At 38.6% G+C, this 57,671-nt stretch carries 53 protein-coding genes, 2 pseudogenes and 1 other annotated feature (2 of these 56 running past the window's edge); of the genes and pseudogenes, 38 read left to right on the forward strand and 17 right to left on the reverse strand.

What is annotated here, in order from left to right:
• Nucleotides 1-802, reverse strand: partial view of an undecaprenyl-diphosphate phosphatase gene (locus CD001_RS06535; protein ID WP_179298639.1) — the 5' portion only. Its footprint begins 8 nt before the window's first position; only the first 802 of its 810 coding nucleotides appear in the window; its start codon is at nt 800-802; its stop codon lies off the left edge, out of view.
• A gap of 143 nt (nt 803-945) precedes the next feature.
• Between CD001_RS06535 and CD001_RS06540 the strand changes: the two genes are divergently transcribed.
• The 18 genes and pseudogenes from CD001_RS06540 (at nt 946) to crcB (ending at nt 16,148) form a co-directional block, all read left to right on the forward strand.
• Entirely contained in the window at nt 946-1,839 is an 894-nt protein-coding gene (locus CD001_RS06540; RefSeq protein ID WP_096186747.1) for an ROK family protein, read from the forward strand.
• 114 nt (nt 1,840-1,953) lie between these two features.
• Nucleotides 1,954-2,673 (forward strand): GntR family transcriptional regulator, encoded by a 720-nt coding sequence (locus CD001_RS06545; RefSeq protein WP_096186748.1) that lies wholly within the window; start codon nt 1,954-1,956, stop codon nt 2,671-2,673.
• 27 nt (nt 2,674-2,700) lie between these two features.
• Nucleotides 2,701-3,138 (forward strand): PTS sugar transporter subunit IIA, encoded by a 438-nt coding sequence (locus tag CD001_RS06550; RefSeq protein ID WP_096186749.1) that lies wholly within the window; start codon nt 2,701-2,703, stop codon nt 3,136-3,138.
• A gap of 2 nt (nt 3,139-3,140) precedes the next feature.
• Nucleotides 3,141-3,410: a PTS sugar transporter subunit IIB gene (locus tag CD001_RS06555; protein WP_096186750.1), complete on the forward strand. Its 270-nt coding sequence runs from the start codon at nt 3,141-3,143 to the stop codon at nt 3,408-3,410.
• Nucleotides 3,411-3,442: 32 nt separating this feature from the next.
• Nucleotides 3,443-4,738: a PTS ascorbate transporter subunit IIC gene (locus CD001_RS06560; protein WP_096186751.1), complete on the forward strand. Its 1,296-nt coding sequence runs from the start codon at nt 3,443-3,445 to the stop codon at nt 4,736-4,738.
• A 130-nt stretch (nt 4,739-4,868) separates the two neighbouring features.
• Nucleotides 4,869-5,861, forward strand: a complete 993-nt coding sequence (locus tag CD001_RS06565; protein ID WP_096186752.1) for a phosphotriesterase family protein — start codon at nt 4,869-4,871, stop codon at nt 5,859-5,861.
• Between the two features lie 28 nt (nt 5,862-5,889).
• The gene (locus CD001_RS06570) at nt 5,890-6,624 is read left to right on the forward strand and encodes a creatininase family protein (protein ID WP_096186753.1); all 735 of its coding nucleotides are present in this window, start codon (nt 5,890-5,892) and stop codon (nt 6,622-6,624) included.
• A 217-nt stretch (nt 6,625-6,841) separates the two neighbouring features.
• Complete coding sequence (locus tag CD001_RS06575) at nt 6,842-7,576, forward strand: SIS domain-containing protein (RefSeq protein WP_096186754.1); 735 nt, start codon at nt 6,842-6,844, stop codon at nt 7,574-7,576.
• A gap of 17 nt (nt 7,577-7,593) precedes the next feature.
• Nucleotides 7,594-8,760, forward strand: a complete 1,167-nt coding sequence (gene nagA, locus CD001_RS06580; protein ID WP_096186755.1) for an N-acetylglucosamine-6-phosphate deacetylase — start codon at nt 7,594-7,596, stop codon at nt 8,758-8,760.
• Between the two features lie 15 nt (nt 8,761-8,775).
• Complete coding sequence (nagB, locus tag CD001_RS06585; RefSeq protein ID WP_096186756.1) at nt 8,776-9,546, forward strand: glucosamine-6-phosphate deaminase; 771 nt, start codon at nt 8,776-8,778, stop codon at nt 9,544-9,546.
• 342 nt (nt 9,547-9,888) lie between these two features.
• Nucleotides 9,889-11,238, forward strand: a pseudogene (locus tag CD001_RS06590) (IS1182 family transposase).
• Nucleotides 11,239-11,675: 437 nt separating this feature from the next.
• The gene (locus CD001_RS06595) at nt 11,676-12,116 is read left to right on the forward strand and encodes a hypothetical protein (protein WP_096186757.1); all 441 of its coding nucleotides are present in this window, start codon (nt 11,676-11,678) and stop codon (nt 12,114-12,116) included.
• A gap of 28 nt (nt 12,117-12,144) precedes the next feature.
• Complete coding sequence (locus tag CD001_RS06600) at nt 12,145-13,056, forward strand: TIGR01777 family oxidoreductase (RefSeq protein WP_096186758.1); 912 nt, start codon at nt 12,145-12,147, stop codon at nt 13,054-13,056.
• A 16-nt stretch (nt 13,057-13,072) separates the two neighbouring features.
• Nucleotides 13,073-13,483 carry a hypothetical protein gene (locus tag CD001_RS06605; RefSeq protein WP_096186759.1) on the forward strand — a complete coding sequence of 137 codons (411 nt, stop codon included), beginning with the start codon at nt 13,073-13,075 and terminating at the stop codon, nt 13,481-13,483.
• A 211-nt stretch (nt 13,484-13,694) separates the two neighbouring features.
• Nucleotides 13,695-13,892 (forward strand): cold-shock protein CspD, encoded by a 198-nt coding sequence (gene cspD, locus CD001_RS06610; protein ID WP_096186760.1) that lies wholly within the window; start codon nt 13,695-13,697, stop codon nt 13,890-13,892.
• 128 nt (nt 13,893-14,020) lie between these two features.
• Nucleotides 14,021-14,893: an aminoglycoside phosphotransferase family protein gene (locus CD001_RS06615; protein ID WP_096186761.1), complete on the forward strand. Its 873-nt coding sequence runs from the start codon at nt 14,021-14,023 to the stop codon at nt 14,891-14,893.
• A 461-nt stretch (nt 14,894-15,354) separates the two neighbouring features.
• Nucleotides 15,355-15,765 carry a fluoride efflux transporter FluC gene (locus CD001_RS06620; protein WP_096186762.1) on the forward strand — a complete coding sequence of 137 codons (411 nt, stop codon included), beginning with the start codon at nt 15,355-15,357 and terminating at the stop codon, nt 15,763-15,765.
• Nucleotides 15,762-16,148, forward strand: a complete 387-nt coding sequence (gene crcB / locus CD001_RS06625) for a fluoride efflux transporter CrcB (RefSeq protein WP_096186763.1) — start codon at nt 15,762-15,764, stop codon at nt 16,146-16,148. Before CD001_RS06620 ends, crcB begins: the two co-directional genes overlap by 4 nt.
• 172 nt (nt 16,149-16,320) lie before the next feature.
• On the opposite strand, the gene CD001_RS06630 is transcribed toward crcB, so the two are convergent.
• Nucleotides 16,321-18,234: a BCCT family transporter gene (locus tag CD001_RS06630; protein ID WP_096186764.1), complete on the reverse strand. Its 1,914-nt coding sequence runs from the start codon at nt 18,232-18,234 to the stop codon at nt 16,321-16,323.
• 428 nt (nt 18,235-18,662) lie between these two features.
• Nucleotides 18,663-19,244 carry an NADPH-dependent FMN reductase gene (locus tag CD001_RS06635; RefSeq protein ID WP_096186765.1) on the reverse strand — a complete coding sequence of 194 codons (582 nt, stop codon included), beginning with the start codon at nt 19,242-19,244 and terminating at the stop codon, nt 18,663-18,665.
• A 172-nt stretch (nt 19,245-19,416) separates the two neighbouring features.
• On the opposite strand from CD001_RS06635, the gene csaA reads away from it, so the two are divergent.
• Entirely contained in the window at nt 19,417-19,749 is a 333-nt protein-coding gene (gene csaA, locus CD001_RS06640; protein WP_096186766.1) for a chaperone CsaA, read from the forward strand.
• Nucleotides 19,750-19,768: 19 nt separating this feature from the next.
• Here the strand turns inward: csaA and CD001_RS06645 are convergent, their stop codons facing one another.
• Nucleotides 19,769-20,659 (reverse strand): DUF2628 domain-containing protein, encoded by an 891-nt coding sequence (locus CD001_RS06645; protein ID WP_096186767.1) that lies wholly within the window; start codon nt 20,657-20,659, stop codon nt 19,769-19,771.
• A 143-nt stretch (nt 20,660-20,802) separates the two neighbouring features.
• Nucleotides 20,803-21,024: a binding site (T-box leader), on the forward strand.
• A gap of 385 nt (nt 21,025-21,409) precedes the next feature.
• Between CD001_RS06645 and argS the strand changes: the two genes are divergently transcribed.
• From argS to CD001_RS06685, 8 genes are all read left to right on the forward strand, one after another.
• Nucleotides 21,410-23,092, forward strand: coding sequence for an arginine--tRNA ligase (gene argS, locus CD001_RS06650; RefSeq protein ID WP_096186768.1), 1,683 nt, complete (start codon nt 21,410-21,412; stop codon nt 23,090-23,092).
• A gap of 88 nt (nt 23,093-23,180) precedes the next feature.
• Nucleotides 23,181-24,203, forward strand: coding sequence for a F510_1955 family glycosylhydrolase (locus CD001_RS06655; RefSeq protein WP_096186769.1), 1,023 nt, complete (start codon nt 23,181-23,183; stop codon nt 24,201-24,203).
• A gap of 244 nt (nt 24,204-24,447) precedes the next feature.
• On the forward strand, nt 24,448-25,179 hold the full coding sequence (locus CD001_RS06660; RefSeq protein WP_096186770.1) for a hypothetical protein: 732 nt from the start codon (nt 24,448-24,450) through the stop codon (nt 25,177-25,179).
• A 16-nt stretch (nt 25,180-25,195) separates the two neighbouring features.
• A complete protein-coding gene (locus CD001_RS06665; protein ID WP_096186771.1) occupies nt 25,196-25,381 on the forward strand; it encodes a hypothetical protein in 186 nt (61 codons plus the stop codon).
• On the forward strand, nt 25,381-25,785 hold the full coding sequence (locus CD001_RS06670) for a GntR family transcriptional regulator (RefSeq protein WP_096186772.1): 405 nt from the start codon (nt 25,381-25,383) through the stop codon (nt 25,783-25,785). Before CD001_RS06665 ends, CD001_RS06670 begins: the two co-directional genes overlap by 1 nt.
• Entirely contained in the window at nt 25,772-26,647 is an 876-nt protein-coding gene (locus tag CD001_RS06675; RefSeq protein ID WP_096186773.1) for an ATP-binding cassette domain-containing protein, read from the forward strand. The genes CD001_RS06670 and CD001_RS06675 overlap by 14 nt, the downstream gene beginning before the upstream one ends.
• Nucleotides 26,648-26,649: 2 nt before the next feature.
• Nucleotides 26,650-27,552, forward strand: a complete 903-nt coding sequence (locus tag CD001_RS06680) for an ABC transporter ATP-binding protein (RefSeq protein WP_096186774.1) — start codon at nt 26,650-26,652, stop codon at nt 27,550-27,552.
• Nucleotides 27,545-28,798 (forward strand): ABC transporter permease, encoded by a 1,254-nt coding sequence (locus tag CD001_RS06685; RefSeq protein ID WP_096186775.1) that lies wholly within the window; start codon nt 27,545-27,547, stop codon nt 28,796-28,798. The genes CD001_RS06680 and CD001_RS06685 overlap by 8 nt, the downstream gene beginning before the upstream one ends.
• Before the next feature lie 73 nt (nt 28,799-28,871).
• On the opposite strand, the gene CD001_RS06690 is transcribed toward CD001_RS06685, so the two are convergent.
• Nucleotides 28,872-29,444: a hypothetical protein gene (locus CD001_RS06690; RefSeq protein ID WP_096186776.1), complete on the reverse strand. Its 573-nt coding sequence runs from the start codon at nt 29,442-29,444 to the stop codon at nt 28,872-28,874.
• A 154-nt stretch (nt 29,445-29,598) separates the two neighbouring features.
• On the opposite strand from CD001_RS06690, the gene CD001_RS06695 reads away from it, so the two are divergent.
• Both CD001_RS06695 and CD001_RS06700 read left to right on the forward strand, forming a co-directional pair.
• A complete protein-coding gene (locus tag CD001_RS06695; RefSeq protein ID WP_096186777.1) occupies nt 29,599-29,955 on the forward strand; it encodes an ArsR/SmtB family transcription factor in 357 nt (118 codons plus the stop codon).
• Between the two features lies 1 nt (nt 29,956).
• Nucleotides 29,957-32,089 carry a heavy metal translocating P-type ATPase gene (locus CD001_RS06700; protein WP_096186778.1) on the forward strand — a complete coding sequence of 711 codons (2,133 nt, stop codon included), beginning with the start codon at nt 29,957-29,959 and terminating at the stop codon, nt 32,087-32,089.
• Between the two features lie 353 nt (nt 32,090-32,442).
• Here CD001_RS06700 and CD001_RS06705 read toward each other — a convergent pair whose 3' ends face one another.
• Complete coding sequence (locus CD001_RS06705) at nt 32,443-33,108, reverse strand: GerMN domain-containing protein (RefSeq protein ID WP_096186779.1); 666 nt, start codon at nt 33,106-33,108, stop codon at nt 32,443-32,445.
• An 857-nt stretch (nt 33,109-33,965) separates the two neighbouring features.
• On the opposite strand from CD001_RS06705, the gene CD001_RS06710 reads away from it, so the two are divergent.
• Nucleotides 33,966-35,096 (forward strand): DUF4097 family beta strand repeat-containing protein, encoded by a 1,131-nt coding sequence (locus CD001_RS06710; protein ID WP_096186780.1) that lies wholly within the window; start codon nt 33,966-33,968, stop codon nt 35,094-35,096.
• A gap of 46 nt (nt 35,097-35,142) precedes the next feature.
• Here the strand turns inward: CD001_RS06710 and CD001_RS06715 are convergent.
• The 4 genes and pseudogenes from CD001_RS06715 to proV all read right to left on the reverse strand — a co-directional run.
• Nucleotides 35,143-35,310: pseudogene (locus CD001_RS06715) on the reverse strand (IS5/IS1182 family transposase); the annotation flags it as partial.
• 387 nt (nt 35,311-35,697) lie between these two features.
• Entirely contained in the window at nt 35,698-36,651 is a 954-nt protein-coding gene (locus CD001_RS06720) for a glycine betaine ABC transporter substrate-binding protein (protein WP_096186782.1), read from the reverse strand.
• A 161-nt stretch (nt 36,652-36,812) separates the two neighbouring features.
• The gene (locus CD001_RS06725; protein WP_096186783.1) at nt 36,813-37,703 is read right to left on the reverse strand and encodes an ABC transporter permease; all 891 of its coding nucleotides are present in this window, start codon (nt 37,701-37,703) and stop codon (nt 36,813-36,815) included.
• Nucleotides 37,696-38,892, reverse strand: coding sequence for a glycine betaine/L-proline ABC transporter ATP-binding protein ProV (gene proV, locus CD001_RS06730; protein WP_096186784.1), 1,197 nt, complete (start codon nt 38,890-38,892; stop codon nt 37,696-37,698). Before proV ends, CD001_RS06725 begins: the two co-directional genes overlap by 8 nt.
• A gap of 410 nt (nt 38,893-39,302) precedes the next feature.
• On the opposite strand from proV, the gene CD001_RS06735 reads away from it, so the two are divergent.
• The 3 genes from CD001_RS06735 to CD001_RS06745 all read left to right on the forward strand — a co-directional run bounded on the left by CD001_RS06735 (nt 39,303) and on the right by CD001_RS06745 (nt 42,492).
• A complete protein-coding gene (locus tag CD001_RS06735; RefSeq protein ID WP_096186785.1) occupies nt 39,303-39,860 on the forward strand; it encodes a GbsR/MarR family transcriptional regulator in 558 nt (185 codons plus the stop codon).
• Between the two features lie 806 nt (nt 39,861-40,666).
• Nucleotides 40,667-41,212, forward strand: coding sequence for an RNA polymerase sigma factor SigX (gene sigX / locus CD001_RS06740; protein WP_096186786.1), 546 nt, complete (start codon nt 40,667-40,669; stop codon nt 41,210-41,212).
• On the forward strand, nt 41,209-42,492 hold the full coding sequence (locus CD001_RS06745) for a hypothetical protein (RefSeq protein ID WP_096186787.1): 1,284 nt from the start codon (nt 41,209-41,211) through the stop codon (nt 42,490-42,492). Before sigX ends, CD001_RS06745 begins: the two co-directional genes overlap by 4 nt.
• A 652-nt stretch (nt 42,493-43,144) precedes the next feature.
• Here the strand turns inward: CD001_RS06745 and CD001_RS06750 are convergent.
• A complete protein-coding gene (locus CD001_RS06750; protein WP_257009968.1) occupies nt 43,145-44,551 on the reverse strand; it encodes a sigma-54 interaction domain-containing protein in 1,407 nt (468 codons plus the stop codon).
• 304 nt (nt 44,552-44,855) lie between these two features.
• Here CD001_RS06750 and pruA point away from each other — a divergent pair, with 304 nt between their 5' ends.
• The 4 genes from pruA (at nt 44,856) to rocF (ending at nt 49,918) form a co-directional block, all read left to right on the forward strand.
• Nucleotides 44,856-46,406: an L-glutamate gamma-semialdehyde dehydrogenase gene (gene pruA / locus CD001_RS06755; protein ID WP_096186789.1), complete on the forward strand. Its 1,551-nt coding sequence runs from the start codon at nt 44,856-44,858 to the stop codon at nt 46,404-46,406.
• Nucleotides 46,407-46,480: 74 nt separating this feature from the next.
• Nucleotides 46,481-47,674 (forward strand): ornithine--oxo-acid transaminase, encoded by a 1,194-nt coding sequence (locus CD001_RS06760; RefSeq protein WP_096186790.1) that lies wholly within the window; start codon nt 46,481-46,483, stop codon nt 47,672-47,674.
• 296 nt (nt 47,675-47,970) lie between these two features.
• The gene (locus CD001_RS06765; RefSeq protein WP_096186791.1) at nt 47,971-48,882 is read left to right on the forward strand and encodes a proline dehydrogenase family protein; all 912 of its coding nucleotides are present in this window, start codon (nt 47,971-47,973) and stop codon (nt 48,880-48,882) included.
• Between the two features lie 133 nt (nt 48,883-49,015).
• The gene (gene rocF / locus CD001_RS06770; protein ID WP_096190513.1) at nt 49,016-49,918 is read left to right on the forward strand and encodes an arginase; all 903 of its coding nucleotides are present in this window, start codon (nt 49,016-49,018) and stop codon (nt 49,916-49,918) included.
• A gap of 586 nt (nt 49,919-50,504) precedes the next feature.
• Here rocF and mgtE read toward each other — a convergent pair.
• The 6 genes from mgtE to CD001_RS06800 form a co-directional block, all read right to left on the reverse strand.
• Nucleotides 50,505-51,848 carry a magnesium transporter gene (gene mgtE, locus CD001_RS06775; protein ID WP_096186792.1) on the reverse strand — a complete coding sequence of 448 codons (1,344 nt, stop codon included), beginning with the start codon at nt 51,846-51,848 and terminating at the stop codon, nt 50,505-50,507.
• A gap of 283 nt (nt 51,849-52,131) precedes the next feature.
• The gene (locus CD001_RS06780; protein ID WP_096186793.1) at nt 52,132-53,169 is read right to left on the reverse strand and encodes a cytochrome d ubiquinol oxidase subunit II; all 1,038 of its coding nucleotides are present in this window, start codon (nt 53,167-53,169) and stop codon (nt 52,132-52,134) included.
• A 12-nt stretch (nt 53,170-53,181) separates the two neighbouring features.
• The gene (locus CD001_RS06785; protein ID WP_096186794.1) at nt 53,182-54,513 is read right to left on the reverse strand and encodes a cytochrome ubiquinol oxidase subunit I; all 1,332 of its coding nucleotides are present in this window, start codon (nt 54,511-54,513) and stop codon (nt 53,182-53,184) included.
• A 308-nt stretch (nt 54,514-54,821) separates the two neighbouring features.
• Nucleotides 54,822-56,525, reverse strand: coding sequence for a b(o/a)3-type cytochrome-c oxidase subunit 1 (locus tag CD001_RS06790; RefSeq protein ID WP_096186795.1), 1,704 nt, complete (start codon nt 56,523-56,525; stop codon nt 54,822-54,824).
• Nucleotides 56,522-56,995, reverse strand: coding sequence for a cytochrome c oxidase subunit II (locus tag CD001_RS06795; protein WP_096186796.1), 474 nt, complete (start codon nt 56,993-56,995; stop codon nt 56,522-56,524). Before CD001_RS06795 ends, CD001_RS06790 begins: the two co-directional genes overlap by 4 nt.
• An 18-nt stretch (nt 56,996-57,013) precedes the next feature.
• Nucleotides 57,014-57,157, reverse strand: a complete 144-nt coding sequence (locus CD001_RS06800; RefSeq protein WP_096186797.1) for a cytochrome c oxidase subunit 2A — start codon at nt 57,155-57,157, stop codon at nt 57,014-57,016.
• 463 nt (nt 57,158-57,620) lie between these two features.
• Between CD001_RS06800 and CD001_RS06805 the strand changes: the two genes are divergently transcribed.
• Nucleotides 57,621-57,671, forward strand: partial view of an ABC transporter ATP-binding protein gene (locus CD001_RS06805; protein ID WP_096186798.1) — the 5' portion only. It continues 1,008 nt past the right edge of the window; the window shows 51 of its 1,059 coding nt (coding positions 1-51); the start codon lies at nt 57,621-57,623; its stop codon lies beyond the right edge, outside the window.

A 57,671-nucleotide genomic window follows, 5' to 3' on the forward strand; every position in this document is an offset into this window, starting at 1 on the left:
ATACGAGAATGAGTGTTGCAATGGCAAAGCAGTAAAGGGCAAAATAAAGTAATTTCCCTCTCGTCACGACATTTATTAAAAGTTTAATAGCAAAGATTGAAACGACAACGGATGTTATAAAGGCTGTAATATAAACGACCAATAGGTCGGATGAGACGAGCGCTCTATAAATTGTCGGCATTTCAATGACTAAGCTTGCGATACTGACAGGAATCGATAAAAAGAACGAAAACTTTAACGCTGCTTCCGCTTCAATTTTTCGTGCTAATGCAGCAACAACAGTCGCACCTGAGCGGCTAATTCCAGGTGCTAACGCTAAAGTTTGGGCGAAACCGATAATGAGCGTATCGGTTACACTTATCTCATGATCAGACTTATGACCTTTCATATTTCGTATGAGCCATAAAGCAATAGCGGTAATTAATAAAGCGATCGCAACGTAACGAATATGTGTCAGCTCACCGCCGATATATCCTCTGAAGAGACCTCCGACAATGACTGCTGGGACTGTTCCTAATATGAGCAGCAAGGTGAGACGAAAAAACGGTTGATCTTGTTTATTCGGCTTTTTCACATAACTAAACGTACCACGAATGAGTTCGAGTAAATCTGATTTGTAGACGATGAAAACAGCCAAAAGAGATGCTCCGTTTAAAAATACTTCAAAGTGAAGGTCGGGTACATCAACACCGAAAAAGTATGAAACGATTCGTAAATGTCCACTTGAAGAAACAGGGAGTGGTTCGGTCATCCCTTGGACAACGCCGAGAAAAATATATTTTAATAATTCAATGATTTCCATTTCTAACATCCTTTATTAAAGTTTCATAGTAAAATAGCAATTAGGAAATAGAATAACATGTTATTGAACAAAAAGGGCGACCATCTACTATATTTTTGTGTAAAATTATTAAAGAATACTTTTTTCATGGAGGTACATAGAATATGAACAGGAAGACGATTGGGATTGATATAGGTGGAACGAGTGTAAGAACAGCTCTCGTAACAAATGGCGGAGAGATAATCTCGCATAAAATCTTGCCTACAGAACCTGGAAAAGGACCAGAAAAGTTGCTGGAAAAGCTGAAAATCATGATCGAAGATGTAAGAAAAAATGAGGTGATTGATGCGATCGGAGTTGGTTGTCCTGGTCCGCTGAACCCTTATGAAGGAATTATTTTAGACCCGCCTAACTTAACTGGTTGGAGAAATGTCCCGTTTCGCAGCATGTTGGAAAATGAATTAAAAAAGCCGGTCGTTTTAGATAATGACGCAAATGCAGCAGCACTCGGAGAAGCTAAAATCGGTGCAGGCAAAAGCTATGACAGTGTATTTTATATCACTGTGAGCACAGGCATTGGTGGAGGGATAGTGATTAATAATAAAATCTTCCACGGTGCTCAAGGAAATGCCGGTGAAATCGGGAATATGATCGTTGAACCGAGTAGTGAGAAAGTATCGAACTTAAATGCTGGTGCATTAGAAACGTTAGCTTCTGGAACAGCGATTGGGAATCATGGAAAACAGTTGATGCAGTTAGATGGCGGGGCGAAAGAAGTGTTTGATTTAATGGAAATAGGAAATCGTGAAGCTTATGATATTGTTGAACGTGCAATGACATACTTATCGATTGGCATCGGCAATTTGGCAAATTGTTTCAATCCAGCAGTTTTCGTTCTAGGTGGAGGTGTCATGGAACAGCCTACAGCCTTAGCGATGGTCGAGACAAAAGTAAAGGATTATTTATATGAAAGCTTAAAGGAAGACATCGTCATTAAAAAAGCTTCATTAGGAAAAGATGCTGGTGTAATCGGAGCAGCTATGCTTCCAAACGCATAAAAGTAACCATGAAAATGGTTACTTCACATATAGTGGTCTAGACAACTTTATGTATAGATGTTATAATTCATTTAAAGATAGTGATAAATAGTCTCTATAAAGAGGTGCATGTAATTGATAAATAAAAATTCTCCAATCCCTATTTATTACCAGTTGGAGGAATTGCTCCGCAACAAGATTGAGAATGGCGATTTGAATGAAGGAGATGCAATTCCTTCCGAAAGAGTTTTGTCAGAAGAATATGATGTAAGCAGAATGACAATAAGACAAGCCGTAACAAACCTTGTTAATGAAGGGTTGTTAATGAGAGAGAAAGGTAAAGGGACATTTGTTGCTAAAAAGAAATTTGAACAGCCACTTATGAAACTAACGAGCTTCTCGGAAGATATGAAGATACGAGGGCTCGAACCTGGTACGAAAATAATTGAGTTTACCGAAGTAAAACTTTCTCCTTCAGAAAGTAAAGAATTGCAAGTTGATCCTTATACAGATGGATATCGTATTTGTAGAATTCGTCTTGCGGATCATTCACCAATGGCTTATGAAATATTAACCCTCCCTAAAAAGATATTTTCGAATTTAAAAACAGAAATGGTGAATCATTCTTTCTATAACTATGTCGAGAGTCTCGGTTTGACGATTGATGGTGCTAAACAGACTCTTGAGCCTTCCTTAGCTCATGACGATGAAAGTGAAATACTGCAAATCGAAAAAGGCTCACCTGTTCTATTGATGAAACGAGTAAGCTATTTAGAAGATGGACGTCCCTTTGAATATGTAAAATCTATTTATCGTGGAGATCGATATAAGTTTTTATCAGAAATGAAAAGGTAACGTACTCCCTTATGAAAGGAGAAGCATATGAGGTTTTTAGATGAACAACTCGTAAAGTTTAACGTCCCTGTAAGCGATTCAAAAGAGGCTATAAAAAATGCCGGAATATTGTTGCAAAAAGCAGGTTTAGTTGAAGATCATTATACGGATGCAATGATCAGAACCTATGAAGAAAATGGAGCTTATTTTGTGTTAGCCCCATCAGTCGCATTACCACATGGAAGGCCAGAGGATGGGGTGAAAGAAGCGTCGGTATCGTTCATCCAATTAAATTCTCCAATTGAGTTTGGGCATAAACATAACGATCCTGTTTCTCTAGTGTTTGGATTAGCGGCTTCAGATGGTGGTGAGCACTTAAAATTATTACAGCGATTATCGGCTATTTTAGGAGACAATGAAAAGGTTGATCAACTAAAAGCAGTGAAAGATTATACAGAATTTTCGAAAATCATAGGAGGGATGTAACAATGAAAATTTTAGCTGTTTGCGGATTAGGTCAAGGGACGAGTTTAATTTTAAGAATGAATATTGAAGGTGTACTGCAGGAAGCGGGAGTAGAAGCGGACGTAGAACATACAGATGTTTCTGCTGCTTCTAGTGAACAAGCTGACTACATTATTACAAGTAACGAGCTTGCCGAAAGCTTAACTAGTCATTCCGGAAAAGTATTGATTGTGAACAATTACTTTGACAAAGAAGAAATTAGTCGTGTCTTAACTGAACATGGGGTCATTTAATGAATTGATCAATTATTAAGGGGGGCTTGCAAATGGGGTTTATTCAATGGATAGCGGATAATATTTTTGGTGAACCAGCTATTTTGTTAGGGTTAATCGTTTTACTAGGGTTACTATTACAAAAGAAAAATTTAAATAAGCTACTCAGTGGTACGTTAAAAGCGATCATTGGTTTCTTAATTATCGGCGCTGGTGCTGATATTATCGTTGACGCACTACTAGTATTTGAACCGATGTGGCAGGAAGTATTTAACCTTGATGGACCATCATTAGGTGAGTTTATGGGGCAAGAATCATTTAATGCACAATATGGTGGTGCTGTAACGTTAGCGATGGCTATTGGTTTTTTAATTAACGTATTATTAGCGAGATTTACTAGATTTAAATTCATTTACTTAACAGGTCATATGATGTTCTGGACGACAATTATTTTTGCTGGAATTGTTGTAAGCACTGTTGGTGACGTTTCGTTCATGAAATTAGTTATTTTTCTATCAATTATAATGGGTATCTATTGGACAATCCAACCAGCTTTAACACAGCCATTAATGCGTAAAATTACTGGGAATGACAATATCGCATTAGGACATACTTCAGCCTCTGTTGCACTTTTAGGTGCATTAATGGGTAAATTATTTGGAAATAAAGAAAATGACTCTGAAAAAATTAATGTTCCAAAAGGACTAGAATTCTTAAGAGATTCAAATATTATTACTGCCTTAACGATGGGAATTTTATTCCTAGTAGGGGCTGTCATTTTAACAACAAAGGATACTCCAGGTGCACAAGAGTTACTCGCATCTTCAGGAGAGCAAAGCTTCTTTGTATATGCAATCATTCAAGCGATTATGTTTGCAGCAGGTATTGCCGTTGTATTAATGGGTGTACGTATGTTTATTGGGGAATTAGTCCCTGCATTCCAGGGGATCGCCACAAAATTAGTACCTGGTGCAAAACCTGCACTTGATGTTCCTGTTATTTTCCCGTATGCCCCTAACTCTGTTGTATTAGGGTTCTTAGGCGCATTTTTTGGTTCACTTCTTTGGCTCGTTGTGATTGGAAATACTGTAGCATACGTATTTGTACCAACGATGATTGTCTTGTTCTTCCATGGTGCAGCAGCTGGTGTGTTTGGAAACGTAACAGGCGGTGTAAGAGGTGCATTGCTTGGCGGGTTTATGACCGCTACAATCGTCGCGTGGGGGCAGTTTATTACTGTAAGAATGCTGCTTAGTGACACGATACCTGATACTGCAATGTGGGCAGCGGATTCAGATATGTTCGTACTCGGTCCGATCATTCGGTTCTTAGCACAATTGTTATTTTAACTGAACTAACTACGATGACATTAGGTGAGAAGGATTGATTCTTCTCACTTTTCCCTTTAAAAAATGGCTTGCACTGATTGGATATCAATTAACCAAAGAGAATTTATTCTAGAGGAAGGTAGAGATCATAATGGGTATTGTTAGAACGCTCATTGGGGATGTGGAGTCAAAAGATTTAGGTTTCACATATTCCCATGAACATATTGTATGCACTCCTCCTTATTGGCACAACAAAGGTGAGAATGACCTTTTACTTGATAGTCCAAGTAAATCGCTGAAAGAAGTCAAAGACTTTAAGAAGGTTGGAGGTAAAACGATCGTTGATGCTACAGCTATTGATTATGGTCGAGACGTTGAGAGTGTGAGTAATATCTCGAAAGAAACCGGCGTTCACATTATCGGGACAGCCGGATTCAATAAAAGCTTTTTATGGGCAAGTAAGATTCCAGAACATTTGCAGAAAATATTGCCGGCGTTTCAAACGTATAATCATTGGATTGAAGCGGCAACCATTAACGAGCTATCTGATTTTGTAATATCAGAAGTCGAGGAAGGGCTGGAAGGAACGAAATTTAAAGCCGGACAGGTGAAGTTTGGAACGGGATATAATTCAATCACTCCATTAGAAGAAAAAACGATTCGAGCAGTAGCGAGGGCGCATAAAGAAATAAAGGCTCCAATCCATTCACATACTGAAGTAGGAACAATGGCATTAGAACAAATCGATATTCTTCGTTCCGAAGGGATTAATTTGGAATATGTCAGCTTTGGACATATGGATCGTAATCCTGATCCATATTATCATGAACAAATTGCTAAAACCGGAGCATTTTTAAGCTTTGACGGTATTGGGAAAATTAAGTATGCACCTGAAAGCACGCGAATTTCCTTGATACTTGAATTAGTAAAAAAAGGATACGAAAATCAAATTTTAATTAGTGGTGATACAGCAAGAAAATCATATTTTAAGCATTATGCATACGGTCCCGGCTTTACATTTATTAAAAATAAATGGGTACCGAGGTTCGAAGAAGAAGCAACAAATGCTGGGTTTGATGGGGAAAAATTAATCGAGAAGTTTTTTATTAAAAATCCAGCTAATTGTTTTTCCTTTAAAGTGTAAATTTTCATTCATAAAGGGGATAGTTCGTATGAAGTGGTCAGAGATGAGTGCCTATACTTTTCAAGAGAAAGAAAAAGATATTGCCATTCTCCCGATCGGTGCTATTGAAGCTCATGGGCCGCACTTACCGATAGGAACAGATAACATATTAGCTGAACGAGTAGCGGAGCTTCTTGGTGATAAGACTAATGCTCTCATTTTGCCTGTTCTTCCGCTAGGACAAGTGTGGAGTTTGAAGGACTTCCCTGGAAGTTTAACAATTTCAAACAGTACATTAATCTCAATCATTACAGAACTTGGCGAAAGCATTTATAAACAAGGATTCAAAAAATTTGTCATCATAAATGCTCATTTAGGGAACCAAACGGCACTAAAAGAAGCTTCAAGAAAGCTATTAGATCTTGTACCTCAATTAAAGACGTTTACTTTCTTTTATCCAGATATAAAGGAAATCGCAAAAGATGTTTGTGAAACGACAGGAATGCACGATACTTATTTTCATGCTGATGAAATTGAAACGTCGATTATGCTTTATTTAGCAGAGGAAAAAGTTGATATGGATAAAGCAATAAAGGATATACCGACGATTCCAGACTCCATCGATTTTACACCAATTCCTTGGTCGTCTTTTACAAAATCAGCCGTTTTAGGAGACGCGACAAAAGCGACAAAAGAAAAAGGACGAACCATTGTTGAACATGCTGTTAAAAGAATGGTATCGATGATAAATGGTGAAAAAAGAAATGTTGATGGATCGTCTTAGTCACCTTGATGCTTGTTAACGTAATGCAAGTCAGCTGTAGTGAATGGCCTATAGATGTTCGAAGATGCTTGTGGAAGAGATCGATCGAATGAAAGCACTTGTTGGCTGTTAAACCGTATGATCTAGATTTATTTTCACCAAGATTTACACAGTTTTAGAAAAAGTTGTGCCGTAAAAAAGTCCATAATAAATGGAACTGTAGGAGGATTGTAGCAACATGATAAATACCTATTTTAATGAAATACGGAAGTTGTTGACAAAGATAGAAAATGAGCAAAAGGAAATATTATATACAGTTGCTCAACAAATCGTTCACTCACTCGAAAACGATGGGATTATTCACTTGTTTGGAGCGGGACACTCTCACATGCTAGGGGAAGAAGTGTTTTATCGTGCTGGTGGATTAGTTCCCGTCAGTCCGATATTTGAAGAAAGTCTCATGCTGCATGAAGGAGCGTTGCGTTCATCGATGTTTGAACGTAAAAACGACTATGCACAAACCTTTATAAAAAAAGCAGATATTCGCCGTGAGGATATTGTTTTCGTAATCTCGACATCGGGAAGAAATCCTGTCCCAATCGATGTCGCTCAATATGCAAAGGAACAAGGGGCGTACGTGGTAGGAATAACGTCTTTAGAATACTCAAAAAGTCAGCCCTCCCGTCATAAAAGCGGAAAACATTTATTTGACTCAGTAGACGCTGTCATTGATAACTTAAGTGTGAAAGGTGACGCAGTTTTAACACATGAACAAGTCGATATTCCTTTTACCCCTAGTTCAACAGTTATTGGGGTAAGTATTTTAAATGGAATCATTGCTGAAGTAATTGCCATGATTGCTGAAAAAGGAGGAACACCGCCGATACTCTTAAGTGGAAATATAGATGGTGCAGATGAACATAATAAAAAGCTAATAGACAAATATAAACCAAGAATTCCTTTACTATCGTAAGAAAAGAGTGGAAGTAGATGAAAAAAACGTGGTTATTTTATAATGCAACACTTTATGGTGAAAAAACGACAATCACTAACCCTTTTATAACGGTTGAAAATGGACAAATTATTCGTCTTGGACGTGGTGATGACCTTTCTGAATTGGATTCAGTTGAAGAAGTTTCTTTTTCATCACCTGTCAGGATTGTTCCTGGCTTTATTGATTTGCATATTCATGGTGCAGAAAATGCAGATGTTATGGATGGGAGCAATGAAGCATTGAAGACGATGAAACATGCATTGCCAAAGGAAGGAACGACATCTTTTTTAGCGACTACATTAACTCAGTCTCCTGAGGATAAAATAAAAGCATTACAAGCTTGTCGCAGTGAGATCGACTTTAAAGAAGATGATGGAGCACAAATAATCGGTGTGCATTTGGAAGGACCATTTATTTCGGAAAAAAGGGCAGGAGCCCAGCCATCAGAGCATATACGAAAGCCGGACGTCACATTATTTAAGCAATTCCAAGAGGCTTCTGGAAATCAAATTCGTGTCGTCACTTTAGCACCGGAAGAAGATGAAGATGGGCTTGTTACACACTTGAGAAATACTGGTGTCATTCCGTCAATTGGTCATTCTGATGCGTCTTATAAAGGAGTAGTGGACGGAATTGATGATGGAGTGTGCCACGCGACTCATTTGTTTAATGGGATGCGCGGTGTTCATCATCGTGATCCTGGTGTAGCAGGCGGAGCACTTCTCCACGATGAAATAAAAGTGGAAATGATCGTTGACGGAATTCATATTGCACCGCCAATGGTGAAGTTTGCTTATAATCATAAAGGGGCAGATGGAATTATTCTTATTACCGACTCAATGAGAGCTAAAGGACTTAATGAAGGGACATATAAGCTTGGAGGACAAGACGTATATGTGGATCATGGTCAAGCAAAGCTTGAGGATGGAACGTTAGCTGGAAGCATTTTGAAAATGAATGAAGCAGTGCGAAATATGATTGAATTTACTGGATGTTCATTTGAAGAAGCAGTACAAATGGCTTCGTTAAATCCGGCAAAACAATTGAAAATATCGGATCGGAAAGGGAGTCTTCAAATAGGGAAAGACGCCGATTTTACGATTATGGATGAACAATTTAATGTGCAGCAAACTTATGTTAACGGAAAGAAAGTTTTTGGATAGAGAGGACAGTGTAAGATGATCGTTTTAGAAGTAGAGAATTACCAACAAATGAGTGAAAAAGCAGCAAACATCATGTTTCAGTATGTGGCAGAAGGAAAGAAAGCTGTATTAGGGCTTGCGACAGGAGGGACTCCGGTTAAAACGTATGACCTCCTCGTCTCACGTATTCAAAATGAAAAGACAGATTTGTCACATGTTCATACTGTCAATTTAGATGAATATATCGGATTAGATGAAAAACATCCGCAAAGTTATCACCATTTTATGGAGGAACACTTATTTCAACATGTGCCAATACCGAAAAAGCAAACCCATTTACCAAATGGAAATGCTGAAGATTTGAATGAAGAATGTATCCATTATGAGCAAATCATCGAGTCATTAGGTGGCGTTGATATTCAATTGTTAGGAATCGGAGCGAATGGGCATATTGGGTTTAACGAACCAGGAACTCCATTTGACCAAAAAACACACCTCGTTGATTTAGCTCCATCAACGAGAGAGGCGAATGCTCGCTTTTTTGCAAGCTTAGATGAAGTACCGAAAAAAGCGATTACAATGGGAATTGCTACGATCATGAATAGCAAAAACATTTTGCTGTTAGCTTCAGGTGAATCGAAAGCAGATGCATTAAAGCAGCTTATTGAAGGATCTGTAAGTGAAGCATGCCCTGCAACAGTTTTACAAAAGCATCCGAGTTTAACGATCATTGCAGATGAAGCAGCGTTAAGCAGTTTAAGTGATGAAGCTCGTTCCAAAATAAACCAATCAAATGTATCTTGTTAAAGCATCAAAAGCACCTATTTTAGGTGCTTTACAGGCTGTTGAGAAAGTTTTCTCAACAGCCTTTTTTTTAAAAAGAAAAGTATGATATCTCACGATCTCATCCCTCCCGGCGGACGCTTTCCATGGGGCTTGTCTTCAACTAATTCTGACTCAGCGAAGCATCGTCAGAATGGATTTTCAGACTGCGCTGATCCCATTGGAGTCGCCGCCTTTCGTTCTTCAATCAACCTAGAACATCCATCGTTTCCTATTTAGAAATGATGGTTATTTTTTCATCAATTTTATCTGATTATTCAGGTAAATATAGTATAATATAGATAAAACCACTCGTGAGGTGATCGTGTGTTACGCCCCATTCGTGCAAAACAAGTTGAACTCGAAATGGTCTCTATCGATCAGTTAGTCCCAGACGACCACTTACTAAGAAAAATTGATGCCACAATTGATTTTTCCTTCATATATGACAAAGTAAAACCTTACTACAGTGAAGATAACGGTCGCCCACCAATTGATCCGGTTATGCTTTTTAAAATGATGTTTATTGGATACCTTTACGGTATCCGATCTGAAAGACAGTTAGAAAAAGAAATTGAGACAAATATTGCTTATCGATGGTTTTTAGGATTAAGTCTAACTGATTCGGTTCCTCACCATTCCACCATAAGCTTCAATCGGCATAAACGGTTTAAAGAAACAGACATTTTTCAAGAGATATTTGATGAGACCGTTCTTCTGGCTATGAAGCATCGTATGGTTGGCGGGAGAGCTTTATTTACTGATTCTCCCCACCTTAAAGCCAATGCAAATAAGCGGAAATTCACTAAGAAGACGGTTCAAGTTGAAACACGCGAGTACATAGAAGATCTAAATAAAGCGGTTGAGGAGGATCGAAAAGCACATGGAAAAAAGCCCTTACCGGAAAGAGAAGAGATGGTAAAAGAAAAAGAGATTAAAGTCAGTACGACAGATAAAGAAAGCGGCTATATGTTCAGGGATGGAAAGCCCGAAGGGTTCTTTTATTTAGACCATCGGACAACAGACATGAAATTTAATATTATTACTGATGTTCATTTAACACCAGGAAATATCCATGATTCCCTGCCGTATTTAAATCGACTGGACCGTCAGATAAAGACATTTGGTTTCAATGTGCAAGCTGTCGGATTAGACGCGGGCTACTTAACCATTCCCTTATGTAAAGGGGTAGAAGATCGCCATATTATGGGGGTTATCGCACATCGCCGCTTCAAACCTAAAAAGGGGGATTTGCCAAAGTGGAAATTTACCTATAACAAAGAGACGGATACTTATACATGCCCTAATGGTAGCACCTTATGTTACGCTACAACGAACCGCGAAGGCTATCGTCAATACCATTCAAACCCTGCAGAATGTGTAAACTGTCCCCTGCTTAACCAATGTACGAAAGCAAAAATCATAAAAAAGTTCTCACAAGGCATGTATGGGAAGACAGTAAGGAAAAAGTGAGAGAGCATAGACTTTCCGCAACAGGGAAATTCCTCTATAAAAAAAGAAAAGAAACCATTGAGCGAAGCTTCGCGGATGCCAAACAGCTCCACGGGCTTCGCTACTGCCGGTTACGCAGCTTAAAGGGCGCATCAGAACAAGCGTTGATGACAGCCCGCAGCACAGAACATAAAAAAGATCGCAAACCACCTCTCAGCGAGCTAAGAGGTGGTTTCGGCCATTCTTCACCGTAGGGTGAGCAAATCCTTCTGACGAAAATAATAAAGAGAAACCCGCACTTCTCAAAAAGTGTGGGTTTCTCGACAATCTGAAAAGCACCTATTTTAGGTGCTTTATTTAAGTCTATCATTTATATTCCCGATTACCAACAATATCCATGTGCCAGGCACATGGATATTGTTGGTAAATGAGTGTTGTTTAGGGATAATTTGGTATTGTTGGTGATTGTCTGGAATATATATTACAGAAGTTGATTTTTGTCATCAATTTGTAATATAGCGAAAGGTTATTCAGTTTATTTGTCGAAATGATAGGAGAGGGTGTCGAGTTTCGCGAACAATCTAAGAAAATCGAACATTCCAAGAAAATAGCGAACAAACTAAGGAACCCGAACCTGAAGTTTGCTTGAGGGGGAAGAGGCGATGAAATCATTATTAATTGGAACAATGCTTTTAACGACTATTTCATTTCAAGGCTGTAACGGAAATCAGACACATCCGGACATATCCCTCACTTTAAAGCCATCTTATGTAGGTGAAACCCTTTATTTAACTCCGGTTCTCACGTATGATGGAGAAGGTGAAGCAACAGTCGTTTTCGAAAATGATATAGCTTATATCAACCTAGTGGAAATAGCCGGTGAAGAAGTGTATGAACATGAGGTCGGAGATTTTGAAGTAGATGATCAGGTGTTACTTGAGCAAGGCGACGAAATCGCTGGCCGTACGGTATCATTCGAAGCGGAACCAGGGGAATATGAGATTTATTTAATTGCAGATTTTGAGATGGAGCATATCGGTGACAATATGCAAAGCTTCACACATGAATTGACCCAAACGATTGATGTAAGAGATAAGGAATAAGCTGTTTAGATTAAAGGTGTGTGTAAATATGGAGAAGAAGAAGGTCCTTTTACTAGGAGGGTCTGGATTTCTTGGGATGTCATTTGCGAATTACCTCATAAAAGAAGGGTATGAGCCTGTTATTTTAACACGTTCAGCAAAAGAAAATGACGATAAGATTAAATATGTACAATGGGATGGGAAGACAGTTGATAACTGGGCATCAGAATTAGAAGATGCTGCAGCTGTCGTGAACTTCACAGGGAAAAGTGTCAATTGTATATATACAAAAAAGAACAAAGAAGAAATTATCCAATCCCGTTTAAACTCTGTTAAAGCGATTGATGATGCAATAAAACGTATGACTAAACGGCCACCCGTTGTTATCCAAGCGGGTTCTTTGGCCATTTTCGGTGATACAAAGAAATGGTGCTATGAAGAGAGTCCTCATGGATCCAGTTTTTCAGTTGAGGTCTGTCAAAAATGGGAAGATGCGTTCTTTAAACAAGACATTGAAGGTGTAAGAAAAGTATTATTTCGTATTGGCTTTGCGTTAGGAAAAGGAGGCGGTGCTTTAGAGCCGCTATTAAAGTTAACGAAGGTTGGCCTAGGCGGTACAGTTGGGAATGGTAGGCAATATATTAGCTGGCTACATATCGATGATCTAAATGCAATGCTTCATAAAGCAATCGAAGATGCCTCAATGACAGGTGTTTATAATGCTTCGTCAACTAACCCGGTTACAAACCGCGAGTTTATGAAAGAATTAAGAACTGTTTTACATAAAAGATGGTCACCACCAGCTCCAAAGCTTGCTGTCATACTAGGGGCATATTTATTTATGAGAACAGAACCAAGTCTAGCTTTAACCGGAAGACGTTGTTATCCGAAAAGGCTCGTTGACGAAGGGTTTACATTTCAACATACCGATTTAAATAAAACGCTAAGAGCACTTATATAAAAAAGGGGGAACTGTATTGGAATATTTACCAGTAGTAGCAACGGTTATTTTTGTCGTAGGATTTGCCATTATTTTTCGTTCATTAATGAGAAACTGCTCAAAAGAGGATGTAACCGATCAAACGATCCAAAAGCAGCAAACGAAGCTGTTTATCCGTACAGCGCTTATTGAAGCTATACCGATTCTTTTAATCGTCGTTACATTCATATTTGGTGAAGGGCAAATGAATGAGATTACGGTACCGCTTGCAATTATATTTATTGTTTCGATTGTTGGACTAATTCATATGTTTGGAAGCTTTCGAGAAGCGAAAGAGCGTATTGATAACGACATTTTAAAAAGGCAGCTTCAAACATTATTTTTTCTCTCAGTGCCCTTATTCGGCGCAATTCCGTTTGTTTCAATCGTCTCTTTAATTGTTTTATGAGGAGAGCGGTTATAAAAACTAAGAAAATTCTGTGTTCTTTAAAAATTACCCAAGATTCGACAATATCCCTGTTTGCATCTGCTTTAGCTGTATGATATTATCAAAATGTACTTGAATTCGAAAAACGTTTTCGGCCTCAGAAGTAAGTTCTTTAGGCATGAAATGGTTTTACGGTTCAACAATTTTTATTTCTCTTAAGGAGGCCGTTAACATGACAGGCAAAGTAAAATGGTTTAACTCAGAAAAAGGTTTTGGATTTATCGAGCGTGAAGGTGGAGACGACGTATTCGTACACTTCTCTGCAATCCAAGCTGAAGGTTTCAAAACTTTAGAAGAAGGCCAAGAGGTTGAATTCGAAATCGTTGAAGGCGACCGTGGTCCTCAAGCTGCTAACGTAGTAAAGCTTTAATCGTCCGCGATTTAAACCTAAAACATAAGCCTATTCCTGATTATCAGGGATAGGTTTTTTCACATTTATAAATAGTCACGTATCATCAATGATCAATGATTGAATGAAGAAAAAGGGGATGGACCTTTATGAAGTTGTCGAATTCGTTTAAACAAAATATCGTTGGTGTTTACGGGCGACGAGGAGAAGCTTGGTTAAAAGAACTTCCACTCATTATAAAAAAATTGCAGCAAAAGCACGATATAATTTGGTTGAAAACGTATGAGCTTACATATAACTTTGTTTCACAAGCAATTGATCGAAAGACGAACGAAAAAGTTGTCATTAAAATTGGTGTGCCTGACGACGCTTTTGAACTGGAAAAGAAAGCTGTTCAATTGTTTGATGGGAAAGGGATGGTCCGTTATCTAAAAAGTGACGAACAATATAGTGCATATTTTATGGAGTGTATTGAAGGAGAAAATAAAGCCTCGACAATCAATGTAACACCAGCGTCCAATGCAATGAAACACTTCAAATCAATTGACAAAAATATTGGTCATTTCCCGACTGTGAAGCATTTGTTTGATCGGCTTAAAACGAATGAATTGAAAATAGACCACGGAGATTTATGTTTAGCACAAAATGTAACAAATCACTTATTTAAAACATCAAATGAGAATATTCTTCTACATGGCGATTTGCATGCCGGAAACATTTTAGACAATGGCGACAACTGGATAGCAATCGATCCGAAAGGTGTCGTAGGTGAGCGTAACTTTGAACCTGCACAGTTCTTTTTAAATGTTCCTCTAGAAACATTAAAGAAAGAACACTTTGTAAAAAAATGCTTGTCTTCATTCGAACATGAAAACAACTTGTCACCAGAACGTGTACTTATGTGGGCATACTGTAAGTCAGTTTTATCAGTGAAATGGATGGTGGAAGACAATGATCCAAACTGGGAGCAGGGAAAAAAAGTTGTTAGAATACTTAAAAAACATATGAACAACATAATTTAAACTTATACTACAATTACAAAGAGGCGTCCATCGAATGAAACGCCTCTCCACCTCAAGATCCCCTAGACGTGCATCAACTATTAATAACCGTTTAAGCAGAAAGACCACAACGATTACTAATAAAATAAAACAAGAATAAGTGGGTAAATGGTATATCCTGTAGATATGACTTTCTCTCCCTACTGTCACTTAAGAGGCCTCGTAGTACTATCATATGTCACTTCGAAAGATTAGAATGGACAAGTGATGACGTCAATTGCCTTTTTATTATGAAAATATAGAGTTGTGATTGATCAATCGGTAACTAACAAAAGAATGATCGTATAGTGAAAATTAGATTGTAGTCTGTAATGTTAGGAATCTCAAAGAAACATTTGAGACTTTTTCAATCTGAATATTTATCGTACATGGTATGATATTAACGTATATCAGATTTATTATTCAGAAAGTCGGTGTCGGGGATGAAGAAAGAACAAATATTTATCATCATCGCGATCTTTATCGGAGGGGCACTTGGTACTTTGTTCCGTTATACAATAAATTTACAAACAACTACTTTGATATTTCCTTTAGGAACGTTACTGGAAAATATTGCAGGCAGTCTTTTGCTTGGTATATTAACAGGTTATATTTTTCTTAAGGCAATAAATGTAGTGATAAAAGAAGCAATTGGCGTTGGGTTTTGCGGCGGGTTTACAACAATGTCGACATTAGCTGCTGATTCCGTATTTTTATTTGATGAAGGATCAATTGGTTCAGTCATTTTTTATTTTTGCGGATCGCTCACCTTCGGTCTTCTTGCTGCTTTTGTAGGCTTATTTCTTGGTCGAAAGCTAGCTGAACAGCGTTTGAGAGCAGGTGAAAGTGGATGAATATCTTACTTGTTGCAGCTGGTGGCGGTACAGGTGCTGTTTTGCGATACTTACTTGGCGTATGGTTGAAGGAAAACACGAAACAACGGTCATTTCCGACAGCGATGCTCATCGTCAATGTGGTAGGTTCACTTGGATTAGGAATCTTTTTTAGCATTGTCTATCAAGGGATTCCATATTTAGAGGCGGGCATATACAATGAATGGCCGTTTTTATTAGCCGGATTAGGTTTCTTTGGGGCATTTACAACATTCTCTACTTTCAGTGTTGAGGCAGTTACATTAATCCAAAAGAAAAAGTGGAAGCCTTTATTTATGTATGTGATATTTACCATAATCGGTAGTATCGCTGCATTCCTATTAGGAATACTATTATTTTTGTAAAAACGTAAAGGGGGCTTTCTGCAATGATTCACTAAAAAAACGAGCTAGGATTTGAACTAAACATATCCTAGCTCGTTTTTGCTCGTCTCAAGTAAAATGTGTCGCCAAAAGGCGGAACCTTACGATTTTCTTTATAAAATTTGTCTATATTAGAAAAAGCTTAGATGAACGTTTAATCCTTTTTAGAGTCGTTTTTCTTTTTTTGTGAAGTATCTTCTTTTTTCTTCACATCTGTCTCAAGTTCACCGTTTAATTGTTCTTCAAGGTCTTCACGTAAGTCATCATAGACCTTTTCTTTAAATTCTTCATACACTTCATCTTTAATATCATCATAAACGTCTTCTTTTACTTGTTCATAAACTTCTTCCTTCATATCATCGTATACTTCCTCTTTTACTTGTTCATACACGTCTTCTTTCATGTCATCATAGACATCATCTTTTACTTGCTCATACACATCTTCTTTCATATCATCGTACACTTTTTCTTTCATCGTATCGTACATATCGCCATACACTTCTTCTTTTACTCTTTTCGTTTGCCGGCGTCTGTTACGTTTATGCTCTTTTCTCATGTCTTTACCCATCATTATGAGAAGCGAGAAAACCATGACAACCATGATTATTGCAAATGGGAGAGCGGCGACAATCGAAGCTGTTTGCAGGCCGGTTAATCCACCACTGATTAATAAAACACTTGCAGTACCTGCAATTAAAAATCCCCAAATAACTTTAATACTCAGCTTCGGATTTAGGCTACCATCACTCGTCATCGCACCAAGAACATAGGAAGCGGAGTCTGCCGATGTAATGAAGAATATAATAATTAATAGGACAGCTAGAATGCTCATAATGATCCCGAATATCCCGAATTCACTTAACATAACAAATAACGCAACTTCGACGTCATTGACGACGAGATCTCCGAGCTGTTCATTACCTTGCAAAATCATATCGAGAGTCGTCCCACCGAATGCTGTAAACCAAATGACCGCTAATAACGAAGGGACAATTAAAACCCCTGCTACGAACTCACGTATCGTACGACCACGAGAAATACGAGCGATAAATATTCCCATAAATGGCGCCCATGATATATGCCATGCCCAGAAAAAGATCGTATACATCCCTAACCATTCCCCATCACCAAATGGGTTTAAGTCAAGGCTCATTTGTGTCACATTTGCCAAGTAACCGCCGATCGTAGTGACGATACTTTCAGCTATGAAAAGGGTTGGACCTGCAATAATAATAAAGATTAATAAGATCGCTGCGATCGTTAAGTTTGTGACACTTAAGATGCGTATCCCTTTATTGATACCGGATGCAGCGGAGAAAATAAATAAGAAAGTGACGATCGCAATTATGATAAACTGTGTCGTAGCATTATTAGGAATCGTACCAGTTAAATGAGAGAGACCGCCGGTAATCTGTAATGCACTTAACCCGAACGTTGTCGCAACCCCAGTTGATGTAGCTAATACCGCTAGTGTATCAATTCCTTTTCCAAATGGTCCGCGAACTTTTTCACCTAATAGTGGTTGGAAAGCAGAACTGATTAACGCAGGCTGATCCTTTCGAAATTGGACATAAGCTAATGTTAAAGCGACTAAAGAGAAGATCGCCCAAGGGTGTAAAGCCCAATGAAAAACTGCGTACCTTAACCCAGCATTTGCTTTCACTTCATCGGATTCAAACATGAAATCAGGGTGCGGGTCAAGGTAATATAAAGCGGGCTCAGCAACACCCCAGAAGACGAAACCGACCCCGATTCCAGCTGAAAACAGCATCCCGATCCACGTATAAAACTTATATTCCGGCTGCTCATCAGGTTTCCCGAGCTTCAGGCGTCCAAATGGACTAACAGCAAGAAAAATGACAAAAACAATAAATAGAGCTGTAGCAAGCATATAAAACCAACCGAAATTATCTAATGTAGCTCCTAGGGCACTGTCAGAAATGTTTGCTAATGATTCTGGCCCAATAGCACCCCAAAGGACAAATAAAGCGACGAGCGATGCGGAAATATAAAAGACAATACTCGGTTTTTTCGTTTCGTATTCAAAATTTTTCACAGTGATGTTCATCCGTCTATAGAGGCGGATGTTCCTCCTCTCTACTTATGTATTGAATGATAATTGAGGGAAGTTGACATGATAAATATGTTATATGTAAGAAAAAGTGACTGCATATTTTCGTATGTAAAGCTCCTTCCCTATTGATTTTCCCTCGTCAATGACCAACAATTCCCTTTTCTCTAATCTTTTGAATCTTATTGTCGTTCAAAGCGATAAAATAAAGAAACAAAAATCAATGATAATTTCCTTATTCCTTTTTGTCTATAAGTTGAAACAAATTGTTATAAATAATGGTAAAAACTACTCCTTAGTATGTACTAGAATCATTTAAATATAAAACAAAATTGTCACTGACCAGGTCCGTGACAATTTTGTAAACAAGCAAGTGTAGAAAAAACACAAGGTAGGCTGGTCTCCTTGTGTAAATATGAGTCCTCTTATGCGTCATCTGTAAGAATATCCTCCTCATAAGCTTCAAGTAATGCTTTCTTTTTCACTTCATCTATCAGACTTTGGATGATTGTATCTAATCGAAGACTCGTATTTTCATCGAGTTCTAAATTTGGAGTCGTTTCCTTTTGGCTAATCGCAAATTGTGGCGGAATGACGATACCGTGTAAATTTCTAAATACGATGCGCAAGTGGTTCATCGTATTCGTTCCTGATTTCATTCCACCAGTTGTTGTTGCGAGCGCAATCGGTGTTTGTTTAAACTCTGAAGCTCCGAAGAAATCGAGCAAGTTTTTTAATGATCCAGAAAATGAACCGTGGTATTCTGGCGAACCTACTACAACGCCATCCGCAGCAATCAGTTTCTCTGAAGCTTGCCTAACAGACTTTGGAGGTTCTATATCAGGGTCATATACAGGTGCATTTAATGTGCGGACATCGATAAATTCTGTGTGATAACCGCGACTTTTTATTCTTGTTTCAATTTCTAATAACAGTTTTCTTGTAAATGAATTTTTATTCATACTCCCATTAATAAGTGCAATCGTTTTGTTGCCTGTAACGTTCATTATGATCCCCCTAACTATGTAAATGAATTGAACAGCTTGGTAATAATAGTATTATAGCAAAACTATCCTTTTTTATCGAAATAGCGATATAGGTCGGTAAGATTGTTTATACCGTAAAAAGGAGGATTTTAGCAAAAAATCGAGAATGAAGATAAAGAAGGAGGGACGTTTCGTGGCAACATTTGAGGATTTTATGAAACTAGATATGAGAATCGGTACTGTATTGGAAGCTGAGCCGTTTCCTGAAGCGAAAGTACCGGCAATAAAAATGAAGGTTGATTTTGGAGAAGAGATCGGTGTGAAGCAATCAAGTGCGCAAATTACAAAGAGATATGAGCCAGAGCAATTAATTGGGAAACAAGTAGCTGCAGTCGTTAATTTTCCGCCAATGCGCATTGCGGGCTTTAAATCAGAAGTACTCGTTATGGGTGGCGTGCCTGAAAAAGGGGATGTCATTTTGCTTAATGTAGATGAAGAGGTTCCAAATGGGACAAAGATTTCCTAAAAGGGGACTGACTCATATGTCAGTCCCTCTGCATGATAATTTCAAACAATGTCGTCCCTTTTACTTCGCCACCGATTAAAACTGTTGCCTTGTAAAGTCCAGTAGGTGTTGAAGCTAATTCAGCATTTACTAATTGAAGATTGACATGATTGGATGTGAAATACACGTAAGAACGTCGAGATATTTCTTCCCAATCTTGAGAGTCGTCTTCACGGTATTCTAACTTCACTTCAACATTTTGGTCTCCGACAGGTTCTTTACTATAATAAAGTAATTGGACGTTTGACTCATATTTTTCAAATTCGATATACCCTTCGCTGTTACTCTTAACATCGTTTAATGAGGCAGGAGGGACTTGAGTCGCTTCATAAACATATGCCCCTTCAGGCAATGTATTCGCCAATGAATCGATCCATTGGAAAGGAAGGAATAATAAGGCTGTAAGGATGACTGGTGCAAGAATAGCCCCAAGTAACGATGTACCCACTCCTTTAAAAAGTGGAGCAATCGGTTTTGAGGGGGACTCTTCCTCAGAAGCGAGCCGTGAAATGTGGGAACTATAAAAGGCATTTCCTTTTATCCCGAAAAATACCCCAATGAAAATAATAACGACGATCCGAAAGGTTGTCATTAGGTTAACGTCCATTAATGGAACAACGAGTGACGTCAATCCAATTCCAATAAAAATCAATAGAAAATATGCGATAACCATTCCATACATTTTCCGATACGCGAGCCAAAATGGGCCAAGAAAGAGGGCAGCCCAGTTAATACCAGAAAATTTCTTTGGAGAGGAATGGCTTTTCCACTTTTCTAAATAATAGGCTGAATTAGTTCCAATGAGAGACATTGCTTTATTACAAAATGCTTCATCTTTGTGAATCCGATTTTTAAAATCATGATTGTCCATATAGATAGTCTCCTTCAATATTCATCGATACTATTTTAACATGAACGAATGAAAAGGGGATAAGTCAAGATTATGAACGTTTATTTAACAAAAAGGTTCTTGATTTTTCCATATTCATTCTGTATGATAATTTCAATATATTAGAAAACCCAATGATGAAGAGAGTAGATGTAAAATACCTGAAAGCGACCCGGGGATGGTGAGAGTCTGGGAGGAACCATACATTGAAGCGCACTTCGAAGGGGGCCTTTTGAAAAAAAGTAGAAAGGCATCGTAACTCGGGCGTTAACCGATTAAGTGAATGTTCAAAAGCATTGTTTGAGCATGTAATGAGAGTGGTACCACGGGTGAAGCTCGTCTCTATTGAATTAGAGGCGGGCTTTTTTGAATGATAAGAAAGTATAAAATTTCACTCTCTCGATTGCTGTCTAGACTTCAGGCACGAGCGTTTACTACACGAGCCTCCACACGGATGTGGTGACTTCGGCGTTCCCGAAGGACAAGGGGGTTTTAGCCGAAGATCTTATCTAACGAGTTGTCTCGACGGACAGGACGTCCTAATGCCGGGCATGCCACAGGACGTGGCGTATTGCCCGGTTGACGGACTAGCTTCAAAGTGATACTAGAAGAGGAAGAGACAGCAGTTTTCGGCTCGAGGTCGCTTCGCCTCGCCCTTGCTGAGAACATTTTTAACGAAAAGCTAAGCTTTGTTTAGTTTCAATATAAAAATTAAATGAGGAGGAATTGAAGATGAATTTATCAACGGTTTACGCTAATGCATTACATGAACAGTTGCACGAGTTATTCACACTTGAGGATATCGTTTCACTTATTGAAAGACCGAAAAATAAACAGCATGGTGACTTAGCTTTCCCGTGCTTTCAGCTAGCAAAACAGTACCGTCAGTCACCGTCAGACATCGCAAAACAATTAAGTGGAGCAGTAAAAGGAACATTAATCGACCAGACAGAAGCTATCGGTCCATATGTGAATGTATTTTTTCGAAAAAAAGAAGTGAGCAAAAAGGTTCTGACAAAAGTCATGATTGAAGGAAACGACTACGGTTCTGTAAAAAATGATAAAGGTGTTGTCTCGATTGACTTTTCGTCACCGAATATTGCAAAGCCATTTTCAATGGGACACCTACGCTCAACGGTAATCGGTCAATCACTTGCGCTTCTTGCTCAAAAAAATGGCTATCAACCTGTGAAAATTAACCACCTTGGTGATTGGGGGACACAATTTGGTAAGCTAATGTGCGCATATACAAAGTGGGGAAGTAAAGAAGAAGTAAAATCGAACCCTATTCCGGCTTTAATGAAATTGTATGTGATGTTTCATGAAAAAGCAGCACAAAATCCGAGCTTGAATGATGAAGGTAGAGCATGGTTTAAAAGCCTGGAAGATGGTGAGGCTGAGGCAGTGCAGTTATGGAAATGGTTTAAAGGCGAGTCACTGAAGGAATTTCAAAAAGTATACGATTTACTCGGTGTTCAGTTTGACCGTGTACAAGGGGAAAGCTTTTATAATGACCAGATGAATGAGGTTGTAAAAGAATTAGAAGAGAGCGGATTACTTACTGAATCTGATGGGGCAGAAGTCGTTGAAGTCGGAGAAGATATGCCTCCATGTCTTATAAAGAAAAAAGATGGAACGACGTTATATGCAACAAGAGATTTGGCTGCTGCGATCTATCGAAAAAACACAAATCATTTTCATCATGCGCTATATATTGTCGGTGGTGAACAGGAACTTCATTTTAAACAGCTCTTTCATGTATTAAAAAAGATGGGTTTCGACTGGAGTAGTCATTTATTCCACGTACCTTTTGGACTGATTTTAAAAGATGGCAAGAAGATGTCGACACGAAAAGGACAGATTATTTTACTGGAAGAAGTGCTGCAAGAAGCTGTACAAAAAGCAAAAAGTAATATGGAAGTGAAGAATCCTCACTTAGATGACATTGATCATGTCGCCAAGCAAGTAGGTACTGGAGCAGTTATCTTTCACGATTTAAAAAATGAGCGGTTAAATAGTGTAGAATTTAATCTCGATCAAATGCTCACCTTTGAAGGTGAGACCGGCCCTTACGTTCAATATACACACGCTCGTGCTCAAACTATTTTAGAAAGAAGCGTAGTCGAAGTCGTAAGTACATTTGACGGGCTTAATGATGAGCATTCTTGGGAAGTCATTAAATTACTTAGTGAATTTCCAAAGGAAGTTCAGCGAGCATATGCTGCATTTGAACCTTCCATCATCGCAAAGTACACCATCCGCTTAGCACAAAGCTTCAACTCTTATTATGGTAAAGTGAAAATACTTGATCACGATGATCAGGTTATGAATAGACTAGCGTTAACAAAAAGTGTCACGATTGTTTTGAAAGAAGGACTTCGTGTTCTCGGCGTGCAAGCACCACCAAACATGTAAGCAGAAAAAAATCTCCTTTTCTTCAATAATTTTCGTATTTTCGTGGTGATTTGTAGAAGAATAATCATCAAAGAGGAGGTACGCTTAAATGAAGAAAACACGGATGGTTTGTTCTGCAATCGTAGCATCTCTTTTTATTTTAGGAGGCTGTGGCGGCAATACTGATAATGATGATTTAACTATTGAAAACGAGAGTAATTTTGAAGGGACATCCGTCAGCTTGGACGGAGATGACTATTTTATTGAACAAGATGAAATTAGTACGAATCACATTCATGGCTTAGGTTTTGCAGGTAATGAAAATATCATTTACTTCGCAACGGACCATGGGCTAATTTTATATGATAACGGAAAATGGTTTGGAACCGATCAAGAGCAAAATGATTATTTGGATTTTAGTGCAGTTGAAGGTGGTTTTTATGCGAGTGTACACCAAGACGAAAACAAGAATTTTGATGTGGAGAATCGATTAGGGCTTGTTAAAAGCGTTGATGGCGGTAAAAATGTTGATCATTTGGACTTACTCGATGAAAAGGACTTCCGTGTCGCTGGTACAAGCTACTACACGAATGCTGTTTATGTTTATAACTTTGAGCCTAATAATCGTATGGGAGAAACAGGTCTTTATTATACGTTAGACGATGGAGATACATGGACGAAAAGTGATATGCAAGGTTTACCAGATGTATCAAATGATGAAGGAAATCACCATGACTTTGTTTTATCTGTACACCCTCGTAACGAAAATACTGTAGTAATCGGTACAGATGATGGGTTATTTTTATCTGATGATTATGGTGATCATTTTCGGGAATCGGAACTTGATTTACCAATTACGAGTTTGGCGTTTCATGAAGATGACGTGTTAGCAGCTGTATGGACAGGTGAAATGGAATTAGTTCGTTTAAGGAGTGAAGGCGACACCATTCCAGTTGAATTACCTAGATTAGATGAACAAGATCAGATTCAATATATATCCGTGAACCCGAATGATGATCATGACATTGTATTTACGACGTTCTCAGGAGATAGTTATCATACGTTAGACCATGGAGTCACATGGGTCATGATCATGGAAGACTTTGAGACAGCGAAAGTCCTTCCTTATTAAAAAAATAAATTTTTCAGTCAATAAGAGAAAAGGGCGTTCTAATGATGAGAACCGTCCTTTTTTTCGTTTGTAATCGATCAAATCGGATGACGAAAGTAGTAAATTGAGTGTATTGAAACGAAATCGTTCGGAAAAATTTTTTGAAAAACTTGTAAAGGTATGTACACTGTGTTAGTGTATATATAGATATAAACAGTTGGGTTGCAATATCATTGAAATGATGAGTGTAAGGAGAGGAAGAAGAATGAATTGGCAACATTGTAAACGTCTAATCGCTTTTGAGTTTAAACATACACCTTTATATTATTTTGCGTTAAATTTACTTATTGCTGCACTGTTTGGATGGTTTTATGCACAAGTATTACCAGAGAATTTACTCGAAGATAAACCAACGATGGTTGTCGATTTTTTATTCGTTTTAGCGATGAGCGTTAGTGTATATTTATTACGACCATATTCTTTTTATATTCGAGAAGTTAAAAGTAAATTTTACGTTGCACCGATTCAAATTCTCTTGCGACAAATGCCGATTACGAAAAAGACGATTATTGTAAGTAGGTTTATGACGGCAAGTATGTTTAGCATTACCGCGAGTATTATCTTTCTATCTGTATTTTTCTTCTTTTTACCGACTGATGAAGCGATCACCTTATTTCCAAATGTCATCTCTTTTTCGCTTGTTTGGATATTGCTTGCCTTGGCTAGCTCTGGAGCGGTAGCTGCCTCTGAGCCGGGGGATTATATGACAAAACGGATAATTGTTTTATGGTGGGTTGTTATTTTATATGTTCTTATTGTTGGATTGCTCATGATTCGTTTCATAACAGGTCGCTTTTTAATGGAGTGGATCGTTATTGGATCGGCTGAAATGCCGGTTCTTTTCCCGGTCCTTGTATTACTTTTTAGTATGATTGTCGTTCGACTTTGGGCGATGTACATGAAGTATTATCTTAACAAAACGGCGTATCACGTTTAGAGGAAGAGGGGTGCCGATGCAATTTAAAGACATATTAAAACGGAGAATCCCATTAAATCTCACTATTTTTGCATTAGGCCATTGTATGACTGCAGTACGAGTTACCAATCTCAACAATTTCCCTAGCTTGTTTATTTCTGCTGACCGGGGTGCTTATTTCGTTAGCGGGAACGACGAGAAGGATGGAAAGAGTGGTTTATAATGTCTAGCCTTTTGCCGATAAAAATAAAAGAAAATAGCCGCACACCAATATATGATCAAATTGAATCTCAACTCAAAACGCTTATCGTAAGCGGAGAACTTCCAGCTGGAACTGCCCTGCCGTCGATACGAAAGCTTGCCGCTTCTTTATCATGCAGTGTCATAACGACGAGGAGATCGTATCAAAACTTAGAGCAGCAAGGCTATATAAAAACAGTTCAAGGGAAAGGGACGTTTGTTGCCAAAATCAACATGACTGATCAGGATATTCAAAAAAAGGAGGCAGTAGAAGCAGCATTGTCAGAAGCTGCACGAATCGGAAGAAGTTATCAGTATTCCGATGAGGAACTGTTGACTTGGTTCAGCAACATCTTGAAAGGGGAAGTGAAACGTGATTCATTTTAAAAACGTAGAAAAGAAGATTGACAATGAATTCCAGTTAGGACCATTCAGCTTTCACATTGAACCGGGAACAGTTACTGCTTTAATTGGGAACAACGGAGCTGGTAAAAGTACATTAATTAGATTGTTAACTGGAATGGTGTTACCTGATCACGGATTCATTCACAGGTTTAATGATGGAACTGAGGAAGAAGAAGCATGGAAGGAATACATTGGGTATGTTCCTCAAACGAGTATCGGGTATGAGCGTTTTACGCTGAAGCAGCTAGCAGAACTTCATAATATTGGCTATAAGAACTGGAACGAAGCGGAGTTTGACAGACTTATTAAAAAATTTAATCTTCCATTAAATAAACGGTTTGACAGCCTTTCTGCTGGTATGCAGAAGCAAGGACTTACAATCTTAGCGCTAGCCCGTAAAACAAAGCTATTAATTATGGATGAACCTTTGTCAGGTGTGGATATTGAAAACCAAGTGATGATGAGGGAAGAATGGATTTCCTATTTGGAGGAGGATTCTGAAAGGGCAATCCTCTTTGCGACTCATGTTCCAGAGGAAGTAAAAGAGTTTGCTGATTATATTGTCAGTCTGAATGGTGGAAGACTTACTGGGATTTATGAAAAAGATGAACTTCAACAAAAATTTGGGCGGATATGGGTGAAAGACAGCAAAGCAGAGTTATATCATCTGCCAGGGGTTTTTGAGGTTATAAGTGATGGAAAGGTGTGTGAAATCGCAACGAAAGACTTGAAGAAGACAGAAGAAGCGTTAGAAGTAGCAAACATTGAGATTGTGATGCAAAACAGCTTTAGTTTTTCAGAAATATTACGCTTTCTACTGCAAGAATTGAGAGGAGAGGAATAACCGTGACTCTAGTCATTGAAGGTTTAAAAAAGAAATTTGCTCACCATCACGCTGTTGATGGGATATCATTATCGGTAGAAAAAGGTGAAATGTTTGGCATGCTCGGTGCTAACGGAGCAGGAAAAACAACTTCTTTTCGGATGATCCTCGGTTTATTAGATCCAACAGAAGGGTCGGTTACGTGGAATGGAGAGAGGATTACTTATAAACGGACACATTTAGTCGGATATTTACCAGAAGAAAGAGGGTTATTTCCTAAGCTGACAGTGAAAGAACAACTAATCTATTTAATGAAGCTTAAAGGGATGAAAAATCAGAATATTATTAGTGAAATGCGTAATTGGCTGGACCGTTTTCAAATTAACGAGTACGAAAATAAAAAAATCGAAGAACTGTCTAAAGGGAATCAGCAAAAAATACAATTTATGGCTGCAGTGCTGCATAAACCAGAGCTATTAATTCTTGATGAGCCTTTCAGTGGACTTGATCCAGTAAATTCCGAAATGCTGAAAAGTGCCGTATTAGATTTACAAAAGATGGGGACGGCTATTGTTTTTTCCAGTCATCAGATGAAAAACGTTGAAGAGATGTGTGAGGATCTCATTATGCTAAAACAGGGGAAGGCTGTCCTCCAAGGGAATTTAAGAGAGATTAAGAGGTCTTACCGTATGAAGAGCATAAGCATTAAATCAGATTACGAAGTGGATTTCCTTCAGTCTATAAAAGGTGTTATCCACATGGATAAAACGAAGGATGGCGCAGTTTTAAAAGTTGAAAATGAAGCAGTTGCAGAAGAGATATTTAAGAAAATTACTGAAAGCGGCTTTGTCCGTAAATTTGAAGTTGAAGAGCCATCACTACACGATATTTTTATAGATAAGGTTGGTGGAAATAAAGATGAATAATTTTTGGACGACAGTCAACCATACAGCTAGCAGAAGACTTAAATCTAAAACGTTTGTAGTGACGAATATTCTCATTGCTATACTCATTATCGGCTTATTAAACATTAACAGTATTCTAGATAATTTCTCGAGTGATGGGGAGACTGAAGCACCGTCTGTTGCGGTCATTGACGATACAATTTATGACGGGATGTTAGGCACGATGCTAGAATCCTATGAAGATGGGGAGTACGAATATCTCCATTATACGGATGGCGATGTGGATCATGCAATAGAAGAGGCATCTAACAATGAATTTGCCTATGTCCTTCATTTAAGCGGAAGTACAGCAGACCTTGAAGCAGAATTTTATGGAGAAGGTACTGACTACCGAGTAGGAGTTGATGTGAACCAAGATGTTCAACGACTAAAGGAAACATTCGTTACAACGGAGCTCGACTTAGATGAAGAACAGTTAGCAATGATTTTTAATCCGGTAACATTCACTGAACTGCCTTTACACGAAAATGGGGATGTACAGACAGAACAGTCTCATATGCAAGCATATTGGATGGTTTATGGTCTCGTATTTGCGATCTACCTTATCGTGATTATGTTAGGTACGATGATTGCCACAGAAGTCGCGACAGAGAAATCATCGAGAGTGATGGAGCTGATTGTGTCAAGTGTGAATCCAGTCATTCAAATGGTTGGGAAACTGACTGGAATTGGAATAGTCGGTCTAGTGAATATCGGGATTATCGTTGGAGCTGCTCTCATTGGTTCATACGTTAGCGGGGAAAACTTTATTGACATGATCTTTACTGAAGTTATAGACATTTCATTAATTGTATATGCATTGTTGTTAATTATTCTCGGGTACTTAGTTTATGGAGGTATCGCAGCGATGTTAGGGGCTCTCGTCAGCAGAGCAGAGGAAGTGAACCAAGCGATACAGCCTTTAATATATATTGCAATGATCGCTCTGTTTATTTCGATGTACGGGCTTAATGTTCCAGATGCTCCGATGATTCATGTGTTATCTTACGTTCCTTTCTTCACACCGCAGTTATTATTCCTTCGAATAGGGATGGGAACTGTACCTGGATGGGAAGTGGCATTAATTATCGGGATCCTGATCATTAACGCTATTCTCATCAATATTATAGCTGCTCGTATATACAAAGGCGGCGTGCTTATGTACGGGAAGTTTTCCTTTAAGAACGGGTTAAAGCAAGCCTTCTTACTTTCGAAAAAAGAAAACTAAGACCATAGCTGAATAACCACCTTAACTCTCCCGGCTAAACAACTATAGCCGAGGGAGTTTTTTTAAGATTTTTTTATGGAATGTAGATGTTTTCGTTTTTCATATGGTGTTCATATTGAGGACTCTTCGATGGACTTTCATGAAATGGTGGATAAGTAATAAAAATAAGTGTAACGGACATGAGGTAAAGAACAGTAACGGCGTTTGAGAAAATAATCTTTGCTTTTGTCATCTCGTGATTCTTATCCCAAAAGTATACGACCCACCAGCTGGAGAATGATGTTAACAAGAGAAAGAATAACAATAGTATTCTGATCTCTTGCGGAAGCAGCATTTCTGCGGTCATTGCGCCCATTAATCCTGCCATTGCTCCAGAAAAAATCCCTTCAATGAGCCCTAAGCTTCCTTGTGGAGCACCAATAACCATCCCAGCAAAGACAGATACGATCGTTGCGACTGTTACTGTAATGAAAAAATTCCCATGAAATACACCACCAACATATAACCCGATCGTAAACCCAAAAAGCATCGAACCTCCCATTGAGATCATCATTTTTTCCATTTTTGTTCGTGTATTCCCCGAGCGCCTGACGGCATATATGTACAGTACAAGCGGGACGAGGAAAAGCATGATATAAACCTTCACTGATGATCCCCTCCATGGAAGAATACGAGCTATTCCAATATGTATGACAAGCACATCGTAAATATGTTTGCATATACATTCAAATATACATTTGAATAAAACGTGTACTTCATTTATAATCAAATTATGGTTTGAATGTTAGGAGTGAATAGAATTGAAACAAGATATATGTGATATTTACTGTTACGACGAGGAAAAAGTAACTCGTACAAAAGCGGCGATAAATGACGATGAAGTAAAAAGTGTCAGCGGTATTTTTAAAGTTTTAGGCGATCCGACTCGGCTTAGTATTGCTTACGCCTTAATGAAGGAAGAGGAGCTATGTGTGTGTGACGTTGCGAATATTATCGATTCATCGATTGCAACAGCGTCTCACCATCTGAGAACGATGAAAAAACAAGGTTTGGCTAAATATCGAAAAGAAGGGAAACTTGCGTTTTACAGTCTTGATGATGAACATGTAGAGTCACTCATCCATCTTGCTTTTGAGCACCACCGAGAGGAGAAGTAATATGAACAAAAAAGAGACATATATCGTTCAAGGATTTACTTGTGCAAACTGTGCCTCTCAGTTTGAGAGAAATGTCAATGAACTGCATAACGTCGAACATGCTAAAGTACATTTTTCTTCAGGAAAAATTGATGTAGAAGGGTCAGCTACGATTGAGCAATTGGAAAAAGCGGGTGCTTTTGAAGGGTTAAAAATTCGCAAAGAAGCGGAAGGGGTACCGGAGAGTCGACCATTTTGGAAATCAAAACGAAACATACCGGTAATGATTTCAGCTATACTTGTCATAATTGGCTGGGTTCTCCTTTTTAATATAGGGGAAGGGCATCCATTTACAGTCATCATTTTCCTATCTGCAATGGTCATTGGTGGATACCAGCTTTTTATACAAGGAGTAAAGAATTTAGTCCGGCTTCAATTTGATATGAAAACGCTCATGACGATTGCGATTATTGGTGCTGTCCTTATTGGAGAATTAGGAGAAGGAGCACTCGTTGTTATATTGTTTGCAATAAGTGAGGCTTTGGAAAGGTATTCGATGGACCAAGCTCGTCGTTCAATCCGGTCATTAATGACGAAAGTACCGAAAGAAGCGATCGTACTCGGCAATGATGAGGAACAGAAAAAGCCAATCGCTGAAGTACAAATTGGGGAGCATTTGATCATTCGTCCAGGTGAAAAAATTCCGCTAGACGGAAAAGTAGTGAAAGGTACTTCAGCAGTGAATGAAGCTCCAATTACAGGTGAGAGTATCCCCATTACAAAACTAAAAGATGATCACGTATATGCAGGGACATTAAATGAAGAAGGTGTCCTTGAAGTGGTTGTAATGAAACTTGCGAATGACTCAACATTAGCTAAAATTATTCACTTAGTTGAAGATGCCCAAGAAGAAAGGGCACCAGCACAACAGTTTGTCGATCGTTTTGCGAAGTATTATACGCCTGCAATTATCTTACTTGCTTTCTTAGTTATGACGGTTCCCCCATTATTTTTTGCAGCAGCTTGGAGTGAATGGGTGTATTTAGGATTAGCGACACTCGTTGTCGGCTGTCCATGTGCCCTCGTCATTTCAACTCCGGTTGCAATCGTCACGGCAATAGGAAATAGCGCAAAAAACGGTGTACTCATAAAAGGTGGCATGTATCTTGAACAGATGGGATCTGTGAATGCAATTGCTTTTGATAAAACGGGGACATTAACAAGAGGGATGCCTGAAGTAACAGATGTTATACCGACAGAATCGATGAGTAAAGAAGAGCTTCTGCGTTATGGATTGGCTGTTGAGAGATATTCGACACATCCGATAGCCGAAGCAATCGTAAGAAAAACAAATCAAGAAGGAACAACTCTTCTTAATTGGCAAGTTGAAAGATCAGAAGCTTATACAGGTAAAGGAATGGCAGTCGAGATAAATGGAGCATTCGTTTATATCGGGAGCCCAAATTTTGTGGAGGAATCATACCCTGATCTTTTGAATGGATATTGGCTCGATAAGATTGATGAGCTACAAAAGCAAGGTAAAACGGTTGTTCTAGCAGGAAGTGAAGAGAAATTATTCGGGGTATTTGCTCTTCGCGACGAAGTCCGGAAAGGAACAGACGGTGTTTTACAAAAACTTCGTCATTACGGGGTGAAGGAGATCGCGATGCTGACGGGTGATCAAACTTACACTGCTCAAGCAATTGGGGAAAAAGCAGGTGTTACGACGGTTCATTCAGAGCTATTACCAGAACAAAAAGTTAATGTGATTATGACTTTAAAAAAACAAGGGTTCACGCCGGCGATGGTCGGAGACGGAATTAATGATGCACCTGCTCTCGCTGCTTCTGATGTTGGTGTAGCTATGGGGACAGTCGGAACAGATGTCGCCCTAGAAACTGCTGATATCGCCTTGATGGGTGATAGACTTGAGAAGCTTCCTTATTTAATGGGACTAAGTAAAAAGACAATGGCAGTCATTAAACAGAACATCACATTTTCACTTGCTCTAAAAGCTTTTGCCCTGCTGCTCGTCCCTTTAGGCATGTTAACATTATGGATTGCGATTTTTGCTGATATTGGTGCAACGCTATTAGTTACGTTAAACAGTATGAGATTAATGAAAATGAAAGATCAATTTGAACAAAAACATTAGCGACGCATTCCCCTTCAAAATCTATTGATTTAGTGGGGCATCCAAAAATCCATTTCTGAAAAGAAGTGGTTGGCTCTTCAGGCAAAAGTTCCTGAGTTGTCAAAAAGGACAAATACGACTTTGTCTTCATTAATTAGCCTTAATCTGGCGCAGTAGTTCCTGAAAGGAATTACACTGCGAGATGTGAGCTGTATGTAAGATAAGGGATGCTCCATCAAAATCTTCGATTTAGTTGGAGAGGTTCACGAGTAGAACATAAAAAGTACCGGGTGTCCCCAGTCCAAGCTACGTTAAACAAAAATTGTTCATGCGTATTTTAAAAACTGGAGGTACCCGACACTTATTTTTAACGCTTACTCATATAGTTCATAATCTTCTGGTGATTTCGCTTCAATAGGTTCTGATACATCCATATGACCTAAGAAGCTATCTGGAGTTTCTTCATCGATTAAGATCATCGTTTGTTCGTAACCGAATTGTGCCATAATCATCGCAACTTGCTCGGTTAACATTAATTCCCCTGACGAACCTAAGTTTGCATCATGGATTTCATTGCTGAATGAAACATGTGCAGTGTCTCCTTCAAATGAAACAGATTGTACTTGAACATTTTCAGGTAATAAACTAATAAGCTCATCTTCTGTTGGACCTGCAACCCATAAATCCATTGCTTCTTTCGCGCCGGCTTCATCATCCGTAACGGAATGATCGGTTTCAACACGGAACGTATTCATTAATTGATCATCTGCAAAGTATAGTGAAACGTTTTGAATCAATGCTACATCCTCTTCAGTTGCTTCTTCTTCAGTCGCTTCATCTTCTTCGGCAGCTTCGTCCTCAGTGCCTTCTTCTTCTGCTAGCTCTTCATCGTCTTCTACAGCTTCTTCATCAGACTCTTCTTCGAGATCTGTTCCAGTCGCATCATCTGGGTCTTGATCATCTATGTCTTCACTTTGACCACATGCAGCTAATACGAGAATAAAACTTAAGCTTAATAATAACCATTTCAACTTTTTCATCGGTAATCGTCCCTTTCCTACTGTAAGTCATTCACTAAGTTTGTCGTTAAAAAAATAAAGATGTTACAAATATATCACGAAATTTTTCCAGGTGGTGCAAAATTTTAGAAATTATGTCGAAAGCCTTACTACTATTATATAAACGACCTTACATATTATAAACTGATTTGTATCCTACACCGTATAAAGGCTGGAATCTTTTCATTTTCACTGTATTACCTAAATCCGTGATAACAGGTGTTAATATGCCATCCATCTACTCGTCCGCGAGCAGAAAGCGTCCGCCAGTTACGGATTCGAGTATTTACTCCACCAGGTTAAATCGAAAGATTTTTAGGATTCATACAAAGAATAAATTAATTCATCACGGATTCAGGTATAAAATGAGATATAATGGTTCATGTTAAAAATTTTTTCTAATTGAATGAATTTCATAAACCTCAACCCTTGTGGGCTAAGGGTTTCAAAGCATGAAATTAACTAACTTGAGACTTGATCAAAAACAATCTTCATTGAATTCAGTAGCAGCATAATGACGACGTTTTGTTCAAAGTAGTGTTGATTGAAACGAAAGGCTACGAGACGCCTGCGGGAAAAGTAACAGCTTTCACTTTTGCGACGAGTAACCGCAGGAGCAGAAGACCCCACAGGAACGAGGCTGAAGCGTTGCCCGCGGCAAACGAGTATCCTGAAGTGAAAATCAACACCATCGTTAATAGATCAAATTTTTTAAAGGTATACCTGTTATTCTGAGAGTGTTTGCTTTGTTTTAAAAAGTCAATTATGAAATTGATTCAATTACGTGAAACCAATAAAGAAGCAAATCGATATGTATATAGAGGGAGGCGGGGGAAAAGATGAAAAGCCCGAAAGTAGGTAGATTTACAGCAGGCTTTATTTTTGTTTTATTAGGCACATCGTGGGTTATAACCAATATGACAGGAACAAATATGAGTACCGTTATTTCATATATGTGGTCAGTTTTACTTATTACGTTAGGAATTGAATTTCTCATTAAGTATAAAAAGAAAGATGAAGGAAGTTCGCTTTCATTTGATGGGGGAGTGATTGCGCTTTTATTTGTCGTGATGCTCTTGATCGGAGGCATGTCAATTCTCAAAAATGCTGGAGTTGTTAGTGCTCTTTCGAATATGGGGGGAGGATATCACACATCAGTCCCGATTGAAGAATCATACGAACTATTAGATGAAGTAGAAGAGGTGTTCTTTACCATTCCAAATGGAAATTTATCCATTGAGGGAACAGATGAGCATGTCTTATCGATTGTCGGTGAAGTTAAATCAAATCATGATGAGAGTGACCAACTAAAAAGTGAATTTGAGGAAGACTTAGCCATCGAGACGAATGGGGGAGTATTTCGTTATTCAGTTTCCTCTGATAGTCATCATTCATGGTTTCCATGGTCAAACAACTATCGTTTAGATTTCACGATAAAGGTTCCGTCTTCAATGGAACTTCAAGTAGATTTGACGAATGGAAATATAAACGTTGATACAATAAACCGTGATGTTCACGTAAAAACAACAAACGGTGATGTAGGAGTGAGTCGTATCAATGGGAACCTTGACGTTCAAAGTACGAACGGTAAGTTGGTCATTGAAGACATTAAAGGGTATTTGAATGCAAGAACAACTAACGGAGATATTCTCATTGAACAAGTGACCGAGGATGTCTTTGCCAGTGGAACGAACGGAACTATTCATACTACAAGTAACCATGTAGGCGGAGACTGGGAGATCAAAACGACGAACGGAAAAATAGCAGTTACTTTACCAGATCAAGTAGATGCACAGATCGATGCTGAAACGAGCAATGGTGAAGTTCGCGGAAACGTTAACTGGGTAAGAGAAAATGAAGGTGAGCTTTTTCAAGAAAATAATCAAGGAAGCTCCACTCTCGGTAATGGAACTCATTCTATTAAATTAAGCGGCAGTAATGGGGCAATTGAAGTGAATCAAAACGAATAAGAAAGAGCTGTCTCCAAAGTGCCTGGCACTTTCAAGAGACAGCACACTTGGGATGGTAGGCTGGACAGCCGGTTGAACGCAGGAAGCCACTGAATGCTTCATCTGGTATGGCTTCCACGAGATCGTTGACGGCAAAAGCAACGTCACTTTCCTGAAGTTTTTGGGACAGGTTCATCGGCAGAACGACTTGATTCATACTATAATCTTTAAACATAAGGACACCCCCGGTTAGTTATTGTGTGGTTACTTTAACTTTATCAGAAGGTATCCTTTTTGTTTCAAAAATTAGTTGATTGTAGCGAAAGGTGCGAGACGCCTTCGGGAAAAGCATTCGGCGAAGATCCCGCAGGGCGGTTTTCCCGAGGAAGATGAGGCAATGCCCGTGGCAAAGAAGACACTACGAATGCAAACGAAGTGCAGTACGAGTAGATGTCGCACTTGTGCTCTGGAGTGCAAGCGAACATCCTGTAGCGAAAATCAACGACAAAGTTTAGCAGAGTATAAAAATAAAGAGAGGCACTCCACCCAAACATTGGGATGAGCGCCTCTCTATTTTTATTTATCTGGATTTTGTCTCAGCCTCTTGTTACTTAATGAAGAATTACTGTAAATCTTCGATTGAATCAATGTCCATATATTCAGGAACGACAAGACCTGTTTTCGCACCTTCAAGGTTTGCACCAAGGTCAACAAGATCCTCACCATAGTCTTCTAATAAGTGATCATGAGTTAATGGTAACCACGCTGCTACCATCGCATCAGCTTCACCGTTCGCAACAGCTTGGAACATGAAGTTTGCTTCAAGTGGTGTAATTGTTACGTTATAACCTAAATCTTCAAGAACAGCAGCCATCATGTTTGTAGACGCAATTTCAGAATCCCACGCAACGAATACAAGCTCGATTTCGTCGCCATCAACGGAGTCTACACCGTCAGTCCATTCAGATACGATATCTTGGTTATTGTCTACCCATTCACGAGCAGCTTCTGCATCGTCTTGATCTTCTTCAATGGCCATCATGATTTCACCCATATCCTCTTCAGTCCAATAGAAGTTATCAAGTACTTCGAACGCAGATGGGTGTTCTTCTTCTAACCCTTCACGAGCAAATGTTCCGATGAATTCTGCTTCACCGAATACACCTTCTGGATCTTCAAGGTATTTTAAGTCATATGCTGCAAACTTCCAGTGAGGAGTCCAGCCAGTTACAATGATCGGCTCCTCGTTTTCATATGCATCACCAAGTGCTTGAGTCATTGCCGCATCTGAACTTGCGGAAACATCCCAATCTTCAAGACCATATACTTCTACTGCTTCTTCTGCTGCTGCCATAACACCAGCACCAGCATCAATACCAGTAATTGTGAAATCTAGCTCTTCGCCAACATTTGAGTCAGCGGCTGTGTCATCACCATTTTCTTCTGTTGTTTCTTCATCAGCACCGTCGTTTTCGTCGATATCTGTTGTTCCTTCATCATCATCTGTGCCGCCGCATCCAGCTGCAACAAGAGTAAGTGATAATCCTGTAATTAAACCAAACTTTTTAAGTTTCAAATTGACCCTCTCCTCTTAATGTAAATATTTATATATTCCTTTTTTAAAAGGCTGTTTTATAAAAGATTGTTGCTTTTAAAGATTAAATTGTTCGAATCCTGCTTCGAAGCAACAATCTATGCGAAATGAGCCTTTTGTAAAAAGGGTAAAAACGAGATGATTTAACGCTGTGGATTAATCGCTTGTGTTAAACGATCAAGAATAATGGCTAATATAACTAAACAAATTCCAGCTTCAAAGCCCATTGCAATATCATTTCGTCCAACAGCGTAATAAACTTGTCGTCCAATTCCGTCGGTACCAATCATTGCAGCGATAACAACCATTGATAATGCAAGCATGATCGTCTGGTTAACCCCAGCCATGATCGTTGTTTTTGCCATCGGCAGCTGAACTTTAAACAGCTTTTGTGCTCCAGTAGAACCGAATGCATCTGAAGCTTCGATAATTTCTGTTGATACTTGACGAATACCTAAATTCGTCAATCTGACAGTAGGAGGCATTGCAAAAATAACGGAAGCAACGACCCCAGGTACGATCCCAATGCTGAAAAATGCAACAGCAGGAATTAAATATACGAATGCGGGCATCGTCTGCATAAAGTCTAATATTGGTGTAACAATCCGTTGTACCATATTGCTTTTAGCCATCCAAATACCTACAGGAATCCCGATAATGACAGAAATAAGTGTTGCTGTAATGACTAAGGATAACGTTAAGATAAGGTCATCCCAGTAGCCAATACTTTCAATTAGCAACAGTCCTAGTAATACAAGGATAGGAAGCCCATATGATTTTTGTTTCTTTGTCAGCCTATAAGCGACGCCAGTTAAGATTAAAATAAACAGGATTGGCGGAATAAGCTGAAAGAAATTCAAAAAGACGTTAACAGATATAAATTCTATAAAGGAGCGGATACTTTGGAAAATGAAATCCGCATTCCGTAACCAATCTACTAAACTCTCAATCCAACTCCCAAGTGGAATTCTCGGTAAAAAATCTAGTAATCCATCAAACCATGCATAAACGTTTTCGTTCCACCAATCAGTCATCGCCGTTCACCTCATTTCCAGATAACGCAGAAAGAACTGTGCTTCGTATAATGATGCCATGTAGCTTTTTATTGTCATCAATGACGGCAATTGGAACAGAAGATGTAGATGCTGTTTCAAATAAGTCATGCATCGGAGTGTCAAATGTAACCGATGGAACATCTGTATTCACTAATGATGTTAAATCTTTCTCGTTTTCTTTTACTGCTTTTGAAACGTCATCAGCATGGACAATTCCCATTAACTCACGGTTTCGCTTGACTACGTAAATGCTTGAAATGTTTGCATCTCTCATCCGTTGTAATGCGACTCGAGGACCATCCTTTTCAACGTTAACCGTCTCAGGTCTTACCATAATGTTTTCAGCTGTAAAAACTTTTGAACGATCAACATCTTCAACGAATTTTTCAACGTACTCATTAGCAGGATTCGTTAATATTTCTTCTGGTGTCCCAATTTGAACAATCGCTCCGTCCTTCATAATCGTAATGCGGTCACCGATACGAAGAGCTTCGTCTAAGTCGTGCGTAATAAAGACAATCGTCTTTTTCATTGTTTCTTGTAAATCTAACAGCTCATCTTGCATATCTTTACGAATTAACGGGTCTAATGCAGAGAATGCTTCATCCATTAACAAAATGTCAGGGTCATTTGCGAGCGCTCTTGCTAACCCTACACGCTGCTGCATTCCCCCAGACAACTGGTCTGGATATTGTTTTTCATATCCTTTAAGACCAACTAGTTCGAGTGAAGATAATGCTTTTTCTTGACGGTTTTCTTTCGTTACTCCTTGAACCTCTAGTCCGTATTCGACGTTTTGTAAGATCGTACGGAATGGGAATAAGCCAAACTTTTGGAAAACCATGCTCATTTTTTTCCTGCGAACTTCTCGCAACTCTTTGTCATTCATACTTGCTAAGTCTTCACCATCAACCCACACACTTCCAGTAGTCGGATCAATGAGTCTATTTAACAAACGGACTAAAGTAGATTTACCACTACCTGAAAGCCCCATAATGACAAAAATTTCTCCATCTTCGACTTCAAAGGATGCTTGATTTACACCGACAGTATTGCCGGTTTCTTTCAAAATTTCATCCTTAGATTTGTTTTGCTCTAATAATTTTAGAGCTTGTTTCGGCCGTCTGCCGAACACTTTCGTTAGGTTTTCGACTTTAATTTTAGCCAATGATTGCCACCTCAATCTTATACATCTGTAGTATCTTGGACCTAGTGATTTCCTTGTAGGGAAAGTGAAATTCTTGTCTTTTGGAAAACATTCGGAAAAAGTTACTATTTCGGTCTAAGTATTTCGACCTTTCTAACTATAAATGTTAAACAAAATAAAATCAAACAGTATATACCCATTGTTTTGTACTTAAAGTTTGTTCAGAAAAAACTGTACGTAAATTACGTGAAGAATACTACAATTTACTTCAAAATGCTTTCATTTTGTAAGCAAGTTGCGACTTTCATTGTATGTCTTTGTTTTGCTACGATTCTATATAGTAGAAAAAATCGTTGATTTTACGGTTGAGGATGATTCGCACCGACAAGGCGGTTGCAAAAAAAACAGAAGAAGACAGAGGAGGTTCGCCTATGTCCAGCGAACAACAGCTTAATAGTGATTATAAGAAACTAGATCAAGCTCGAAATCGATTTATTACAGAGGTCGCTAATAACATGCATTTATATAATATAACGTCTTCTGTTGGGAGATTATATGGGACGGTCTTTTTTTCAGAGGAACCGATGACGTTGGATGATATGAGCAAAGCTTTAGCGATGAGCAAAACAAGTATGAGTACCGGCATTCGTGCATTAACAGAAGCGAACATGGTTGAGAGAGTTTGGGAAAAAGGAATCCGCAAAGATTTATATAAAGCAGATGATGATTGGTATAAATCTTTTTCTAATGTGTTTATCACAAGGTGGCGAAATGCGACAGAAAGAAATATGAAAGCAATTGAAGATACGAAATCTGAACTTATGAAACTTGAAAAAACAACGAAATACGATGAAATTAAAAAGAAAGTGGAGGTCGATCTTGATAAGATTGGTGAAGCCGAAGCGTATTATGAGTGGTTAAATGAAGTGATAGCTTTATTTGAAACAGGCGAGATCTTTGAGATTATTCCTAAAAAGCATGCAAAATAACGAATGAAAACAGGTCGCGGTAAATGGGTTATCAACTCAGTTTACTGGGACTTTTTTAATTATTTTTTACAAACCGTCATAAATATGCCGTTATTAACGTATTTTATCGAGTGTTCACCATCATGTTCAATTATTTTTTGCTATAATAAAATAGATGGAATGAAACTGTTAGTTACAAAGGATGTTTAATTGAGAAGTAAACTGATTACATCCCCGCTTTAGCTTGCAAATAAAAGGCTGAAAGACTAGCAGTTTTTTAATTAATTAATAGATTGTAAAATTGAAGATGCGTTTAATAGAATGCTGCATTTAAAGTAGAAATAACCTTTACGAAAAAAAGCCATTTTAAAGATAACTTCATGAAATAGAAAGGAAGAAGACGAACATAATGAGAAATTATCAACTAGCTCTAATCCTGTTAGTGATCGGTTTTATTGGTGGAGCACTATATTGGGTATGGGTTTTTACAAAATAACGATTAAAAGTGTCAAACTCGACGTCCGTTTGGCACATTTTTACTTAAATCACGTAAATGCTAGCTAGCAAGGAATGTTAATTATAGTGTGTGTTCAAAAAGATGGGCAAAAAGAGCTGAGTAGATCAAGGCTACGAAGTTTTGAGTATTGGAGCGTACGGTGTTCATACGTGAAATAACAGAGAAACGAGTCAACACAAAGATATGAAAGCTATTTTTTCTTGGACTTTTTGAACATCTTCTTAATAGAAATTGTTTAAGAAAGTCACGGATGTATCGTAACTTTTCTTTTTCAAATAACGACAAAGAAAGTAGACGGGGAGGGGAGCGCGTGAGAAAGGAATTTGAGCGGTTATATGAAAACTACCACCATATGTTGTTTAACTACTTATTCTATATGGTACGAAGCCGCGAGGTAGCAGAGGAACTTGTGCAAGAAGTTTATATAAAAGTGCTCAATTCATACGATCAATATGAAGGAAGAAGCAGTGAGAAAACGTGGCTCTATTCGGTGGCAAAGCACGTTGGAATTGATTGGATCAGAAAGCAATCTCGTAAAAAGAGAAAGTGGGAAGGCCAAGAAATTGAGTGGAGTGAGCGCGATTTCGAAATAAAGGATTTTGCACCGCTGCCTGAGGAAATTCTCGTTCAAAAAGATGAAATGCAACATATATACAATTGTTTAAGTAAATGTACAGAAAGTCAGCAGCAAGTTATTTTATTACGTTATATTGAATCTTTAAGTATTTCTGAAACTGCTGAAGTCCTCGGGTGGACAGAAAGCAAAGTTAAAACAACACAGCATCGCGCAATTAAATCATTAAAAAAATATGCTGAAGATTTTGATTCAGAGACAGAAAAGGAGGTAAGCCAATGACGAAGAAGCATTGGACCGAAAATGAGATTGAAGATCACTTGAATAAGCTGCCTCCCGTTAAAGATCAACAATCTAAAGATGAATTGTTTGAACTAATTCAAAAGAAAATGAATAATGAACAAACAAATAATGAGGATCAGTCTCTAGTAGTGAAACGAAAAAAACGTACGTGGTTGTATCCAATGTTAGCATCTGCTGCGGCTGTCTTTTTAATTTTACTTATCCTACCTTCATTTCTGCAAGAGCAAGAGCCGGAAATCTCAACAATGGATGCACCAACAGACAGTAGTGAAGACCGTGCAGAAGAAGATGAGTTGGCAACGAATGAGGATGATCCAGATATGGAAATTGCGATTGACGATGGTAATGAAGCTGCAGATCAAGTTGAAACTGAAGGGGAGAGCTTTTCAGAAGTAGAAGAAGAGAGCCTTGAAGAGAGTGAAGAAGCAGCTGAAGTAAATCATTCAATAGGTGCTGCTATTCCGAAAGTATTTGATGTTGAAGTTGGCAATACAATTGAAGAGCGTGTTGCACTCATTGAAACTACGGTGGAGATGAATGAAGAAACAGGATCAACATTAGAAGAGGTCCTCGTCTATTTACTATCTAAGAATGAGGATCTTGAGTTGGAGTCTCTTCAGGAAATAGAGTTCCGTGAAGAAGAAAAAACGGCAGATTTACATTTTTCTGAAGATCATCAATTAGGCAGCCTCACTGGATATCAGTACCATGCAGTTGCCAATTCGTTAAAAGAATTATTCGGACATTATGGGTTTGAAGAAGTGAAGTTTTATGTAGATGGAGAGCCTGGAATTATGTTCGGACCGGAAGGCGAACGGTTTGAATTCGATGTAGATGAAGTGAACCGAGGCTATTACGTATATGAAGATGCTGACGGTGTTGAGTATTTAATAAGAAATACAATGGTAGGAGAGCCGTTCGAAAATGAAGATGGTGAGTTGTTTACATTTGACCAGACGATAAATCATATGCAGAATGTTGAAGAAACCGCATGGTACCGTTCATTCATCCCTGAATTTATTGAAGTTACGGATATCGATGTTGCTGATGACAGAGTGTTATTAGCATTTTCAGGTGACGAAAATATTAGCAATGTCGAAGAACAAAAAAGTTTTGACCTATTTTTAAGGGGCGTATTAGTAACGGCAGCAGATTTCGATTATGAAACGTTATCACTTTACTCTGAAAGCAGCGGACACCTAGGTGACTATACTTTATCTAATCCGGTTATTCCGAATTTGCCATTAGGTTCTTCCTAAAGAAAGCAAGAGGCCGTCCACTAAAGGTCGCTGAATAGCGACCTTTAGTGGACGGCCTCATTTCTATTTCGTTTAATTTTTTATTGTTTTAGAGGACAGGTGGCCTGTTATCCTGCCTTCTTCTCTCTCTTTTTTTCTTTTTGTTCTTTGAATTTATAATGTCTTTCCCATTTTAGAAAGTTATGGGTAATACAAAGAAGACACTACGAATGCAAACGAAGTGCTGCATGAGTAGATGTCGCACTTGTGCTTTGGAGTGAAAGCGTCAGCCTAGAGCGATTCGAGCGAACCTATTACATTTACTTCAATTAATTAGTTAAAACAAAGAGGGTGTCACCAAAAGCTAGGCTTTTGGGACACCCTCTTTTTACATATGAAGAAAAATGGTCAAATTTCGATTTCGCATCTCTGTGCTGACTCGTTTCTCCTTTTAACACGAACTGTGAGTAAATAAACGGTGATTTTGTCTAGAAATGTTTCCCGGGAAATGAAAGATGTGGAATATAGGCAGTCGTCACGAATATCATGTCGGAATGAACACGAATTCGGCATAAAAACGTATCATGAGGCTGATCAAAAGTATTTGTCTTACTTTTGAGTCAGCACTCGGGTAAAAGTATAGAACGAGGGTGACGATTGTATGTTGCCCTTTTCACTTTTGCTTATCTTTATATTTTTTTAGTCGGTATTGTAAACTTTGTCTGCTTAGGTGAAGGTCGTTAGCAGCTTTCGTTACATTTCCGTTGTGCATTTCTAAGACATGTTCAATATATTTTTGTTCAACCTCTTCCATATATGTGTTTAAAGGAGTAACGGTTTGTAATGACGATGTTTTTACTGGTGAAGGAATACTCGGAATTTGTTCATTGTCTAAAGGGAACTTCGTTCGAACGTGAGTTGGCAGATGGCTATATTCAATTTCTTCGTCATAATGAATTAAATTCATCGCTCCTTCAATCATATGTTCAAGTTCTCTTACATTACCTGGCCAATCATATTGATTGAATAGGTTCATGACTTCTTCAGAGATACCAGGGACATTAAGTTGAAATCGTTGATTGTATTTATTGATGAAGTGATCAACTAAAATCGGTAAATCTTCTTTTCTTTGCCGAAGCGGCGGTATCACTATAGAGACAACACTTAGCCGGTAGTATAAATCTTCCCTTAAATTATTTTTCTCAATCGACTTTAGCGGGTCTTCGTTTATTGTCGCAATAATACGTACATCAATGGCACGGTCTTTCGTATCTCCGATTCGTCTAATCGTTTTTTCTTGAATGGCACGCAGCAGTTTTGCCTGCAGTGGAGCACTTAATGAATTAATTTCATCAAGCATTAATGTTCCGCCATTTGCTTGTTCAAATAAGCCAGGATGTTCTGTTGCTCCAGTGAAAGCTCCTCGTACTGTACCAAATAAAATTCCTTCAATGAGTGACTCGGGTAATGCTGCACAGTTTTGACTGATAAACGGTTTTGCTGATCGATCGCTGCCGTTATGGATGCTCTGTGTAAATAGTTCTTTACCTGTTCCAGTTTCTCCGGTTACTAAGACAGATGAGGTCGTACGAGTTGCTTTTTTAGCACTTTCGATTACCTCATGAATGGCATCACTTTCACCAATAATCTTATCAAATGTATATTTCGCTTCTTGCTTTTCTCGTGCAGTTTCTCTCGTCAATTGCTCGATTTTTGTAATATCTTTCGCAATTTCGACAGCACCAATAATTTCATCTTCATCATAAAGTGGGAACGTATCGTTAATCGTGGTGATCTCCTGGCCTTTATAGTTGAAATAAGTCTGTTTTGCGTTTTTACGTATAGAACCTTTTCTTAACGCCTGCAATAATCGGCTTTCATCTTCTTTTTTAAATAAAAAAATCTCCATAATATTTTTATGAATAACATCTTCTTTTGCCATGTCTTCAATTTCAGACATTTTCTTATTATAAATTACGGAATGTCCTTCAGCGTTTACAACGTGAATCCCTACATCAATCGCATCTAACAGTTGTTGATAAATTGGATCGAGGTAAGGGAGTGATGTAATTGGATGCATCATGATCTGCCTCCTTTAACCTTTGTATTGAAACTGTATATGAAAGCAGTCTTTAGGAACAATGGTCACCTTCAGAAGTGTACAAGTTTCTTTCATTCCTATTTTACAAAAAACTTGTCGAGGACTGCAAACTTATTTTGCACTTTGGTGCAAAATTATTTTTCTTATGCAAATTAATTTTGCAATAGTCAGAATGTAAGGGTTAACATATAGAGGTTTTATAGTTGGCATGAATTTTGCATTGTTTATAAGTGTAAAAATTTTAAGATATTATTTAATCTTTCAAAAAGGAGTGGATCAGTCCATGGTAGTACCTTACAAACATGAACCATTTACTGACTTTACGGTAGAGGAGAACCGTAAGGAGTTTCAAGCTGCATTAGAGCTAGTTAAAGGTGAGCTTGGTAAAGAATATCCTCTTATTATTAATGGGGAAAAAATTATGACAGATGACAAGATTGTCTCTGAAAACCCTGCTAATCGTGAAGAAATTGTTGGGTACGTTTCAAAAGCAGACCAAGATCATGCAGAAAAAGCAATGCAAGCAGCTGATAAAGCATTTAAATCTTGGAAAAAGTGGGACCCTGCTGCACGTGCGAACATTTTATTCCGTGCATCTGCGATGATTCGTCGTCGCAAACATGAATTCTCTGCTTATTTAGTCTACGAAGCAGGAAAGCCATGGAAGGAAGCGGATGCAGATACTGCAGAAGCGATTGACTTCTTAGAATATTATGCACGCCAAATTCTTCGTCTGAAAGACGGTTTTGAAATTAATTCACGTGAGATTGAGCACAACTCATTTAACTATATTCCACTAGGTGTGGGTGTCACCATTTCACCATGGAACTTTGCATTTGCAATCATGGCTGGAACGACAGTTGGCCCACTAGTAGCAGGAAATACAATTCTATTAAAACCAGCGACAACGACTCCAGTCGTAGCTTATAAGTTTATGGAAGTATTAATGGAAGCTGGCCTTCCAAATGGATGCGTTAACTACATCCCTGGAAGCGGATCTGTCATCGGAGACTATTTAGTCGATCACCCGAATACTCGTTTTATAAACTTTACAGGCTCAAAAGATGTTGGACTGCGAATCTATGAGCGAGCGGCTAAAGTACAAGAAGGACAAATTTGGTTGAAGCGCGTGATTGCTGAAATGGGAGGAAAAGACACGATCGTCGTCGATAGCAGCGGAGACTTAGATTTAGCTGCGGAAGCGATCACTTACTCAGCATTCGGGTTCTCAGGTCAAAAATGTTCTGCTTGCTCTCGAGCAGTCATTCATGAAGATGTATATGATGAAGTACTTGAAAGAGTTGTAGCTCGTACGAAAGAATTGACTGTTGGACCAACTTACCATGACAACTCTAACTTTATGGGACCAGTAAATGACCAAGCTGCATTCGATAAAATCTTAGATTATATTGAAATTGGGAAAAAGGAAGGGAAACTGATGGCCGGAGGAGAAGGCGATTCTTCAAAAGGTTACTTCGTTCAACCAACAGTATTTGCTGACCTAGATCCAAAAGCTCGCATTATGCAAGAAGAAATCTTTGGTCCAGTCGTAGCATTTACAAAAGCAAAAGACTTTGACCATGCATTAGAAATTGCGAACAATACAGAATACGGTTTAACTGGTGCTGTTATTTCAAACAACCGTGCTCACTTGGAACAAGCACGTGAGGAGTTCCATGTTGGAAACTTATACTTCAACAGAGGATGTACAGCAGCAATTGTCGGATATCACCCATTTGGCGGTTTCAACATGTCAGGTACTGACTCAAAGGCAGGCGGACCAGACTACTTGCTTCATTTCTTACAACCCAAAACAGTATCAGACATGTTTTAAAGATAGCTGAAAATGTCTGCTTGTTGACCTTAGGGAAAATAGCGGTCTAAAGAGACCAACAAGGGGGAGTGCGCATGTCGAGCTCAAAACAAATTATCGATTTAACAGAAAAATATGGTGCTAAAAACTATCACCCGCTGCCAATCGTTATATCTAAAGCAGAAGGGGTTTGGGTAGAAGATCCTGAAGGGAACCGCTATATAGATATGTTAAGTGCGTATTCAGCGGTGAACCAAGGACACCGGCATCCGAAAATTATTGAGGCATTAAAAGACCAAGCGGATCGCATTACACTAACTTCCCGTGCGTTTCATAATGATCAGCTCGGACGTTTTTATGAAAAAGTAACGAGCTTAACGAATAAAAATATGGTACTCCCAATGAATACAGGAGCCGAAGCGGTAGAGACAGCTGTGAAAGCTGTCCGCCGCTGGGCTTACCGTGTTAAAGGAATTCCACAAGACCAAGCTGAAATTATTGTATGTGAAGATAACTTCCACGGTCGAACGATGACTGCTGTTTCTTTATCTTCTAATGATGAATATAAAAAAGACTTTGGTCCAATGCTTCCTGGAATAAAGGTAATTCCATTTGGCGATATCCAAGCATTAAAAGAAGCGATTACACCGAATACAGCAGCATTTTTGTTTGAGCCAATTCAAGGGGAAGCAGGGATTAACATTCCGACAGACGGATTTTTGAAAGAAGCATATAATGTATGTAAAGCAAACAATGTCCTATATGTTGCTGATGAAATCCAAGCAGGACTTGGCAGAACAGGGAAAATGTTTGCCTGCGACTGGGAAAATGTTGAGCCAGACGTATTTATATTAGGAAAAGCGCTTGGAGGCGGAGTGATGCCGATCTCTGTCGTTGCTGCTAACGATGATATTTTAGGTGTATTTGAGCCAGGTTCTCACGGCTCAACTTTTGGAGGGAATCCATTAGCTTCGGCAGTTTCAGTTGCTTCTCTGGAAGTCATTGAAGAAGAAGGATTAGTCGAACGTTCACTGGAATTGGGTAATTACTTTATGAGTGAATTAAGAAAAGTTGATAATCCGAAAGTGAGAGAAGTTCGTGGAAAAGGTCTTTTCATCGGAGTTGAAATGGATGGACCAGCAAGGCCGTATTGTGAAGCATTGAAGGCAGAAGGATTGCTTTGTAAAGAAACACATGAAAATGTGATCCGCTTTGCACCTCCACTAGTCATTTCCCAAGAAGATCTTGACTGGGCATTAGAACGAGTCAAAAAAGTACTTTCAAACTAACTTAATTGAATGAACATCATAGACAATTAGATGCCTGAGACATGCAATGAACGAGGAGAACTTCGTGAACAACGGGCTCTCCTCTTTTTTTCAAAAAGTAATATCGATTTATGTCGATAAAGTATAAGTGATGCAACATTGCTGAGCTGAATTAGAAAAGCAATGATGAAGGATCGTTAGATCTAGAAGATTACGAAAGTTCGGAAAATGGCATTGATATATAGTAAATCATGAGCGAATCACGTGAAGCCCAGTTCATGTAGAGTGAGGAGAAGCGTGAAAGAGAAAGGGGTTGAATGGTGATGATTACAAGAAATTTTTTCCTGTTTTTATCTCAAAATAAGTTTATGAAAGATAAGGCAACAAAATGGGGGCCGAAGATGGGCGCCAAGCAGGTTATAGCAGGGATAACCATTCAGGAGGCTATGGAAAAGGCAGCAGAACTTAACGAGGATGGACTTGTTTGTACTGTTGACCACTTAGGGGAATTTGTCTATAACAAAGACGAAGCGATTGATTCAGCTGAGCATTGTATTCATACGTTAGATGCGATTGCTGAATCAGGGGTCAAATGCAACCTCTCACTCAAACTAACTCAATTAGGGTTAGATATCGATTATCAATTGTGTCTTGATAACATGATACGAATTTTAGAAACAGCAAAGAAACATAATATATTTGTTCGCATTGATATGGAAGACTATTCGCATTTAGATGCAACATTAAATATTTTGCAAGATTTGCGAGAATCATATGATAATGTTGGGACAGCGATTCAAGCTTATTTATTCCGTGCAGAAGAAGATGTTCATCGTTTAAAAGGTACGAATATTCGTTTAATTAAAGGTGCTTATAAAGAGTCACCTGAAGTCGCATACCAAGATAAAAAAGATGTTGATGAAAACTATTTAAAGATCATTAAAACTCATTTGTTAAATGGAAGTTATGCATCTGTTGCTACTCATGATCACAATATTATTAATAAAGTGAAAGCGTTTGCGGAAGAAAACAATATTCCGAGAGACCAATTCGAATTTCAAATGCTTTATGGATTCCGTAGTGAATTACAAAAGGAGATTGCCAAAGAAGGCTATAAAATGAGAATTTATATTCCGTTCGGTGAGGATTGGTACGGGTACTTTATGCGTAGATTGGCAGAAAGGCCGCAAAACATTACTTTTGCAATTCGAGGACTTTTATCGAAGTAATACGATGTTAATGGGAAATATTAAGGTTTTCCCTTATAATAAATGATTTTGAAACAGTTTTTATTTCGTTATACACTTTATTTAGCTTTACTATCCTTACTTTTATGAAAGAGAAAAGGACGTGAAACGATCAATGAAGAAACGAATTTCAATTATTGGGGTACCAATGGATTTAGGACAAACTCGTCGTGGTGTTGATATGGGACCGAGTGCAATGCGCTATGCAGGAGTAGTAGAGCGACTTGAGAACCTTGGCTATGAAGTGAATGACCGAGGTGATATTGAAATAGGGCGCCCCACTAAATATGATATAAAAAACGAAGATAATTTGAAGGATTTAGAAGAAGTTGTAAAAGCAAATCAATTATTAGCAGATAGTTTAAAAGAGGCAGTAAATGAAGGGGATTTTCCATTAGTATTAGGAGGAGACCATAGTATTGCAATTGGAACTCTTGCTGGAGTAGCAAATATGCATAAAGAGCTCGGTGTCATTTGGTATGATGCACATGGTGATTTAAACACCGGGGATACATCTCCTTCTGGAAACATTCATGGAATGCCGTTAGCTGTTAGCTTGGGCATTGGTCACCCGTCGTTAACTGAAATCGGAGGGTTTGCACCGAAAATAAAGCCAGAAAATATCGTCATTATCGGTGCCCGGTCACTAGATGAAGGAGAACGTGAACTCATTCGTGAGAAAGGAATTAAAGTGTTTACGATGCATGAGATCGACCGTGTCGGAATGACAAACGTCATGGAAGAAGCGATTTCACACGTATCTCGAAATACAGATGGGATTCACTTAAGCTTAGACTTAGATGCTCTAGATCCTCACGATGCACCAGGGGTTGGGACACCTGTTGTTGGGGGAACAACATATCGTGAAACACATTTAGCGATGGAAATGCTTGCAGAACGAAATTTAGTAACTTCTGCTGAATTTGTTGAAGTGAATCCGATCCTTGATGCAAAAAACCAGACAGCTGAAGCTGCAGTAGGATTAATCGGCTCATTATTCGGGGAAAAATTGTTATAAATGAAATTTGAGAAGAACTTAGGTCATATATAGACCGAGTTCTTTTTATTTGCGTGATGTCATTTATGATCTTAAATGATGAATAATGATGGATATGAAATGAACATAAGTTTCTTTGATCACAAAAGCCCTTTAATGAGATAAAATGAGCTGAGATACAACTTCCCCCAACTCGTTTTTTCTATGTATGCTGTTAAACGTCATCATTTACTCGAAAGAGCGCCAGACGGTGACTCAGGCGGGAAAACAATCGTCGAAAATCCCCTAGGTGCACACAGTGTGGCACCTAGTAAGTTGAGGCATTGCCCGCTGCAAAGAAGACACTACGAATGCAAACGAAGTGCAGCACGAGTAGAAGATGTCGCACTTGTGCTTTGGAGTGAAAGCGTCCGCCTATAGCGATTTCGAATTGATTATGAAAAGGGATGTCCTCAAAATTCTTTTAGTTTACGGGAGGATAGTTATTTTAATAAGGGTGGGGAAAGGTGAGGAGGTTTCAAAAATTGTATATCTTTACCACTCATACTTCATGGACAAATAAAAAAGGCCATCCCCTGTTGAAGACGGCCTTATAACAAACGAAAAGTTAAATAAGGTAATGAAGCATCGTTGTCGCAATTCCAAAATAGATCAATAACGAAAAGATATCGTTCAACGTTGTAATTAACGGACCGGATGCGACTGCGGGGTCGACTCCGAATCGATAAAGGAGCAGTGGAATAATAGTTCCGGCCATCGTTCCGATAATGAGTGTTGCAAATAAAGAAACACCTACTACGATACCGAGCATCATCCCTTGCCAAATCATACCGATAATAAAAATGAGAATCCCGCACGTAATTCCGATAATAATCCCAACATTTAATTCACGCCATATCAATTTAAATAACGTTTTACGATCAAGATCATTTGTGACGAGACCGCGGACAACAACAGCTAACGACTGTGTTCCAGTGTTTCCTGTCATCCCTGCGATCATTGGCATGAAGAAAATAAGTGCAACGACTGATTCGAGTGTTTCTTCAAATTGTCCGAGAATACTTCCGGAAATAAGTCCGATAAACAAAAGAAGAATGAGCCAAGGTAACCGGCGATATGAAGCAACCGTTGCTTTCGTATGAAAATCGATTGCTTTACCAGCTGCTGAAATTTTTTCAATATCTTCATTTGCTTCTTCAACAAAAACATCGATAATATCGTCAACTGTTACAATCCCTTTTAACACATCGCTTTCATCGACTACAGGGACAGCTAAAAAATCATATCGCTGGATGAGTTGAGCGACTTCTTCCTGATCGGTTTCAATCGGGACGGAAATAACACGGTTAAACATAATATCGCGAATTTTTTCATTCATATCTGCTAAAAGAAGGTCACGATATGAGACAACACCAACAAGCTTTTTATTTTCATCAATGACATATAAGTAATAAATATTTCTTGTCAATTCGGCAAAGCTTTTAAATTTATCAACTGCTTCACGGACTGTATAATAGTCACGGATCCAGACAAACTCATTCGTCATGATCCCCCCAGCTGTTTCCGAAGGGTAACTCATTAATTGCTGGACGGTTGTTGACTCTTCGTGCTTCATCGCTGACAAATATTCTTTCAGCTTTTCTTCTGAAATCTCACTTAATAAATCGGCTAAGTCATCATTGTCCATAATGTCCATGATTTTTGATGACTTTTCGATCCCTAATTTATGCAAAACTTCTTTTTGCATATCCGAATCCAATTCCATCATAAGATCGGCAATTTGTTTTGAAGTAAGAAACGTTAAAAATTTGAAATGGTGCTTTTCAGGTAAAGCCCGATAAAGTTCAGCGATATCATATGGGTGCAATTCTTCAAGTAATACTTGAAAGGCATCTTTTTTTGCTTCACGTAAATATTTAATAATTAAAACGGTTAATTGATTCTTATCCACGGTACCACTTCTTTCTTAACAAAAACATAATTCGTACGTATACAAAAAGGGGGGCGAATAGAGTCAAGTAGAACAATCTTTGAGTCGCTAATTACGGCGTTAATCACACTCAGCATAGGAATTCTTCCTGAATCCGCCTCGAAAGAGGGAAAATATTTTCCATTTCCTAAGGAACGAAGAAACGGCTAAACGAAGAGATACGTTAAGATATATTCCATGGCCGATTGAACATCCTCTACACCTATTTTATATGGTATCACTCAAATTTGTGAAAAAACATAAATTATTTTTCTTCAGTATTAATTTGCAAATAACGCTTGTCTTTCATAAACAGACGCCAAAAAAAGATAAAAGCAGGTACTAGGATGGCGAGCCCTCCAGCATATCCATATAAAAGCCACCGGAACATAACAGGGTCAGTAAACGCATCAAAAATTGTTAAATCGGGATAAAGAATGTAAGGCATATGGGAAAGTCCGTATCCAAAACTGGCAAGACCAAATTGGATAACAATTAACAGAACACCAATTCTCGGTCTACCGGGATAAGTCCTTTTTGATGGCCACCAGAGCGTGCTATATCCAAGGACCGCTGCGACTAAAGATAGGGCAAATAAATACCAAATATCAAGCATCGTATCGATCATCCACGATGTCTCCGGAACTAACGTTAGTATTGCAGCGACTGCGAAAGCCAACGTAACTGGGCCAAAAATGATCGCCTTTTTACGATAGACTCCATAGGCACTTTCTAAGTCGGCTTCACGTGCATAATCACTTAACAGAAGCGCAGATAAAAAAAGTTCAGTTGCTAACCCAAAGCCGATGTGTGTATATAATGTAGGACTCATAAAAACTTCATTAAATAATATGTACTGTCTCTCCCCGCTCGTAGAGATGAACCCCCCAATTGAAATGGGTAAGACAGCAACCATTAATGCAGGAATGAACAAACCTGTCATTCCAGAAATAATTTTAAGCGAACGTGTATATTTTTTAACTGTAAATGAGTAAACCATAAAGGCACTTCGTATTGTTAACAAAATTAACACAAAACTGAATGGTAGAATCATTACTGTCCCGAGATAAAAAGCAGCACCAGGGAAGAAGCCTACGAGAGCGATTACTAATAGGACAAGAAATACATTTGTTACTTCCCATGAAGGTGATAAATATCGATTTGCAATTTGAGAAGCTTGTGATTCCTTTCGCGAATCATAATACATAGACCAAAAACCAGCACCAAAATCGATTGAGCCAGCAATTGCATATACAAACAAGAAAACCCAAATGATCAAAATTGCGAGATACGTTTCATTCATAAGAAATCACTCCTACCCTTTCAAAGCTGTCAAATCTTGCTGGACTGGATTTCTAGAAAAGTGAAACTTTAAAACTAAGCCAGTTAGTAAAAGTAAAACGATATAAAGGGTAATAAAAAGAAAAAAGAGGATACCAACATTTCCTGATTGGGTTGCTGCGGTACTTGTTAGTTGAACACCATAAATCGTCCAAGGCTGTCTGCCGACACAACTAAATATCCAGCCCATTTCGATTCCTAACATAGATAAAGGTCCTGTAGTGATTAACGCGACTAATAACCAAGTGGGAAGATCACGATTTTTAAACAAAACCGACCAAACAATGGCAAACGCTGCGATGCCGATTAATGAAAAACCAATTCCAACCATGATGTTGAATAGAGTGTGTACAAATAGAGGAGGCCACTCGTTTTCTGGAAAATCATTTAATCCTTGAACGACTCCATCAGTTGTACCCGTAGCAAGCCAGCTTAACATACCTGGGATTTCAACTCCTCCAACGACAGATCCCGTTTCTGGATCTGGAACCCCTAAAATAGCTAACGGAGCGTGATCTTGCGTTTCAAATAACCCTTCTGCTGCGGCAAGTTTTAATGGCATTTCATTATGGAGCATTTTTGCTGTATCATGTCCGTTTGTTGCTGTATAAATGCTTGCGATTAAAGCGATAACGAGTGTCAGCATTAACCCTTTTTTATGGTATGTCCGTTCTTCTTCTGAACGTTTTTTTCGTAGAAGTTTATAAGCGGCAATTGAGACAAGGACAAATGCTCCCGTCATATAAGCTGTAGCTAGTACATGCTTAGATGTCACCCACATACTTGGATTCATGACTGCAGCCCAAGGATCGACATCGGTTACTTGACCGTTTTCAAGATGAAAACCTCTTGGAGTGTTCATCCATGAGTGAGCAATATTAATCAAATATGCAGAAGCGGATGCTCCAATAGCAACGAATGCGACACTAATCACTCTCATTAAGCTCGACAATCGATCAGCTGCATACACGTATATCGACATAAACACAGCTTCAAGAAAGAAAGCGAAAATCTCAATTTGAAAAGGTACTGCAATCACTTTTCCGACGATCTCCATAAAACCAGGCCATAATAATGACAACATGACACCGACAATCGTTCCAGATGGAATGGCAACACCGAGTAAAATCGCAAATCCTTTCGTCCATCTTTTTGCCATTACACCGTAATCATCATCTTTACGAATCCATCTCATGATTTCTGCAAAAAAAATCATCAGTGTTACACCAACACCTAATGTTGCAAAAATAATATGAAATGCCATGGAAGAACCGAATAACATTCGCGAAAGTAATACTTGATCCATGTCTACATCTCCATTTCCTTATGCTGTCCTATGGATTAGATTGCATGTTTTTCGCAAGAGTATTCATTATTTATCCAAATTTGGTTAGAAAAAAGAGGATGTCTCAAAAGTTACAACCTCTTTTTTCATATTTATTTTGATTTACTTACTGAATACTTATGGTGGATGCCTTCCGCGAACTGACACCGAGCTTCCTCGGAACTTCACTTAGCTCGTTTTTTGTCCTAGTCTTGCATTACTATTCCATCTTTTGATGACGTCAATTAGTGGTGCGAAATGACCTCGAGCAGATGGCGACTGACTCCTTTTTATTTGATTAAATTGTTAAATGTAGGTGACCCAGGAGGGGAATTCACGATCATGTCATAGAGGGGTACCGTATAAGCGAACAAGATAAGGACAATCGTAATACCAATCCAAAGTTTCCAGTTTTCTAAAAAAGCAGGTGTTTTTTCAGTGTCTTCTGGATCTGTTGTCATCGGAAATTCAGTTTCTCCTTTAGGAGCAAGGAATGCTAAATGGATGAAATTGTAGAACATTAAAACACCTGCAGCGGTCAATATGACTCCACCAATCCCGACGGTAATATTACTTGCGAATATCCCTTCAAACCATTCTAACGCTTGTGGGTGATCCTGATATGTCGTATAAGCAGTCCGCCGCGGAGCTCCGAATAATCCGAGAAGGTGCATTGCTCCTGACATTAAGAACATTCCGATTGTCCACATCCACGTTTGGACGATCCCGCAGCGATTTGCATGTTTTGTGAAACGTCGTCCAGTAAGGTGAGGAAGTAACCAATATGCCGCCCCAAAAAAGGTAAGCAACACTGTCGTTCCGACTGTTAAATGAAAATGTCCAACGACCCATAATGTGTTATGGATAACTGAATTTAATTGAAAGCTTGCATTAATAATTCCGCCAGCACCAGCAGGGATAAAAACAAGCATCCCCATAAATGGAGCGAAAAAGCGAACATCTCCCCACGGAAGCTTCTTCATCCAGCTAAACAATCCTTTGCCACCTTTTGCTCTCCCGGTTTGTTCAAAGGTAGCAAAGATGGAGAACGCTGTTAGGAGAGAAGGGACGACAACAACAAATGTTAAGATCGTTTGAATGTATTTCCAAAACTCTGTAATTCCAGCTTCCATTAATTGATGGTGAAAGCCGACAGGAATGGAAAAAAGTAAAAATAGAACGAATGCGAGTTTTGCAAGAGAAGCACTAAAAAGTCTCCCGCCGATTAATTTAGGAATAATCAAATACCATACCATGTATGCTGGCATAATCCAGAAATAAACGAGTGGATGTCCGAAATACCAAAACAACGTTCGGCTCAATAACACATTGATTCCATCTGTTAGTCCAAGAGCCCAAGGAATCATCTGAACTAAAACGGTTGTTGCCACTCCTAGCCCTGAAACAATCCATAATAGTAATGTAGCAGTAGCCATAAATCCGAAAAGCGGTGTCGGCTTTCCATTGTTTATCTTTTTCCATTTAAAAAAGTGGGTAAGGATTGCAGCCGCTCCGATCCAAGTACCAACGACAAACGTGGCTAAACCGCTATAAAACAGCCAATGTGCTTGAAGAGGTGTATAAAAAGTATAAAGAACCGAAGCTTCGTTTAGTAAAATCATCGTTGCAGCCATCAATGTTCCAATTGTCGTAAGGATGAAGCCAGTCCAGCCAAATTTTCGAAGTCGATCAGTAAAAGCTCCTTGTGTTTTACTCATTCCTGCAAAGAAAAATCCAAAAATAAAATAAGTCGTAAATACAATTGCAAGAAGCACCCCGTGAACCGTTAAAATTTGATAGTAACCAAGCCAAGCAGGGAGTTCGATCATGCCTCCACGAGCTAAACCTTGAAGTAAACCACCAAACACGCCAATAATAAAAGCGACAAATGCAACAGAGAGGTGAGCGATAGCGAGTTTGCGGTCTTTTGGATCGACACTCGTTTGAATGTCATAGCTGTAATCTTCTTTTAATGCTAAGTTAGTCTGCTTCATTGCGGAATCACCTCAATTGTCATCTGCATATAGTGGTGGCCAGTACCACAGTATTCATTACACAATACGAGATACTCACCGGATTCAGTAAAAGTATGGGAAGTCATATTGACATGTCCAGGTGTAATCATCATGTTGACATTTGTACCTGGAATGGTGAAACTGTGTACGACATCTTTGCTCGTTACTTCAAAATAGACGGTCGCCCCTTCTGGAACTTCAATTACACCGGGATCATAGCCAAATGCTTGGGCAATTAACCTTGCCCTGTACGTATTTTCATCAATTTTCTCCAATCCTGGATTTGACCAAACAGGATCCTCATCCAAGTTTTGTGAATCAACGGTTGTCATATGACTAGGTGGCTGATGACCAAAGGCAAATGCCGCTACTCCGAGTACGGCAAGAAAGAATATTAATGATCCAATTCCAAATATTAACCAGATTTTTTCATATTTGTGTAAGTGCATCGAGTCATTCCCCCTCTATCAAATGCGTCCTAAAAATAAAAAGAATACGATAAACCATGAAATTAAAATGAAAGTTCCGATAGACATGACAAAGACGAGAGTGCCTTTTAGCGTAGATTCACCTCGATTTTTTGGTGAGTTGCTATCGTTTCGGATACTCATGCAATGTCCCTCCTTATGTAAATGTACTTAATTAAGACTCCCACCATCATCATAGATGATTGGACCTATAAAATGAGATCGATAATGTGAAATATTCGTGAATAATTGTAAAAATATTACATTTTTACTATCGCTGTAGTGTTTACATAATTTGGGATTTAGAAAAACGATAAGATCATATAGGGAAATGAGATTAAAATGGTTAGACGGAAGGACTTATTATCGTACGCTGATTGAGTAGAAAGAACAGTTCAGTTATTGAGTCCTTGCTTTGGTAAAGAAAGGGCTTCCACAATTTTGTGACAAGGGGCAAACGTCGTTGACGGTGTAAAAAAAGTTGTGCTATACTTTATCTGAAATGAAAATCATTCTCAACTAATTTATAATAATTCTAACTAAGCAAACAGACATTGATCTGAATAATAAATTGGACCAACCGTGAACGATTGGGAGGTAAAGGGCGATGAGCTTTATACAACTTGATAACTTAACAAAATATTTTACTGGTTCTCAA

The sequence above is a fragment of the Evansella halocellulosilytica genome (assembly GCF_002335745.1).
In the GTDB taxonomy this organism is placed as follows: Bacteria; Bacillota; Bacilli; order Bacillales; family Salisediminibacteriaceae; genus Bacillus_CA; species Bacillus_CA halocellulosilytica.

Excerpts from the sequence above, each read along its gene's own strand:
- argS (WP_096186768.1), top strand. The coding sequence starts at position 21,410 with ATGAATTTATCAACGGTTTACGCTAATGCATTACATGAACAGTTGCAC.
- CD001_RS06785 (WP_096186794.1), bottom strand. The coding sequence starts at position 54,513 with ATGGATCAAGTATTACTTTCGCGAATGTTATTCGGTTCTTCCATGGCA.
- CD001_RS06700 (WP_096186778.1), top strand. The coding sequence starts at position 29,957 with ATGAACAAAAAAGAGACATATATCGTTCAAGGATTTACTTGTGCAAAC.
- CD001_RS06635 (WP_096186765.1), bottom strand. The coding sequence starts at position 19,244 with ATGAACGTTACAGGCAACAAAACGATTGCACTTATTAATGGGAGTATG.
- CD001_RS06570 (WP_096186753.1), top strand. The coding sequence starts at position 5,890 with ATGAAGTGGTCAGAGATGAGTGCCTATACTTTTCAAGAGAAAGAAAAA.
- CD001_RS06745 (WP_096186787.1), top strand. The coding sequence starts at position 41,209 with ATGACGAAGAAGCATTGGACCGAAAATGAGATTGAAGATCACTTGAAT.
- CD001_RS06660 (WP_096186770.1), top strand. The coding sequence starts at position 24,448 with ATGAATTGGCAACATTGTAAACGTCTAATCGCTTTTGAGTTTAAACAT.
- CD001_RS06560 (WP_096186751.1), top strand. The coding sequence starts at position 3,443 with ATGGGGTTTATTCAATGGATAGCGGATAATATTTTTGGTGAACCAGCT.
- CD001_RS06665 (WP_096186771.1), top strand. The coding sequence starts at position 25,196 with ATGCAATTTAAAGACATATTAAAACGGAGAATCCCATTAAATCTCACT.
- CD001_RS06600 (WP_096186758.1), top strand. The coding sequence starts at position 12,145 with ATGGAGAAGAAGAAGGTCCTTTTACTAGGAGGGTCTGGATTTCTTGGG.
- CD001_RS06615 (WP_096186761.1), top strand. The coding sequence starts at position 14,021 with ATGAAGTTGTCGAATTCGTTTAAACAAAATATCGTTGGTGTTTACGGG.
- CD001_RS06670 (WP_096186772.1), top strand. The coding sequence starts at position 25,381 with ATGTCTAGCCTTTTGCCGATAAAAATAAAAGAAAATAGCCGCACACCA.
- CD001_RS06800 (WP_096186797.1), bottom strand. The coding sequence starts at position 57,157 with ATGAGTATCCGAAACGATAGCAACTCACCAAAAAATCGAGGTGAATCT.
- cspD (WP_096186760.1), top strand. The coding sequence starts at position 13,695 with ATGACAGGCAAAGTAAAATGGTTTAACTCAGAAAAAGGTTTTGGATTT.
- CD001_RS06565 (WP_096186752.1), top strand. The coding sequence starts at position 4,869 with ATGGGTATTGTTAGAACGCTCATTGGGGATGTGGAGTCAAAAGATTTA.
- CD001_RS06705 (WP_096186779.1), bottom strand. The coding sequence starts at position 33,108 with ATGAAAAAGTTGAAATGGTTATTATTAAGCTTAAGTTTTATTCTCGTA.
- CD001_RS06795 (WP_096186796.1), bottom strand. The coding sequence starts at position 56,995 with ATGCACTTACACAAATATGAAAAAATCTGGTTAATATTTGGAATTGGA.
- CD001_RS06645 (WP_096186767.1), bottom strand. The coding sequence starts at position 20,659 with ATGGACAATCATGATTTTAAAAATCGGATTCACAAAGATGAAGCATTT.
- CD001_RS06555 (WP_096186750.1), top strand. The coding sequence starts at position 3,141 with ATGAAAATTTTAGCTGTTTGCGGATTAGGTCAAGGGACGAGTTTAATT.
- nagA (WP_096186755.1), top strand. The coding sequence starts at position 7,594 with ATGAAAAAAACGTGGTTATTTTATAATGCAACACTTTATGGTGAAAAA.
- CD001_RS06750 (WP_257009968.1), bottom strand. The coding sequence starts at position 44,551 with ATGCATCCAATTACATCACTCCCTTACCTCGATCCAATTTATCAACAA.
- CD001_RS06710 (WP_096186780.1), top strand. The coding sequence starts at position 33,966 with ATGAAAAGCCCGAAAGTAGGTAGATTTACAGCAGGCTTTATTTTTGTT.
- CD001_RS06760 (WP_096186790.1), top strand. The coding sequence starts at position 46,481 with ATGTCGAGCTCAAAACAAATTATCGATTTAACAGAAAAATATGGTGCT.
- CD001_RS06540 (WP_096186747.1), top strand. The coding sequence starts at position 946 with ATGAACAGGAAGACGATTGGGATTGATATAGGTGGAACGAGTGTAAGA.
- CD001_RS06780 (WP_096186793.1), bottom strand. The coding sequence starts at position 53,169 with ATGAATGAAACGTATCTCGCAATTTTGATCATTTGGGTTTTCTTGTTT.
- CD001_RS06725 (WP_096186783.1), bottom strand. The coding sequence starts at position 37,703 with ATGACTGATTGGTGGAACGAAAACGTTTATGCATGGTTTGATGGATTA.
- CD001_RS06790 (WP_096186795.1), bottom strand. The coding sequence starts at position 56,525 with ATGAAGCAGACTAACTTAGCATTAAAAGAAGATTACAGCTATGACATT.
- CD001_RS06685 (WP_096186775.1), top strand. The coding sequence starts at position 27,545 with ATGAATAATTTTTGGACGACAGTCAACCATACAGCTAGCAGAAGACTT.
- crcB (WP_096186763.1), top strand. The coding sequence starts at position 15,762 with ATGAATATCTTACTTGTTGCAGCTGGTGGCGGTACAGGTGCTGTTTTG.
- CD001_RS06735 (WP_096186785.1), top strand. The coding sequence starts at position 39,303 with ATGTCCAGCGAACAACAGCTTAATAGTGATTATAAGAAACTAGATCAA.
- CD001_RS06550 (WP_096186749.1), top strand. The coding sequence starts at position 2,701 with ATGAGGTTTTTAGATGAACAACTCGTAAAGTTTAACGTCCCTGTAAGC.
- CD001_RS06595 (WP_096186757.1), top strand. The coding sequence starts at position 11,676 with ATGAAATCATTATTAATTGGAACAATGCTTTTAACGACTATTTCATTT.
- CD001_RS06655 (WP_096186769.1), top strand. The coding sequence starts at position 23,181 with ATGAAGAAAACACGGATGGTTTGTTCTGCAATCGTAGCATCTCTTTTT.
- CD001_RS06630 (WP_096186764.1), bottom strand. The coding sequence starts at position 18,234 with ATGAACATCACTGTGAAAAATTTTGAATACGAAACGAAAAAACCGAGT.
- CD001_RS06620 (WP_096186762.1), top strand. The coding sequence starts at position 15,355 with ATGAAGAAAGAACAAATATTTATCATCATCGCGATCTTTATCGGAGGG.
- nagB (WP_096186756.1), top strand. The coding sequence starts at position 8,776 with ATGATCGTTTTAGAAGTAGAGAATTACCAACAAATGAGTGAAAAAGCA.
- rocF (WP_096190513.1), top strand. The coding sequence starts at position 49,016 with ATGAAGAAACGAATTTCAATTATTGGGGTACCAATGGATTTAGGACAA.
- CD001_RS06575 (WP_096186754.1), top strand. The coding sequence starts at position 6,842 with ATGATAAATACCTATTTTAATGAAATACGGAAGTTGTTGACAAAGATA.
- pruA (WP_096186789.1), top strand. The coding sequence starts at position 44,856 with ATGGTAGTACCTTACAAACATGAACCATTTACTGACTTTACGGTAGAG.
- CD001_RS06765 (WP_096186791.1), top strand. The coding sequence starts at position 47,971 with ATGGTGATGATTACAAGAAATTTTTTCCTGTTTTTATCTCAAAATAAG.